Source organism: Micromonospora sp. URMC 105 (assembly GCF_051386295.1).
GTDB lineage: Bacteria > Actinomycetota > Actinomycetes > Mycobacteriales > Micromonosporaceae > Micromonospora.
Map to the genome: position 1 here is coordinate 1 of NZ_JBPQTL010000035.1, position 53880 is coordinate 53880.

Annotated in this window: 50 protein-coding genes and 2 pseudogenes; 38 read left to right on the top strand and 14 right to left on the bottom strand. The window is 72.8% G+C overall.

All coding sequences use genetic code 11. The features are described from left to right. Positions 1–31: 31 nt before the first annotated feature. A complete protein-coding gene (locus tag ACSNN7_RS14020) occupies positions 32–691 on the bottom strand; it encodes a hypothetical protein (RefSeq protein ID WP_436681181.1) in 660 nt (219 codons plus the stop codon). A gap of 23 nt (positions 692–714) precedes the next feature. Here ACSNN7_RS14020 and ACSNN7_RS14025 point away from each other — a divergent pair, with 23 nt between their 5' ends. Next, the gene (locus tag ACSNN7_RS14025; protein ID WP_436681182.1) at positions 715–1233 is read left to right on the top strand and encodes an acyl-CoA thioesterase; all 519 of its coding nucleotides are present in this window, start codon (positions 715–717) and stop codon (positions 1231–1233) included. 160 nt (positions 1234–1393) lie between these two features. Beyond that, entirely contained in the window at positions 1394–3385 is a 1992-nt protein-coding gene (locus tag ACSNN7_RS14030; protein ID WP_436681183.1) for an acetoacetate--CoA ligase, read from the top strand. A 12-nt stretch (positions 3386–3397) separates the two neighbouring features. Here ACSNN7_RS14030 and ACSNN7_RS14035 read toward each other — a convergent pair whose 3' ends face one another. Then, a complete protein-coding gene (locus ACSNN7_RS14035; protein ID WP_436681184.1) occupies positions 3398–4087 on the bottom strand; it encodes a TIGR03089 family protein in 690 nt (229 codons plus the stop codon). Between the two features lie 151 nt (positions 4088–4238). Between ACSNN7_RS14035 and ACSNN7_RS14040 the strand changes: the two genes are divergently transcribed. Both ACSNN7_RS14040 and ACSNN7_RS14045 read left to right on the top strand, forming a co-directional pair. After that, complete coding sequence (locus ACSNN7_RS14040; RefSeq protein ID WP_436681185.1) at positions 4239–5384, top strand: glycosyltransferase family 4 protein; 1146 nt, start codon at positions 4239–4241, stop codon at positions 5382–5384. 63 nt (positions 5385–5447) lie between these two features. Further along, a complete protein-coding gene (locus tag ACSNN7_RS14045) occupies positions 5448–6539 on the top strand; it encodes a mannose-1-phosphate guanylyltransferase (RefSeq protein ID WP_436681186.1) in 1092 nt (363 codons plus the stop codon). Positions 6540–6563: 24 nt separating this feature from the next. Here ACSNN7_RS14045 and ACSNN7_RS14050 read toward each other — a convergent pair whose 3' ends face one another. After that, positions 6564–7103 carry an NUDIX hydrolase gene (locus ACSNN7_RS14050; RefSeq protein ID WP_436681225.1) on the bottom strand — a complete coding sequence of 180 codons (540 nt, stop codon included), beginning with the start codon at positions 7101–7103 and terminating at the stop codon, positions 6564–6566. A gap of 120 nt (positions 7104–7223) precedes the next feature. On the opposite strand from ACSNN7_RS14050, the gene ACSNN7_RS14055 reads away from it, so the two are divergent. Beyond that, the gene (locus tag ACSNN7_RS14055; RefSeq protein WP_436681187.1) at positions 7224–8264 is read left to right on the top strand and encodes a hypothetical protein; all 1041 of its coding nucleotides are present in this window, start codon (positions 7224–7226) and stop codon (positions 8262–8264) included. A gap of 274 nt (positions 8265–8538) precedes the next feature. Beyond that, on the top strand, positions 8539–9543 hold the full coding sequence (locus ACSNN7_RS14060) for an ArsR/SmtB family transcription factor (RefSeq protein ID WP_436681188.1): 1005 nt from the start codon (positions 8539–8541) through the stop codon (positions 9541–9543). Between the two features lie 13 nt (positions 9544–9556). On the opposite strand, the gene ACSNN7_RS14065 is transcribed toward ACSNN7_RS14060, so the two are convergent. Both ACSNN7_RS14065 and cofD read right to left on the bottom strand, forming a co-directional pair. Continuing rightward, positions 9557–10645, bottom strand: a complete 1089-nt coding sequence (locus ACSNN7_RS14065) for a coenzyme F420-0:L-glutamate ligase (RefSeq protein WP_436681189.1) — start codon at positions 10643–10645, stop codon at positions 9557–9559. Beyond that, positions 10642–11589, bottom strand: coding sequence for a 2-phospho-L-lactate transferase (cofD, locus tag ACSNN7_RS14070; protein WP_436681190.1), 948 nt, complete (start codon positions 11587–11589; stop codon positions 10642–10644). The genes ACSNN7_RS14065 and cofD overlap by 4 nt, the downstream gene beginning before the upstream one ends. Positions 11590–11686: 97 nt before the next feature. Here cofD and ACSNN7_RS14075 point away from each other — a divergent pair, with 97 nt between their 5' ends. From ACSNN7_RS14075 to ACSNN7_RS14100, 6 genes are all read left to right on the top strand, one after another. Beyond that, positions 11687–12625, top strand: a complete 939-nt coding sequence (locus tag ACSNN7_RS14075; protein WP_436681191.1) for a hypothetical protein — start codon at positions 11687–11689, stop codon at positions 12623–12625. 159 nt (positions 12626–12784) lie between these two features. Continuing rightward, entirely contained in the window at positions 12785–15295 is a 2511-nt protein-coding gene (locus ACSNN7_RS14080; protein WP_436681192.1) for a bifunctional FO biosynthesis protein CofGH, read from the top strand. Between the two features lie 126 nt (positions 15296–15421). Then, a complete protein-coding gene (locus tag ACSNN7_RS14085) occupies positions 15422–15703 on the top strand; it encodes a hypothetical protein (protein ID WP_334451701.1) in 282 nt (93 codons plus the stop codon). Next, positions 15703–17100: a DUF4331 domain-containing protein gene (locus tag ACSNN7_RS14090; protein ID WP_436681193.1), complete on the top strand. Its 1398-nt coding sequence runs from the start codon at positions 15703–15705 to the stop codon at positions 17098–17100. Before ACSNN7_RS14085 ends, ACSNN7_RS14090 begins: the two co-directional genes overlap by 1 nt. Positions 17101–17114: 14 nt before the next feature. After that, positions 17115–17459 (top strand): phospholipase, encoded by a 345-nt coding sequence (locus tag ACSNN7_RS14095; protein ID WP_436681194.1) that lies wholly within the window; start codon positions 17115–17117, stop codon positions 17457–17459. A gap of 471 nt (positions 17460–17930) precedes the next feature. Then, positions 17931–18188 carry a WhiB family transcriptional regulator gene (locus ACSNN7_RS14100; protein WP_007455784.1) on the top strand — a complete coding sequence of 86 codons (258 nt, stop codon included), beginning with the start codon at positions 17931–17933 and terminating at the stop codon, positions 18186–18188. A gap of 82 nt (positions 18189–18270) precedes the next feature. Here the strand turns inward: ACSNN7_RS14100 and ACSNN7_RS14105 are convergent, their stop codons facing one another. Beyond that, positions 18271–18720 (bottom strand): metallopeptidase family protein, encoded by a 450-nt coding sequence (locus tag ACSNN7_RS14105; protein ID WP_088963879.1) that lies wholly within the window; start codon positions 18718–18720, stop codon positions 18271–18273. Between the two features lie 154 nt (positions 18721–18874). On the opposite strand from ACSNN7_RS14105, the pseudogene ACSNN7_RS14110 reads away from it, so the two are divergent. Beyond that, positions 18875–19243, top strand: a pseudogene (locus ACSNN7_RS14110) (DUF3499 domain-containing protein); the annotation flags it as partial. Here ACSNN7_RS14110 and ACSNN7_RS14115 read toward each other — a convergent pair. The 4 genes and pseudogenes from ACSNN7_RS14115 to ACSNN7_RS14130 form a co-directional block, all read right to left on the bottom strand. Continuing rightward, positions 19136–20260: pseudogene (locus ACSNN7_RS14115) on the bottom strand (NAD(P)/FAD-dependent oxidoreductase); the annotation flags it as partial. The pseudogenes ACSNN7_RS14110 and ACSNN7_RS14115 overlap by 108 nt on opposite strands. Next, positions 20260–21009 (bottom strand): pyridoxamine 5'-phosphate oxidase family protein, encoded by a 750-nt coding sequence (locus tag ACSNN7_RS14120; RefSeq protein WP_436681195.1) that lies wholly within the window; start codon positions 21007–21009, stop codon positions 20260–20262. The pseudogene ACSNN7_RS14115 and the gene ACSNN7_RS14120, both read right to left, overlap by 1 nt. Continuing rightward, on the bottom strand, positions 20994–22340 hold the full coding sequence (locus ACSNN7_RS14125; RefSeq protein ID WP_436681196.1) for an aspartate aminotransferase family protein: 1347 nt from the start codon (positions 22338–22340) through the stop codon (positions 20994–20996). The genes ACSNN7_RS14120 and ACSNN7_RS14125 overlap by 16 nt, the downstream gene beginning before the upstream one ends. 239 nt (positions 22341–22579) lie before the next feature. Beyond that, positions 22580–23023: a MarR family winged helix-turn-helix transcriptional regulator gene (locus ACSNN7_RS14130; RefSeq protein ID WP_436681197.1), complete on the bottom strand. Its 444-nt coding sequence runs from the start codon at positions 23021–23023 to the stop codon at positions 22580–22582. A 155-nt stretch (positions 23024–23178) separates the two neighbouring features. Here ACSNN7_RS14130 and ACSNN7_RS14135 point away from each other — a divergent pair, with 155 nt between their 5' ends. Beyond that, entirely contained in the window at positions 23179–23355 is a 177-nt protein-coding gene (locus ACSNN7_RS14135; protein WP_436681198.1) for a hypothetical protein, read from the top strand. A gap of 186 nt (positions 23356–23541) precedes the next feature. On the opposite strand, the gene ACSNN7_RS14140 is transcribed toward ACSNN7_RS14135, so the two are convergent. After that, positions 23542–24054, bottom strand: a complete 513-nt coding sequence (locus ACSNN7_RS14140; protein WP_436681199.1) for an Lrp/AsnC family transcriptional regulator — start codon at positions 24052–24054, stop codon at positions 23542–23544. A 206-nt stretch (positions 24055–24260) separates the two neighbouring features. On the opposite strand from ACSNN7_RS14140, the gene ACSNN7_RS14145 reads away from it, so the two are divergent. The 11 genes from ACSNN7_RS14145 to ACSNN7_RS14195 all read left to right on the top strand — a co-directional run bounded on the left by ACSNN7_RS14145 (position 24261) and on the right by ACSNN7_RS14195 (position 34803). Then, entirely contained in the window at positions 24261–25445 is a 1185-nt protein-coding gene (locus ACSNN7_RS14145; RefSeq protein WP_436681200.1) for a polyamine ABC transporter substrate-binding protein, read from the top strand. A gap of 5 nt (positions 25446–25450) precedes the next feature. After that, a complete protein-coding gene (locus ACSNN7_RS14150) occupies positions 25451–26602 on the top strand; it encodes an ABC transporter ATP-binding protein (RefSeq protein ID WP_436681226.1) in 1152 nt (383 codons plus the stop codon). Beyond that, positions 26599–27513 carry an ABC transporter permease gene (locus ACSNN7_RS14155; RefSeq protein ID WP_436681201.1) on the top strand — a complete coding sequence of 305 codons (915 nt, stop codon included), beginning with the start codon at positions 26599–26601 and terminating at the stop codon, positions 27511–27513. Before ACSNN7_RS14150 ends, ACSNN7_RS14155 begins: the two co-directional genes overlap by 4 nt. 58 nt (positions 27514–27571) lie before the next feature. Beyond that, positions 27572–28411, top strand: a complete 840-nt coding sequence (locus ACSNN7_RS14160) for an ABC transporter permease (protein ID WP_436681202.1) — start codon at positions 27572–27574, stop codon at positions 28409–28411. Next, positions 28408–29829 carry an NAD(P)/FAD-dependent oxidoreductase gene (locus ACSNN7_RS14165; protein WP_436681203.1) on the top strand — a complete coding sequence of 474 codons (1422 nt, stop codon included), beginning with the start codon at positions 28408–28410 and terminating at the stop codon, positions 29827–29829. The genes ACSNN7_RS14160 and ACSNN7_RS14165 overlap by 4 nt, the downstream gene beginning before the upstream one ends. After that, on the top strand, positions 29829–31031 hold the full coding sequence (locus ACSNN7_RS14170) for a saccharopine dehydrogenase family protein (RefSeq protein ID WP_436681204.1): 1203 nt from the start codon (positions 29829–29831) through the stop codon (positions 31029–31031). The genes ACSNN7_RS14165 and ACSNN7_RS14170 overlap by 1 nt, the downstream gene beginning before the upstream one ends. Then, positions 31028–32041 (top strand): agmatinase, encoded by a 1014-nt coding sequence (gene speB, locus ACSNN7_RS14175; RefSeq protein ID WP_436681205.1) that lies wholly within the window; start codon positions 31028–31030, stop codon positions 32039–32041. Before ACSNN7_RS14170 ends, speB begins: the two co-directional genes overlap by 4 nt. Positions 32042–32158: 117 nt before the next feature. Further along, positions 32159–32890, top strand: a complete 732-nt coding sequence (locus ACSNN7_RS14180) for a LamG-like jellyroll fold domain-containing protein (protein ID WP_436681206.1) — start codon at positions 32159–32161, stop codon at positions 32888–32890. A gap of 228 nt (positions 32891–33118) precedes the next feature. Then, positions 33119–33478, top strand: coding sequence for a hypothetical protein (locus ACSNN7_RS14185; RefSeq protein WP_436681207.1), 360 nt, complete (start codon positions 33119–33121; stop codon positions 33476–33478). Positions 33479–33758: 280 nt separating this feature from the next. Next, positions 33759–33977 carry a hypothetical protein gene (locus ACSNN7_RS14190; protein ID WP_436681208.1) on the top strand — a complete coding sequence of 73 codons (219 nt, stop codon included), beginning with the start codon at positions 33759–33761 and terminating at the stop codon, positions 33975–33977. A 142-nt stretch (positions 33978–34119) separates the two neighbouring features. Next, on the top strand, positions 34120–34803 hold the full coding sequence (locus ACSNN7_RS14195) for a hypothetical protein (RefSeq protein WP_436681209.1): 684 nt from the start codon (positions 34120–34122) through the stop codon (positions 34801–34803). A gap of 98 nt (positions 34804–34901) precedes the next feature. On the opposite strand, the gene gabT is transcribed toward ACSNN7_RS14195, so the two are convergent. Both gabT and ACSNN7_RS14205 read right to left on the bottom strand, forming a co-directional pair. Further along, positions 34902–36173: a 4-aminobutyrate--2-oxoglutarate transaminase gene (gene gabT, locus ACSNN7_RS14200; RefSeq protein ID WP_436681210.1), complete on the bottom strand. Its 1272-nt coding sequence runs from the start codon at positions 36171–36173 to the stop codon at positions 34902–34904. Positions 36174–36176: 3 nt separating this feature from the next. Next, the gene (locus ACSNN7_RS14205) at positions 36177–37613 is read right to left on the bottom strand and encodes a gamma-aminobutyraldehyde dehydrogenase (protein WP_436681211.1); all 1437 of its coding nucleotides are present in this window, start codon (positions 37611–37613) and stop codon (positions 36177–36179) included. A gap of 138 nt (positions 37614–37751) precedes the next feature. On the opposite strand from ACSNN7_RS14205, the gene ACSNN7_RS14210 reads away from it, so the two are divergent. After that, on the top strand, positions 37752–39191 hold the full coding sequence (locus ACSNN7_RS14210) for an aldehyde dehydrogenase family protein (protein ID WP_436681212.1): 1440 nt from the start codon (positions 37752–37754) through the stop codon (positions 39189–39191). A gap of 101 nt (positions 39192–39292) precedes the next feature. On the opposite strand, the gene ACSNN7_RS14215 is transcribed toward ACSNN7_RS14210, so the two are convergent. Next, on the bottom strand, positions 39293–40525 hold the full coding sequence (locus ACSNN7_RS14215) for an SUKH-3 domain-containing protein (protein ID WP_436681213.1): 1233 nt from the start codon (positions 40523–40525) through the stop codon (positions 39293–39295). A gap of 76 nt (positions 40526–40601) precedes the next feature. On the opposite strand from ACSNN7_RS14215, the gene ACSNN7_RS14220 reads away from it, so the two are divergent. The 12 genes from ACSNN7_RS14220 to manA all read left to right on the top strand — a co-directional run bounded on the left by ACSNN7_RS14220 (position 40602) and on the right by manA (position 53813). Then, on the top strand, positions 40602–41033 hold the full coding sequence (locus ACSNN7_RS14220) for a YbaB/EbfC family nucleoid-associated protein (protein ID WP_436681214.1): 432 nt from the start codon (positions 40602–40604) through the stop codon (positions 41031–41033). Next, positions 41026–41370, top strand: a complete 345-nt coding sequence (locus ACSNN7_RS14225; protein ID WP_436681215.1) for a hypothetical protein — start codon at positions 41026–41028, stop codon at positions 41368–41370. The genes ACSNN7_RS14220 and ACSNN7_RS14225 overlap by 8 nt, the downstream gene beginning before the upstream one ends. Before the next feature lie 18 nt (positions 41371–41388). Continuing rightward, positions 41389–45831, top strand: a complete 4443-nt coding sequence (locus ACSNN7_RS14230; RefSeq protein WP_436681217.1) for a toxin glutamine deamidase domain-containing protein — start codon at positions 41389–41391, stop codon at positions 45829–45831. Then, on the top strand, positions 45828–46265 hold the full coding sequence (locus ACSNN7_RS14235; protein WP_436681218.1) for a hypothetical protein: 438 nt from the start codon (positions 45828–45830) through the stop codon (positions 46263–46265). Before ACSNN7_RS14230 ends, ACSNN7_RS14235 begins: the two co-directional genes overlap by 4 nt. Positions 46266–46414: 149 nt before the next feature. Then, positions 46415–46639, top strand: a complete 225-nt coding sequence (locus ACSNN7_RS14240) for a hypothetical protein (RefSeq protein WP_436681219.1) — start codon at positions 46415–46417, stop codon at positions 46637–46639. A 211-nt stretch (positions 46640–46850) separates the two neighbouring features. Beyond that, positions 46851–47522 carry a deoxyribonuclease V gene (nfi, locus tag ACSNN7_RS14245; RefSeq protein ID WP_436681220.1) on the top strand — a complete coding sequence of 224 codons (672 nt, stop codon included), beginning with the start codon at positions 46851–46853 and terminating at the stop codon, positions 47520–47522. Between the two features lie 154 nt (positions 47523–47676). Then, a complete protein-coding gene (locus tag ACSNN7_RS14250) occupies positions 47677–48750 on the top strand; it encodes a hypothetical protein (RefSeq protein ID WP_436681227.1) in 1074 nt (357 codons plus the stop codon). Positions 48751–48819: 69 nt separating this feature from the next. Next, positions 48820–50202: a phosphomannomutase/phosphoglucomutase gene (locus ACSNN7_RS14255; protein ID WP_436681221.1), complete on the top strand. Its 1383-nt coding sequence runs from the start codon at positions 48820–48822 to the stop codon at positions 50200–50202. Positions 50203–50264: 62 nt separating this feature from the next. Next, on the top strand, positions 50265–50450 hold the full coding sequence (locus ACSNN7_RS14260) for a Trm112 family protein (protein WP_334451776.1): 186 nt from the start codon (positions 50265–50267) through the stop codon (positions 50448–50450). Then, on the top strand, positions 50447–51643 hold the full coding sequence (locus ACSNN7_RS14265) for an SIS domain-containing protein (protein ID WP_436681222.1): 1197 nt from the start codon (positions 50447–50449) through the stop codon (positions 51641–51643). The genes ACSNN7_RS14260 and ACSNN7_RS14265 overlap by 4 nt, the downstream gene beginning before the upstream one ends. Further along, complete coding sequence (locus ACSNN7_RS14270; RefSeq protein WP_436681223.1) at positions 51640–52647, top strand: cation diffusion facilitator family transporter; 1008 nt, start codon at positions 51640–51642, stop codon at positions 52645–52647. The genes ACSNN7_RS14265 and ACSNN7_RS14270 overlap by 4 nt, the downstream gene beginning before the upstream one ends. 2 nt (positions 52648–52649) lie before the next feature. Beyond that, on the top strand, positions 52650–53813 hold the full coding sequence (gene manA, locus ACSNN7_RS14275) for a mannose-6-phosphate isomerase, class I (protein ID WP_436681224.1): 1164 nt from the start codon (positions 52650–52652) through the stop codon (positions 53811–53813). Positions 53814–53880 lie beyond the last annotated feature (67 nt).

The following is a 53880-nucleotide window of genomic DNA, read 5'->3' on the forward strand; positions in this document are numbered from 1 at the left end:
CCCCCCCCCCCCCCCCCCCCCCCCGCAACCGTCAGCGGTCCTCGGTGCCACCGGCCCCGTAGCGGGGCGGCGCGGTCCACGGCGACTCCGTGCCGGTGCGCCGGGGCAGCGGCTCGGTGGGGGTGTTCAGATCCGGGTAGCCGAGGGTGAGTGGGGCGGTGTCCTGCTCGCTCCGCGATCCGCCGGCCGACCAGTCGCCCAGCGGGAAGGTGTCGTCCGACGGTGTGTCGTCGGCCGGGGTCAGCTCCGCCCCGGCCGCCGGTGCCGCCGGCCAGCGCCGCCAGCGCTGCCCGCTGAAGGCCGCCATCAGCAGCAGCAGACCGATCAGGAACAGCGTGCCGTTCTGCACCGGCTCGTGCAGTGGCAGCGGGTCCCCGAGTACCTTCCAGCCGTCGGGGATTGCGTCGAGCACGGTGAACGGAGCGATGAACATCCCGATGTACGGGGTGATGAGCAACAGCCCGGCGACGACGGGGCCGAGCGGCGAGATGCGCAGGGTGCCGAGCAGGCCGAGCAGGATGCCGGCGACGCCGAGGTAGACGGCCGGCTCGATCAGGTTGGGCGTGCTGTACGTACCGATCTCCACCCAGCGGTTCACGGTCCGTTCCGACCCGTCCTGCCCGAGGGTGAGCAGCACCCAGGTGATGGGCGCCACCACCAGACCGGCGAGGAAGCTCCAGAGATGTCGCATCCGCGCACCGTACCGTTTCCTCCATGACCGAGCACCCCTCCGCCGCCCCGCCGGGCAAGCCGACCTCGTACTCCCGGGTCACGCTGAGCCGCATCATGACCGCCGTCGACGTGAACCTCTACGGGACGGTGCACGGCGGCGTGTTGATGAAGTTCGTCGACGACGTGGCGGGGGCCGCCGCGGCGCGGCACAGCGGGGGTACGGCCGTCACCGCCGCCATCGACGAGATCGTCTTCTCTGAGGCGGTCCGGGTGGGCGACCTCGTGCACGCGCACGCCCAGGTGAACTGGACCGGGCAGACCTCGATGGAGGTGGGCGTCCGGGTGGTCGCCGAGCGCTGGGACTCCGCCGAGGACGCGCCGGTCCGGGTGGCCACCGCGTACCTGGTCTTCGTCGGGGTCGACGTGGGCGGCGCGCCCCGGCCGGTCCGCCCGGTGCTGCCGGAGACCCCGGACGACGAGCGCCGCTTCCGGGAGGCCGAGATCCGCCGCGCCCACCGCCTGGCCCGCCGGCGAGCCATCCAGGCCCACCGGGCCGGCTGAGGCGCCCGCCCGGCCGACCCACACAGGTGGCCGGTCCGGCGTGTGGACCGGCCACGCCCCCTCACCGGCGTCGGGTGCGGAGAATGACGCGGTGAGGTAGGGCAAGATGGCGCCACGGCCCATGCACGACGTGGTGTGGGGCCCGAGGGAGGGTGGAGCAGTGGGTGACGTGCTGTGGACGCCGCCGGCGGACGTACTCCAGCGGTCGCGGATCGGGAACTACCTGCGCTGGCTGCGGGAGCACCGCGGGCTGGACTTCGCCGACTACGACGAGCTGTGGCGGTGGTCGGTCGAGGACCTGGACGGCTTCTGGCGCTCGATCTGGGACCACTTCGAGGTCATCGCCCACACCCCGCCGACGGCGACCCTCACCGATCCGGCGATGCCCGGCGCCCGCTGGTTCCCCGGGGCGACGCTCAACTACGCCGAGAACGTGCTGCGGATGCCGGGCCGCGCCGACGACGACCCGGTGGTGCTCGCGCACGGCCAGACCCGCGCGCCGGTCACGCTGACCGCGGCGCAACTGCGGGAGCAGGTCCGCCGGGTGGCGGCCGGGCTGCGCCGGCTCGGCGTGGTCGCCGGGGACCGGGTGGCCGCGTACGCCCCGAACATCCCCGAGACGTACGTGCTGCTGCTCGCCACCAGCAGCCTGGGCGCCATCTTCTCCTCCTGCGCGCCCGAGTTCGGCACCCGCAGCGTCACCGACCGCTGGCAGCAGATCGAGCCGAAGGTGCTGGTGGCGGTGGACGGCTACCGGTACGGCGACAAGCCGGTGGACCGGCGCGGCGAGGTCGCCGCGATCCGGGCCGCCCTGCCCTCGCTGGCGCACACCGTCGGCATCGCCTACCTCGACCCGGCGGGCCCCGTACCCGAAGGCGCGCTGGGCTGGGACGAGCTGGCCGCGGAGACCGACGAGCCGCTGACCTTCGCCCCGGTGCCGTTCGACCACCCGCTGTACGTGCTCTACTCCTCCGGCACCACCGGCCTGCCGAAGCCGATCGTGCACGGCCACGGGGGCATCCTGCTGGAGCACCTGAAGATGCTCGCCCTGCACCACGACCTGGGCCCGGCCGACCGGTTCTTCTGGTTCACCACCACCGGCTGGATGATGTGGAACTTCCTGGTCTCCGGCCCGGCGGTGGGGGCGGCGATCGTGCTCTTCGACGGCAACCCGGGCCACCCCGACCTGGGTGCGCTCTGGCGGCTGGCCGAGGAGACGCAGACGACGTACTTCGGCACCTCGGCGCCGTTCCTGCTGGCCTGCCGCAAGGCGGGCCTGGTGCCGAAGGAGATCGCCGACCTCTCCGCGCTGCGCGGGGTCGGCTCGACCGGCGCGCCGCTGCCCGCCGAGGGCTTCACCTGGGTGTACGAGACGGTCGGCGAGCGCCCGCAGCTGCAGTCCCTCTCCGGTGGCACCGACGTCTGCACCGGTTTCGTCGGCGGGGTGCCGCTGCTCGCGGTGCACGCCGGGGAGATCACCTGCCGGGCGCTGGGCGCGAAGGTGGAGGCCCGCTCCGCCGACGGCACCCCGGTGATCGGCGAGCTGGGCGAGCTGGTGATCACCGCGCCGATGCCGAGCATGCCGGTGGGCTTCTGGAACGACCCGGACGGCCGCCGCTACTCCGAGGCGTACTTCGAGGTCTACCCCGGGGTGTGGCGGCACGGCGACTGGATCACCATCAACGACCGGGGCGGCTGCGTGATCACCGGCCGCTCCGACGCCACCCTCAACCGGGGCGGCGTACGGCTGGGCACCGCCGAGTTCTACTCGGTGGTGGAGGGGCTGGACGAGGTCGTCGACTCGGTGGTCGTGCACCTGGAGGACGACGAGGGCGGCGCGGGGGAGCTGCTGCTCTTCGTGGTCCTCGCCGACGGCCTGGAGCTGGACGACGCCCTGCGCAAGAAGATCTGCCGGGAGCTGCGGACCGCCCTGTCGCCCCGGCACGTGCCGGACGAGATCCACCAGGTGCGCGCCGTCCCGCGCACCCTCTCGGCGAAGAAGCTGGAGGTGCCGGTCAAGAAGATCCTCACCGGCACCCCGGTGGACTCGGCCGCCGCCAAGGGCGCCCTGGCCAACCCCGAGTCGCTGACCGCCTTCGCCGCCTTCGCCCAGCGCCGCACCACCGACCACGACACGCCCACCCCCGCCTGACGCCGGGGCGGGTCAGGCGAGGGTGCGGGTCACCTTCTCGGTCGCCACCCGGCTGTCCAGCCGGGTGGCGTCGAGGTTGCCGCAGAGGACGACGCTGGCGCGCCGCAGCAGCGGGGCGAGCAGCCAGTCGACCGGGTCGGGGTGGCGGGCGGCGTCGATCAGGAGCCGGTCGCCGGGGGTGGCGCCCAGCTCCGTCGCGCGGGCGTCCGCCCGGGCCAGCAGCGCCGCGTCCCCCGGGCCACCCGGGGAGTACGGCGTGAAGTGGTCCCCGTGGGTGCGTACCTCTACCACGTAGTCGGCGAAACCGGCCGGCAGCTCGCGCAGCGGGGCCGCGAACGGGGCGAGCGCGAGGGCGTACCGGTCCCCGGCCGGCCAGGCGTCCGCCTCGGCCACCCGGTCGGCGGCGGCGAAGAGCACGTCCACGTCACCCGGCGTGTCGGCCACCGTCAACCCGGCCGACCAGCAACCCAGCAGCACCGCGGCGGTCTGCCAGTGCGGCGGGAGCAGCACCCCGGCCGCGTCGCCGGGGGAGAGGGCCAGCTCGTCGACGAGCAGGTTGGCGGTCTTGGCGACCCAGTTCGCCAAGGTGGCACCGGACAGTTCGGTGCGCTCGCCGGTGGCGTCGTCGTACCAGGTCAGCAGGGGGCGGGCGGGGTCGGTCGCGATCGCGTCGGCGAAGACCCGGGCAATGTTCTCGGCCATCGGCGCGAACGATACGCCCCCGGGACCCGTACTCGATGTCGATGACAAGTCGGCGTACCGTCGGGTCGCAGTCAGCGTCCGGACCGGGCTCCGGCGTAGGCTTGCCCGGAGTGTTGTTCCCCACAGACCCGCCAGTTCAAGGAGTCGCCCCGTGACCGCCGGTCGCCCGCCCCGCGTGCTCATCGACGCCACGAGTGTCCCCGCCGACCGTGGCGGCGTCGGTAGATACGTCGACGGCCTCCTCGGCGCCCTCGGCACCGTGTGCGGTACGGGGGTGGACCTGGTCGTGGTCAGCCTCCGCACCGACCTGGAGCGCTACACCCGGATGCTGCCCGGCGCGGAGGTCATTCCCGCCCCGGCGGCCGTCGCGCACCGGCCCGCCCGCCTCGCCTGGGAGCAGACCGGCCTGCCGCTGCTCGCCCAGCAGGTCGGGGCGGAGGTGCTGCACTCGCCCTTCTACACCTGCCCGCTGCGGGCCGGCTGCCCGGTCACGGTCACCGTGCACGACGCGACGTTCTTCACCGAGCCGGAGCACTACGACAAGTCCCGGCGGACGTTCTTCCGCAGCGCGATCAAGACCTCGCTGCGCCGCGCCGACCGGGTGATCGTGCCGAGCAAGGCCACCCGCGACGAGCTGATCCGGCTGCTCGACGCCGATCCCACCCGGATCGATGTCGCGTACCACGGCGTCGACCACGCGGCCTTCCACGCCCCGAGCGAGGAGGAGAAGGCCCGGGTCCGGGCCCGGCTCGGGCTGGGCAACAGCAGCTACGTGGCTTTCCTCGGCGCCAAGGAGCCGCGCAAGAACGTACCCAACCTGATCCGTGGCTGGGCCCGCGCGGTGGCCGACCGGAACGACCCGCCGGCGCTGGTGGTGGCCGGAGGCCAGGGGCACGACGACGACATCGACCGCGCGGTGGCCGAGGTGCCGTCGCACCTGCGCCTGCTGCGCCCGGGTTACCTGCGCTACGCGGACCTGCCCGGCTTCCTCGGCGGCGCGCTGGTCGCCGCCTACCCGTCCTACGGCGAGGGGTTCGGGCTGCCGATCCTGGAGGCGATGGCCTGCGCGGCCCCGGTGCTCACCACCCCGCGCCTGTCCCTGCCCGAGGTCGGGGGCGACGCGGTCGCCTACACCAGCGAGGACCCGGATCAGATCGCCACCGACCTGGCCGCGCTCCTCGACGACGAGCAGCGCCGGCTCTCCCTGGCCAAGGCCGGTTTCGACCGGGCCAAGGAGTTCACCTGGGGGTCCAGCGCCGAGGTGCACATCGCGGCGTGGAGCCGGGCGCGGTCCTGAGCGTGCGACGACCGGAGGAACGACCCCGCGTCCGCCCCGAGCCGGTTCGGGCATGATGTGCTGATGCTCTACGCCGTCATCCCGGCGGGTGGCAGCGGCACCAGACTGTGGCCGCTGTCCCGCGCGGGGCACCCCAAGTTCCTCCACCCCCTCACCGGCACCAGCGCCTCGCTGCTCCAGGCGACCGTGAACCGGTTGGCGCCGCTGACCACATCGGACCGCATCCTGGTCGTCACCGGGGCGGCTCACGCGGCGGCGGTGGCCCGGCAGCTCACCGGGCTGCCCGAGGAGAACATCCTGGTGGAGCCCTCGCCACGGGACTCCTGCGCGGCGATCGCGCTGGCCGCCGCGGTGATCGCGCAGCGGGACCCGGAGGCGGTGATGGGCTCCTTCGCGGCCGACCACCTGATCCGTGACCCGGAGGCCTGGGTGGAGACGGTGCGCGCGGCGGTACGCGGCGCCGAGCGGGGTCTGCTGATGACGGTGGGCATCACCCCGACCCGCGCCGAGACCGGGTACGGCTATCTGGAGACCGGCGAGCCGACCGGCGACGGTCCGCTGCGCCCGGTGACCGAGTTCAAGGAGAAGCCGGCCGCGCCGGTCGCCGAGGCGTACCTGCGTTCGGGGCGGCACCTCTGGAACGCCAGCATGTTCGTCTGGCGGGTGGACGTCTTCCTCGCCGAACTGGCCCGCCAGCAGCCGGCCCTGCACGCCGGGGTGAGCGCCATCGCCGCCGCCTGGGGCACCCCCGAGCAGGACGACATCCTGGGCACGGTCTGGCCGACGCTGCCGAAGATCTCCGTCGACTACGCGGTGATGGAGGGCGCGGCGACCGCCGGCAGGGTCGCGACGGTCCCCGGCGACTTCGGCTGGAACGACGTCGGCGACTTCCACACCCTCGGTGACGTGCTCCCCGCCGATCCGGCCGGCAACGTGGTGCTGGGCTCCGACGCCAAGCCGGGCGTGCTGCTGCACGACTGCGACGACCTGGTGGTGGTGGCGCAGTCCGGCCGGCTGGTGGCCGCGCTCGGGGTGCGGGACCTGATCGTGGTGGACACCCCGGACGCGGTGCTGGTCTGCCCGCGCGAGCGCGCCCAGGACGTGAAGCTCCTGGTCGACCAGCTCAAGGAGCGGGGCGAGGAGGGGCTGGTCTGACCCGCCGCGCCGCCGCTGACCCGGTCAGCGGCGGCGGCGCAGCGCGGCCAGGGCGGGTGCGACGAGCTGGACCGTCCCGCCGGCCAGCGGCTCGGGCAGCCGGTCCGGCGGGAACCAGCCCAGCGCCTCGGACTCGTCGCTGACCCGTTCCACCGCGCCGGGTGGGGCGAAGACCGCGAAGCGTACGTCGTGGTGCAGCGAGCCGCCCTGGCATGCCACCGGGTGGATGTCCACGTCGATCGGCACCGGGTCGACGACCAGCCCGGCGATCCCGGACTCCTCGGTCGCCTCGCGCAGCGCGGCCCCGGCGAGGGTGCGGTCGACCGGCTCGCAGTGCCCGCCGAGCTGCACCCACCGGCGGAACTTGCCGTGCAGGCAGAGCAGGACCCGCGCGCCGGTGGCGTCGAGCACCAGCGCGCTGGCGGTGACGTGCCCGGGCCGGTGGCTCCGGCTCATCGCCACCGGACCGGCGGCCAGCAGCTCCAGGGTGCGCTCGCACGCCTCGGCGGCGGCGGGGCTGGTCGCCGCCCATTCGCGTAGCAGCGCCACCGCGTCGGCGTGCAGCGCTGCCGCTCCGTCCGGTCCGCTCGGGCCGGGGCGGGGCGTCGGATGGGGGCGGGGTGTCGGGGTGGGAAGGTCGGGCACTCCGACACTCTACGAGCGGCGGCTCCGTACCCTGGCCCGGTGAGCCTGCGACTCGTCGAGTTCCTCGTGGCCGGCAACGAGGCCAGCGATCTGCTGCCGGTCCGTTCTCCGGCGCTGCTGCGCGCGTACGGCGCCCGGCGCGGGTTCTGGACGGTGCTGGACGAGGGCCCGGTGGAGCGCTGCCTGGCCCTGCTGCTGGAACGCGCCGACGGCGAGTGGGTCGCCCAGCACGTGCCCGCCGACGCCGGGCCGGAGAACGGCCGCACCGAGGACGGCGAGGCGCTGGCCCACCACGACGGCTGGGTGTACGTCTTCGGCTCACACTTCGGCTCGAAGGCCGGTCCGCTGCGCCCGCGCCGGGCGTTCGTGGCTCGGTTCCGGGAGGACGACGCGGCGGCGGCGACCCTGCCGGTGCAGGTGGTGCGCAACCGGTTCCGGGTGCACCGGGTGGTCAACGACGCGCTGGCGAAGGCGCCGTTCGCCCCGCTGCCGCCCGGGGACCGGGTCCGCCGCCGGTTCATCGTCGAGACGCTGGCCCGGGGCACCGCCCGGGCGAAGAGCTGGGTGAGCCGGCTGGCCGAGGACGACCTGCCGCTGAACGTCGAGGCCGCCGCGTTCACCCCGGACGGCACGGTGCTGCTCGGGCTCCGCTTCCCGGTGACCGCCGCCGGTGAGCCGATCCTGGTCGAGCTGGCCGGGGTGCCGGAGATGTTCGCCGAGGGCGGGCTGTGGCCGGTGGCCGGCCGGGCGTACGCGCTGACCGGGGTGACGCCGCCGGGCGCGCTGGCCGGCTTCCGCGCGATCGCCCCGACCGCCGACGGTGGCTACGCGGCGGTCATCGGCTCGATCGACGCGCTGGGCAAGGGCTCGGTGCTGCTGGACGACCATCCGGCGGGTGGTCCGGTGACCTCCCGGCACGTGCGCTTCCGCCGGGCGCCGGCGGCCGACGACCACCTGGTCGCCGGGGAGCTGGTGGCCGACCTGGCGCCGTTGCACCACGTGGAGGGTCTGGCCGAGCTGGACGGGAGCTGCTTCTACGTCACCGACGAGGACCACCGGGTCGCACTCTGGATCGGCTGACGGGCCCGGGGCGCGGGGCGCCCGGGGACACCTCTGCGGACCAGGGCCGCAGACCCTCGTGGTGTCTCCCGGGCACTCCCATCGCCCCCAGGCGTCCCGGCCGGGTGGCTGGTGGACCCCTTCGCACCGCCTGACCGGGCAGTAGGAGCATGCCAACCGGTGGTCGGGGGCGTCGAGGTCTTTCAGCTCTGGCTTAAAAGTGGAGGTAAGTGCCGGGCGGGTAGAGTGCACAGGGTCGGTGGGCAACCCCCCTGCCCGCCCTCGGGAGCCTTCCATGCTGACGATTCACTTCTCCCAGGAGGACATCCTCCGGACCCGGGTGGCCCCGGCGGCCGACCCGATCTGGGAGCTGGTGCTGAGTCTGCATCTGCTGCAGGGCCGCAGCCGGGACCCGCTGATGGCGCACTGGCGCCGGGGCGTCGCCCGCGAGCTGCGCCGTGACGTCACCTCCGACCAGCTCCGGCTGCTCTTCGCGCTGAACCCGCCGCGCGGCTACTTCCCCGACTTCCTCACCCCGTACGAGAGTGTGGCGGGGTTCGAGGCGGGGCTGGAGGCCGTCCGGGCCACCCCGATCGACCTGCTGAACCGGGACCTGACCGTGCTGGCGGGGGCGAATTCGCTGCCCTCCTCGGCCGGCGCGCTGGCCCGCGGCGAGCCGGAGGTGCTCCAGCTCCTGACCGACTCGATGACGCAGTACCGGTCGGTGGCGCTGGAGCCGTACTGGGGGCGGATCCAGGCGGCGGTGGAGGCGGACCGCAACCGCCGGGCCCGGGCCCTGCTCGACGGCGGCGTGGAGGGGCTGTTGTCCAGCCTGCGCCCCGCGATGCGGTGGGATTCCGGCCGGCTGATGGTGCACGACTACCCGCACAGCCGCGAGCTGCACCTGGACGGGCGCGGGCTGCTGCTGGTGCCCTCGTTCTTCTGCGCGCGTACCCCGGTGGCGCTGCTCGACCCGGCGCTGCCCCCGGTGCTGGTCTATCCGGTGGACCGGCTGGGCGGGCTGGCCCCGGCGCCCGGCGAGGGAGCCGGCCCGACCCGCGACGGGGTCGGTCGGGAGGCGCTCGCCGCGCTGCTCGGCCGGACCCGGGCCGCCGTGCTGGAGGCCAGCGACGACGGCTGCACCACCGGCGAGGTGGCCCGGCGGCTGCACATCTCGCCGGCGGCCGCCAGCCAGCACACCGCCGTGCTGCGCAACGCCGGGCTGCTGGTCAGCCAGCGCGACCGCAACACGGTGCTGCACACCCTGACCCCGCTGGGCCGGGCCATGCTCGACGCCTGACCCGGCCCCGGCGTCAGATCGCCAGGCAGGCGCTGGCCGTGCTGCCCGCCGGTGGTGGCAGCAGCGCCGACGGCACGCCCTCGGCGGCCAGCGCGGTGCGCAGCCGCTGCAGGTCGGCGCCGAAACGCACCAGGTCCGGCCGGTCGACGGGGGTGGGGGCCGCCCCGAGGATCAGCCCGGTGGCCCGCGCCGGCCAGCCGGGCACGGTGGCGGCCAGGCCGGCGCGTACCTCGTCGTCGGTGACGTGGGTGAAGGCGGTGCCGGGCGCGACCACGTCGGCGACCGCGGCGACGGCCCGCTGCACGGCCGCCGGGTCGGCCGGGGCCGGGCCGGTGTCGTCGGCGAGGGTCGCGGCGGAGCGCAGGCCGGCCGCCCGCGCCTCGGCGGTGCCGAGCGAGAAGAGGTCCATCGTCGCGTCCCGGACCAGGACGGACGCGCCCGCGCCGTCGTCGCTACGACCGGCGCCCAGGTAGCCGCGGATCACCGCGACCGGCACCTGGTCGCACTTGCCCTTGATCAGTTCGCCGGCGCCGGCCAGCTCGTCCACCACGGCCATCTGGGTCAGGTGCAGCTCGTTGCCGTACGGGTCGACCTCGCCCCGGTGGTCCCGGATGGCCGACATGCCGGCCACGCCCAGCGCCACGTCGGTGAGCCCGTTACGCCAGGGCCGACCCATGGTGTCGCTGACGATCACCGCCACGTCGACGCCGTAGCGCTCGTGCAGGGCGGCGCGCAGCGCCCGCGCGGAGGCGTCCGGGTCCTTGGGCAGCAGCACCAGGCGGCTCCGGTCGACGTTGGAGGCGTCGATCCCGGCGGCGGCCATCACGAAGCCGTGGTGGGTCTGGACGATCCGGGTGGCGCCCCGGCTGGCCACCACCCGCGCGGTCTCGGCGGCCAGCACCTCGTCGCGCGCGGCCACCCGTTCCGGCCCGTCCACCGGTACGTCGACCAGCCGGCCCTCCGCCTTGGAGACGATCTTGCTGGTGACCACCAGCACGTCGCCGTCGCGCAGCCACGGCGCGGCGGTCGCGATCAGCGCCGCCAGGTCGTCGCCCTCGGTCACGTCGCCGATGCCCGGCACCGGCAGGATCTCCAGTTTCACACCAGCTCCAACGCGGCCCGCACCATCTGCGCGGTGGCCGCCTCGTCGGTCATCCGCAGCGGCGCGGACCGCACCGCCACCCCCGGGACCACCGTGCCCTCGTCCTCCGGCGCGACCAGCCAGCCGTCGAGCAGGCCGCCCTCGCCGCGGCCGCCGTAGAGCCGGCCCACCCCGGCCGCGCTGCACTCCACACCCAGCACCGACAGGCACCGGTCGGCCATGCCGCGCACCGGAGCGCCGCCGATGATCGGGGAGACCCCGACCACCCGGGCCGGACCCTGGGCCACCGCGTCGCGCAGCCCCGGCACGGCGAGCACCGGGGCGACGCTCACCACCGGGTTGCTCGGCGCGATCAGCACGGCGTCCGCGCCGGCGATCGCCTCCAGCACGCCCGGCGCCGGCTTCGCGCTCTCCGCACCGACGAAGACGAACCGGTGGGTGGGGATGTCCGCCCGGTAGCGCACCCACCACTCCTGGAAGTGGATCGCCCGCTGCCCCTCCTCGCCGTCCACCACGACGTGGGTCTCCAGGCGGTCGTCGGTGGCCGGCAGCATCCGTACGCCGGGCTGCCAGCGGCTGGTCAGCGCCTCGGTCACCGCGGAGAGCGGATAGCCGGCGTTGAGCATGGTGGTCCGTACCAGGTGGGTGGCGATGTCCTTGTCACCCAGCCCGAACCAGCTCGGCTCCGCGCCGTACGCGGCCAGCTCCGCCTTGACCGTCCAGGTCTCGCCGACGCGTCCCCAGCCGCGTTCCGGGTCGGCGCCGCCGCCCAGCGTGTACATGACGCTGTCCAGGTCGGGGCAGACCTTGAGCCCGTGCAGGAGCAGGTCGTCGCCGACGTTCACCACGGCGGTCACCTCGGCGCCCACCTCACGGGCGTACGACCGGACGCCGAGCAGGAATCGGGCGCCCCCGATTCCGCCGGTCAGAACCACGATGCGCATGACGTCCATCCTCGCGTACGCGACGCCTGCGGTCCGTCGGTGGCCCGGGAGACTAGGCTCACGTCGGCATCTGTCCGTTTCGCCCGAGGGAGAACTCGTGACCAGCCCCGCCGAGCCGGCGCCGAACGACGCGACGCAGGCCCGCCAGCTCACCAGGCCACTGCGCGAACTGGCCGCGCTCGTGCTGCTCGGCGCGAACGCCGTGCTGCTCTTCGTCGGACTGATCCGGCTGCTCGCGCCGACCTCCGAGTACAGCACCTTCTCGGGCCGGGCGGGCAGCACCTTCTTCACCTTCGTCGGCATCGAGGCGACGGTCCTGCCGCTGCTGGCCGTCCTGCTCGCCACGCACGTGTCGCCGGTCGTCGGGCGGGCCAAGCAGATCACCCAGGTCGCCGTCGGCGAGTACGCCTTCGGCGCGCTCTTCGGCACGCTGACCTTCCTGATCTGGCTGGTCGGCCGGCTGGCCGAGGCGGAGGTGCTGGACGGCCTGCTCGGGCTGCTGACTCGGGCCGCCTGGTCCGCGGTCTTCGCCGTCGCCGCGTTCGTGGTCTACCGGATCTGGCGGACGTTCTACTACGTCCCCCGCCCCAAGCCGCAGCCCGGCGTGTACGGCCAGCCACAGCCCGGCTGGCCGCAGCAGTCCGGCCAGGGCGGCTACCCGTTCGCCGGTTACCCGCCCCCGGGGCAGCCCGGCGGTCACCCCGGCACCGGTTTCCCGCCGGCCGGCCAGCCCGGTGGCCACCCGCCCGCGGGTTACCCGTCCGCCGGCCAGTACGGCCAGCCGGCCCCCTCCTCGGCCCCGCCGTTCGGCACCGCTGGGCAGTCCGCCCCGCCGTTCGGTGCGGCCGGCCAGCCCGCGCCGCCGTTCGCGGGCCCGAACACGGCGCCGCCGTTCGGGCAGCCGCCGTCGGCCGACCCGACCCAGACCATTCCGCGCCAGCCGGGCGAGGCGGCCGGACCGGCGGCGTCGCCCGGCGGTGAGGACGCCGACCGGACCCAGCGCTTCCACCGGGACGACCCGAACACCCCGCGCTGATCCGAGCCGCACCGGTGTGGGGGTGACACCTCAGCGGCAGCACGACGGCGCTGAGGTGTCACGCCACGGTGACGCCGCGTGGCCGGGTGCGGCCGGGATCGTTCTCACACCGTCCTTCGTGCCCGTCCGGCCGTCCGGCCCAGCACATAGGCTGAGCGGATGGCTGACCGCACCGATCCCGCTCCGACCGAGGCGAGCGTGCAGCGCGCGCTGCGCCGGGCGGCCACCGGCCGCGCACTGGACGTCGCGGAGGCGACCGCACTGCTGGCGGCCCGGGGAGCCGAGCTCGACGAGCTGCTCCGCGTCGCCGGGGAGATCCGGGACGCGGGGCTGCGCGACGCCGGCCGGCCGGGCGTGGTGACGTACTCCAAGAAGGTCTTCATTCCGCTGACCCGGCTCTGCCGGGACCGCTGCCACTACTGCACCTTCGCGACGGTGCCGCACCGACTGCCGGCCGCCTTCCTGGAGCAGGACGAGGTGCTGGCGATCGCCCGGCAGGGCGCGGCGCTGGGCTGCAAGGAGGCCCTCTTCACCCTCGGTGACCGGCCGGAGGAGCGCTGGCCGGCGGCCCGCCAGTGGCTGGACGAGCGCGGGTACGACTCCACCCTGGACTATCTGCGCGCCTGCGCCGTGGCGGTGCTGGAGGAGACCGGCCTGCTGCCCCACCTCAACCCGGGCGTGCTGTCCTGGTCGGAGCTGCAACGGCTCAAGCCGGTCGCGCCGAGCATGGGGATGATGCTGGAGACCACCGCCACCCGGCTCTGGTCGGAGCCGGGCGGCCCGCACTTCGGCTCCCCGGACAAGGAACCCGCGGTGCGGCTCCGCGTGCTCGACGACGCCGGCCGGATCGGGGTGCCGTTCACCACCGGCATCCTGATCGGCATCGGCGAGACCCCGGCCGAGCGGGTCGACGCCGTCTTCGCGATCCGCCGGGCGCAGCGGGAGTACGGCCACCTCCAGGAGGTGATCGTGCAGAACTTCCGCGCCAAGCCGGACACCGCCATGCGCGGCATGCCCGACGCGCAGCTGCACGACCTGGCTGCCACCGTGGCGGTGACCCGGCTGCTGCTCGGCCCGAAGGCCCGCATCCAGGCCCCGCCGAACCTGATCGAGGGCGAGTACGACCTGCTGCTGCGCGCCGGCATCGACGACTGGGGCGGGGTGTCGCCGCTGACCCCGGACCACGTCAATCCGGAGCGGCCCTGGCCGCAGCTCGACGAACTGGCCCGGCACACCGAGAAGTCCGGCTTCACCCTGCGCGAGCGGCTGACCGTCTACCCCGAGTACGTCCGGGCCGGCGACCCCTGGCTGGACCACCGGCTGCTGCCGCACGTCGGCGCGCTGGCCGACCCGGAGACCGGGCTCGCCGTCGAGTCCGCCCGGCCGGTCGGGCGGCCCTGGCAGGAGCCCGACGAGACGTACGGCGGGCGGACCGACCTGCACGTCACCATCGACACCACCGGGCGTACCGAGGACCGGCGCGGCGACTTCGACAGCGTCTACGGCGACTGGTCCGCCGTCGCCGGCAAGGTGAGCGCGGGGGCCACCGGCGGTGGCGGTGACGCCGACGTACGCGCCGGGTTGCGACTGGCCGCCGACGACCCGGCGGCGCTGCTCGAGCCCCGGCACGCCGACCTGGCGCTGGCGCTCTTCGGCGCGGACGGCCCGGCGCTGGACGAGCTGTGCCGGCTGGCCGACGACGTCCGGCGCGACACCGTCGGCGACGACGTCACCTACGTGGTCAACCGCAACATCAACTTCAGCAACGTCTGCTACGTGGGCTGTCGATTCTGCGCCTTCGCCCAGCGGGAACGGGACGCCGACGCGTTCCGGCTCTCGGTGGAGCAGGTCGCCGACCGGGCCGAGGAGGCCTGGGCGGCCGGGGCCACCGAGGTCTGTCTCCAGGGCGGGATCGACCCGAAGATGCCGGTGACCGGCTACGCCGACCTGGTCCGGGCGATCAAGGCGCGGGTGCCGGGGATGCACGTGCACGCCTTCTCCCCGATGGAGATCGTCACCGCCGCCGCCAAGGCCGGCGTGCCGGTGAAGGAGTGGCTGACCCGGCTGCGCGAGGCCGGGCTGGACACCATCCCGGGCACCGCCGCGGAGATTCTCGACGACGACGTGCGGTGGGTGCTCACCAAGGGCAAACTGCCGGCCGCCGCCTGGGTCGACGTGGTCGCCACGGCCCACGAGCTGGGCATCCGGTCCAGCTCCACGATGATGTACGGCCACGTGGACCACCCCGGGCAGTGGCTCGCGCACTTCCGGGTGCTGGCCGGGGTGCAGGACCGCACCGGCGGGTTCACCGAGTTCGTGGCGCTGCCGTTCGTGCACACCAACGCGCCGATCTACCTGGCCGGCATCGCCCGCCCGGGGCCCACCTGGCGGGAGAACCGGGCGGTGCACGCGATGGCCCGGCTGCTGCTGCACGGCCGGATCGACAACATCCAGTGCTCCTGGGTGAAGCTGGGCGACGCCGGCACCGTGGCGATGCTCCAGGGCGGCTGCAACGACCTGGGCGGCACGCTGATGGAGGAGACGATCTCCCGGATGGCCGGCTCCGGCAACGGTTCGGCGCGTACCGAGGAGCAGTTGCGGGCCATCGCGGCGGCCGCCGGCCGTCCGGCGCGCAAGCGGACGACCGCGTACGGTCACCACTCCGCGTAGCGTCGAACCTTTCCCCGGCACCGGCCGTACCACTGGTCGCCGGCGGCGGTTGAGGCGAGGGCCGCCGCCGGCAGCCCCTCGCGAGCCACCGCGGGCGCGTACGCGCCGCCGGAGGAAAGGTGCCCCATGACGAGTGACGAGCGGAAGCGGCCCTGGCCGCGACTGACCCGCCGGCAGACGTTGACCGCCGCGGCGAGCGCCACGCTCGGCGCCGCCGCCCTCACCGTGCCGGGCCTGTCGGCCGCCCAGAACGCCCCGTCGGCCGCCGGCGCGAAGGACGACCCGATCGTGGTCCACCTGCGCGACGCCGCCTCCGGGACGATGGACGTCTTCGTCGGCACGTCCCGGATCGAAGTACGCGACCGCGGGCTGGCGGACCGGTTGCGGCGCGCCGCCGGGCGGCGCTGATGTCCTCTCACCGCGAAGCACCCGAGATCAGCAAGGACCCGGTCGCCGACAGCTCCGACCTGTACGCGTTCGTCAGCCCCGACCGGCCCGACTCGGTGACGCTGATCGCCAACTACGTGCCGTTGCAGCTCCCCTCCGGCGGACCGAACTTCTTCGAGTTCGGCGACGACGTGCGGTACGAGATCCACATCGACAACGACGGTGACGGCCGTCCCGACGTGACCTACCGGTTCGAATTCAGCACCGAGATCACGAATCCGAACAGCTTTCTCTACAACACCGGCCCGATCGACTCGTTGGACAGCGAGAACTGGAACCGGCGCCAGTTCTACCGGCTGACCCGGGTGGCCGACGGCCGGGAGCACGTGCTCGCGCACAAGCTGCCCTGCCCGCCGTGCAACGTCGGCCCGCTCTCCACCCCGAACTACGCGCAGCTGGCCCGGCAGGCGACGTACCGCCTCTCCACGGGGGAGCGGGTCTTCGCCGGGCAGCGCGCGGACGGCTTCTTCGTCGACCTGGGCGCCATCTTCGACCTGGGTACGCTGCGGCCGTTCCAGCAGTTGCACGTGGCCGGCAAGAAGCTGTTCAAGACCGAGGGCGAGCCGGTCAACGCCGTGGACCGGATGAACGTGCACAGCATCGCGGTGCAGGTGCCGCTGAGCCGGGTGCGCCGCAAGGCCAACCGGTACGGCGCCGCCGACCGCGCCTCGGTGATCGGGGTGTGGACGTCGGCCTCCCGGCAGCAGGTGCGGGTGCTCGGTGACCGGGTGGCCGGGGACACCGCCACCGGCCCGTGGACCCAGGTGTCCCGGTTGGGCAACCCGTTGTTCAACGAGGTCATCGTGCCGATGTCCAAGAAGGACCTGTGGAACACGCTGCCGCCGACGGAGGACAAGCGGTTCGCCCGCTTCGTCGAGCAGCCGGAGCTGGCCGCTCTGCTGCCGGCGCTCTACCCCGGGGTCTTCCCCCGGCTCGACGCGCTCAACAAGACCAAGAAGCCCCGGGCGGACCTGGCGGCGATCCTGCTCACCGGCATCCCGGCCGGGCTGATCGACGGCTTCACCAACAACACCGGTGACGTGCAGGCCGACATGCTGCGGCTGAACACGGCGATCAAGCCGAGCGCCAAGCCGGACCGGTTCGGCGTGCTCGGCGGTGACCTGGCCGGCTTCCCCAACGGCCGGCGGGTCGGCGACGACGTGGTGAGCATCGCACTGCGGGCCATCGCCGGGGTCACCGTCCCGCTGGTGGACAAGGCCTTCACCCCCGACGCGGCGGCCGGTGCGGTCACCCCGGGGCTGAGCGCCGCCGACGTGACCGCGCCCTTCCTGGGCAACTTCCCCTTCCTGGGCACGCCGTACGACGGGTTCAACAACCCGCCGGTGGCGAAGTCCTGAGCGGAGGCGTCCTCATGCACTCCCACGACCACCGGTACGGGCCGACGGAGAGCGGCACCGTCCTGCTCGACCTGGGCGCGGACACCGGCGCGCTGATCGTCCACACCGGGCGTGACCTGCACGGCCGGGAGATCGAGATCAGCCGGGCCGACCAGCCCGGCGCGGCGCGTACGCACTCGGCCGTGCGGGAGCGCGTGGTCCGGGACGGGGTGTTCCACAGTGCCGTCTACCCGGACCTGCCGGCCGGCCTCTATACCGTCTGGTGGGACGAGTCGACGCCCGCCGGCGCGATCTCCGTCACCGGCGGCACGGTTGCCGAATTCGTCTGGCCGAGCAGCGCACCTTCGGGGGTGGGCTGATCGCCGTACCGCGTCCGAACCGTCGCGCCCCGTCCACATCGTGGACGGGGCGCTGTCGGCATTTCCGCCTCGACGGGCAGCCTCGGCCGAACCGCGTTAACCTGTGCCCCACCAAGATCCTGATCTTGGTGGGCTGGTCCACCGGAGCCTCCGCCGGCGTACCCCGGTGGTGTCCACGATGGGCACGCCACGGCAGAAATCTCGGGCAACTCGCCGGAGAGGGCGTTACTCGTCCGGGGTCTGAATCGATAGGGCAGGTTGCGAGGCCGGGTGACCGAAGTGGTCGCTCGCACGGTGTCGGGAGGGCGACTCCATTATCAAGTTCAGCTTGACGGCGCACGCATTACACGCGTGTAATTTGAATGGGGTTGTTCGCGCGGAACGCAACAAATGGGACCGTACGGACAAGCACGCCTTTCGCGTGGGGGGTTGCAGCGGCGATGACGCCGGTGCGCGACAAGGAGGCATCTGATGGACGGCCAGCTTGAGGTGGCCGACCTGCTCGGAAACGCGCCGGAGTGGCAGGAGCGGGCGCTCTGCTCGCAGACCGATCCGGAAGCGTTCTTTCCCGAGAAGGGCGGCTCGACCCGCGAGGCGAAGCGGATCTGCTCGCGGTGCGAGGTCAAGACGGAATGCCTCGAATACGCTCTCGGTCACGACGAGCGGTTCGGGATCTGGGGTGGGCTCTCCGAGCGGGAGCGGCGCAAGCTCAAGCGGCGGGCCGCCTGAGCTGACGTGTGGGGCCGGGGCGGTGGGGGCCGCCCGGCTCACGCCCGGGTCGGTGCCGCGGGGGCGGCCCGACCGAGGGGGGTCAGGCCAGCTCGTCCGGGTCGACTCCGAGCAGGTTCGCCACCTGCTCGATGATCACGTCGTGGACCAGATCGGCGAGGTCCTCGCGGTCCATGGCGCGGAACTCCAGCGGCCGGCGGTAGAGCACGATGCGCGGCGGCACCTCCTGGCGGCCGGGGCGACCCGGCAGCAGGCGGGCCAGCGGCACCTCGCCGTCCTCCAGCACGTCGGAGTCGTAGACGTTCAGGTCCGGCGGGACGTCCTCGACGGCGAACTCGACGCCAGCCAGCTCCTTGGCGAACCGCCGCTCCAACGTCTCGACGGTGTCCAGCACCAGGTCGTCGAAGACCTCGGCCTTGGTGCGGGCCAGCGGGACGGTCGCCGGCACCAGCCGCCCGCGCAGCCCGCGACCGTGGCGGTCGCGGTGGGTGCGCCGGCCGGAGCCGGGGCGGCGGTGTTCCGGGCTCGTCATGAGGCACAGGGTAGCTCCCGCACCAGGCCGGCCTGCGGCAGCGCCGCACTCCTGGCGCGCCGGGGCGGGACGGCCGGGAATTGTGATCACCGTGACGGGCGTGTCGTAACGCGAACCGGTGCGCCGGACCCGGTAATGGAGATACCCTGCCGCCGTGAGGTCACCACGGCGCTGCTCCCGTAACGGCTGCCCCCGGCAAGCGGTCGCCACATTGACCTATGTCTACAACGAGTCCACCGCCGTGGTGGGCCCGCTGGCGGCCTTCGCCGAGCCGCACACGTACGACCTCTGCGAGCCGCACGCCCGGAGCCTCACCGCTCCCCGGGGCTGGGACGTGGTCCGGCACGAGGGCGAGTTCGAGCCCCCGCCGCCCACCACCGACGACCTGGTGGCCCTGGCCGAGGCGGTCCGCGAGGCCGCCCGCCCAGCCGAGGCCCGTCGCCCGGTCCAGTCCCACCGAGGCCGACCAGTCCCGGGCGACCCCCAGCGGGCCGCCCCAGGCATGGGTGACCGGCACCTCCGGCCCGAGGACGGGGAAGAGTTCGCCCAGCACCCGGCGCAGTGCCCGGAAGACCGTGGGCTCCCGGTCGTACGCGGGGGAGACCCGCGAGCCGAAGTGGTACGGCGCGCCCCGCCCGCCGAAGGCCAGCCGGCCGTCGGCGGTGCGCTGGCCGTAGATGATGACGTGCCGGTGGTCGGAGAACGTCTCCCGCTCGGCCAGCCCGATCCGGGCCCATGTCTCCTCGGGCAGCGGCTCGGTGGCGACCATCAGCGAGTAGACCGGGGCGAGGGCGCGGCGCTGGCCGGGCAGCCCCGGCGTGTACCCCTCGGTGGCCCGGACCACCACCGGCGCCCGGACGGTGCCGTGCGGGGTCACCGCCGCGCCGGCCCGGATCGCGGTGACCGGAGTCCGCTCGTGGATCGTGACGCCCCGCCGTTGCACCGCCCGGGCCAGCCCCCGCACCAGCTTCGCCGGGTGCACCACCGCGCAGTGCGGGGTGTACGTCCCGCCGCGCACCCCCTCGGCGGCGCACCGCTGCGCCGCCTCGGCGGCGTCGAGCAGCACCAGGTCGTCGGGGTCGAGCCCGTGCTCACGGGCCGTGGCCACCTCGGCCCGGGCCCGGCCGAGCTGGACCTCACTGCGGGCCAGCACCACCGTCCCGCCCTGCTGCCAGTCGCAGTCGATGCCCTCGGCGGCCGCCACCCGGCCGACCTCGCGGACGGTCTCCTGCATCGCTCGCTGCATGGCCAGCGCCCGGTCCCGGCCGTACCGGCGGGCCAGCGCGGGCAGCGAGGTCGGGAAGAGCGCCGAGCACCAGCCGCCGTTGCGCCCCGAGGCGCCGTACCCGGCGATCTCGGACTCCAGCACGGTGATCCGCAGCGTCGGGTCGGCGAGCGCGAGGTAATACGCCGTCCACAGCCCGGTGTAGCCGGCCCCGACGATCACCACGTCGGCATCGGCGTCGCCGGGCAGCGCGGGACGCGGGGTGAGCGGCTCGTCCACGCTGGACAGCCAGTACGACAGCTCCTGGTAGCGCATCACCACTCCGGCGGGGGCAGGTCGACGCGCAGCCGCGGATCGGGCTGCGGAGTGCCGAGCGTCTCGACCACCGGCACCACCCCGGCCCAGACCGGCCGGTCCAGGTCGTCGGCGTCGTCGTCGGGCGGTCCGGCGCTGATCTTCACCGAGCACTCGTCCAGCGGCAGGGCCAGCACCAGGGTGGCGGCCAGTTCCTTCGCCGACGGCGGCCGGATCGTCGCCCAGCGGCCGGGCAGCAGGTGCTCGGTGAGGCGTTCCAGGGCGGCCAGCTTGTCGTCGCCGTGCAGCACGGCCAGCTCGCCGAGCACCATCGCGCCCCGGTAGTTCATCGAGGACGCGAAGGCGCTGCGGGCCAGCACCAGGCCGTCGAGCAGGGTCACGGTCAGGCAGGCCGGCGCGCCGGCCGCCAGGTGCCGGAAGAGCCGGCTGCCGGTGGAGCCGTGCAGCAGCACCCGGTCGCCGTCGCGGACGTACGCGACCGGCAGCGCGTAGGGCTGACGCCCGTCGGCGATGGCGAGGTGACCGACCCGCCCGGCGTCGAGGACGGCGTGCAGGGTGGCCCGGTCGCGGACGGCGAGCTCCGGCAGCCGGCGTACCCGGGTCCGGTCGGTGCCGCCGACGGTCCCGCCGCCGGCCGGTGCCTCGGCGCCCGTGGTCCGGCCCTGCGCCGGAGCCGGGTGGGGCCGGCTCCCGGTCTCCCGGGAACCGGCCCCACCCGCACCGGGCCCGCCGCTCAGAGCCGGTTCCATGCCTCGGTCAGCACGGCGCGCAGAATCTGCTCGATCTCGTCGAACTGCTGCTGGTCGGCGATCAGCGGCGGGGCGAGCTGCACGACGGGGTCGCCCCGGTCGTCGGCCCGGCAGTAGAGCCCGGCCTGGAAGAGCGCGGTGGAGAGGAAGCCGCGCAGCAGCCGCTCCGACTCGGCCTCGTCGAAGGTCTCCCGGGTCGCCTTGTCCTTGACCAGCTCGATGCCGTAGAAGTAGCCGTCGCCCCGGACGTCGCCGACGATCGGCAGGTCGTGCAGCTTCTCCAGGGTGGACCGGAAGGCGCCCTCGTTGGCCCGGACGTGGCCGACCAGGTCCTCGCGGGCGAAGACCTCCAGGTTGGCCAGGGCCACCGCGCAGGAGACCGGGTGGCCGCCGAAGGTCACCCCGTGGGCGAACATCCCCGTCTCGGTGAGGAACGGCTCCATCAGCCGCTCGCTGGCGATCATCGCACCGAGCGGGGCGTACCCGGAGGTGATGCCCTTGGCGGTGGTGATGATGTCGGGCTGGTAGCCGTAGCGGACCGCGCCGAAGTACTCGCCGAGCCGGCCCCATGAGCAGATCACCTCGTCGGAGACGAGCAGCACGTCGTACTCGTCGCAGATCTGCCGGACCCGCTCGAAGTAGCCGGGCGGCGGCGGGAAGCAGCCGCCGGAGTTCTGCACCGGCTCCAGGAAGACCGCGGCCACGGTGTCCGGCCCCTCGCGCTCGATGGCGCGGCGGATCTCCTCGGCGGCCCAGCGGCCGAACGCCTCGGGCGAGTCGCCGTGCTCGGGGGCGCGGTAGAAGTTGGTGTTCGGCACCTTGATGCCGCCGGGCACCAGCGGCTCGAAGTCGCTCTTGATGCCGGGCAGGCCGGTGATCGACAGCGCCCCCATCGAGGTGCCGTGGTACGCGATGTACCGGCTGACCACCTTGTGCTTGTTGGGCTGGCCGGTGCGCTTGAAGTACGCCCGGGCCAGCTTCCACGCCGCCTCGACGGCCTCCGAGCCGCCGGTGGTGAAGAAGACCCGGTTCAGGTCGCCGGGGGTCAGCGAGGCGATCTTCTCGGCCAGCTCGACGGCCTTCGGGTGCGCGTACGACCAGAGCGGGAAGTAGGCCAGCTCGCCGGCCTGCTTGGCTGCCGCCTCGGCCAGCTCGGTACGCCCGTGACCGGCGTTGACGACGAAGAGCCCGGCGAGTCCGTCCAGGTAGCGGCGGCCCTGCGCGTCCCAGACGTACGCGCCCTCGCCGCGCACGATGGTCGGGACCTCGCCGGCGGAGTAGCTGGCCATCCGGGTGAAGTGCATCCAGAGGTGGTCGGTGGCGTTGGCCATGTCAGCCCCATCGCGTCTCGGGCCGGTCCAAGGGGTGACGCCGGCCGCTCTGCCCACGGTTATCGCACAGCCTTCCCCGCAAAGGCAAGTGCTATCGGTGGTCCAGATGCTCTACAGCGACGGATTCAGCGCCAGTATGGCGAACACGCAATGGATTCCGCACGGCCGCCGACCTGCCAACCCGGGGCTGCGGGGGCGTCGTCGCGCGGTGGACGAAAGGTGGGCAAAGGAGGCGAGGCTCACTCGGCCCAGGGCTGGAGGCCGGTGTCGAGGACGGCCCCGAGCGACGCGCGCAGCCGGGTCGCCTCGTCGGCGCCGAACTTCTCCTCGAAGCGGGCTTGGGTGGCTCGCCAGAGCGGTAGCGCCGCCTCGATGCGCGCCAGGCCGTCCGGGGTGATAGCGATGATCCGGGCCCGGCGGTCGGCTGCCGAGGGCTCGACGGTGACCAGGCCCTCCCGGGCGAGCGGCTTGAGGTTCGTGGCCATCGTCGTGCGGTCCGTGCAGGTCTGCTCGGCGAGACTGGTGATCGTCATCTCGCCCTGAGCGCGGAGCTTCTGCAGGATGGAGAACTGCGTCGCGCGCAGGCCGACCGGGCTGAGGGCCTTGTCGTAGGTCGCGGTGAGGTACCGCGCCGCCTTGCGTAGCGCGAGGCAGTTGCACGGATCGTCCAGTTCCGTCCCCATGTCGACCCCCTTCTTGTTCATCGTCCGGCCCGCCGGGAGCGCGGATGTGCCGTCCTGGCGGCTCGGCAGATACGAGCATATGCTCGTATCTGCCACACCTCCACTTGGGCAATCCCCCGAGGGAGAGCCGCACCAACCGCCGAGGAGGCGAAGCGATGCGACCCACGCAGGCCGGCACCGACCGCACAGCAGCGGTACGCAAGGCCCGGTTCGGCAAGCTCCCGGAGCGGATCCGCCCAGAGGACATGGTCGAGGAGCAGGCGACCTCGGTGCCGGACCCGGCGAAGGACACCTACAACTCCGACGAATGGCTCATTCGGAACGCCGTCTGAGTTCGTCGACTACCGCACGGAGGATTCTGATGCGCCTTTCCAAGCCCTTCCTGACCGTGTCGGTGGCGGTGCTCTCGCTGGCCGTCCCCGTGGGCTGCTTCGTCCAGCTCTTCTGACACGCAACAAACGATCGGGGCGTGGTCGCGGCCATCCGGCGGGCCACGCCACCGGGTCGACGGCCGGGAATCAGGCCGTACCCCAGCTGTAGGTCTGCTTGCGGAGCTTGAGGTAGACGAACGCCTCGGTGGCCAGCACCCCGGGGACGGCGCGCAGCTTCTGCAGGATCTCCAGCAGGTGGGCGTCGTTGCGGCAGACCACCTCGGCGAGCAGGTCGAACGAGCCGGCGGTGATCACCACGTAGTCGATCTCCTCGAACTCGGCGAGCCGGTCGGCCACCGCCTCCAGGTCCCCGTCGGTACGCAGGCCGATCATGGCCTGCCGGGGGAAGCCGAGCTGGAGCGGGTCGGTGACCGCGACGATCTGCATCACCCCGGCGTCGAGCAGCCGCTGCACCCGCTGCCGCACCGCCGCCTCGGAGAGCCCGACCGCCTTGCCGATCGTCGCGTACGGCCGGCGGCCGTCCTCCTGGAGCTGTTCGATGATCTGCTTCGCGACGTCGTCGAGCAGAGCGTGACTGGCGCCCTCACGGACGGTGAGACGGCGTCCGCCGCTGCCGTTCTCCTGCTGCCGGTTCGTCATCGACCACTCCCCATGTCCGTTTCCCCGGGTGAGCCTAGTGCCAACGGGCAGTGTGGCGTATTTCGTCGTCCATAGCTAATCCCGCAACGGAATCCCTTGTGGGGTCGGTCACCTCATGTCAGGATCAGTCGTCCCAGGCACCTGACCCCTCCCGCCGGCGTCACCCCCGTCCCGTCGCCGACGGACGACCCCCTAGGAGTCGTCACATGCGAACTCCCCTCAACCGCCTCACCCGGCGCGGACTGCTCACCGGCACGCTCTCCTCGGCCGCCCTGCTCGCCGCGGGCGGCGCGCTCGCCGGCTGCGGCACCAAGGCCGCGACCCAGACCGAGGCGGGCTGCAAGAGCGAGGACCTCTCCGCGACGGAGAAGAAGCTGGCCTTCGCCAACTGGCCGCAGTACATGGACGTGGACGAGAAGGACGAGTCGAAGCGGCCCAGCCTCGACGCGTTCGTGCAGAAGACCGGCATCCAGGTCACCTACACCGAGGACATCAACGACAACAACGAGTTCTTCGGCAAGGTGCAGAACCAGCTCGCCAGCTGCCAGAGCACCGACCGGGACATCATCGTCCTCACCGACTGGATGGCCGCCCGGATGATCCGGCTCGGCTGGATCCAGAAACTCGACCCGGCGAAGATCCCGAACGTGGCGGCCAACCTGCTGCCGTCGCTGATCAACCGGTCCTTCGACCCGGAGAACCGGATCGCCGTCCCGTGGCAGTCCGGCCTGGCCGGCCTCGCTTACAACGGCAACGTCACCAAGGAGCTCCGCACCGTCGACGAGCTGCTGACCCGTCCCGACCTGAAGGGCAAGGTGACCGCCCTGTCCGAGATGCGGGACACCATGGGTCTGCTGATGCAGTCCAACGGGCACGACCCGGCCAACTTCACGTCGGCCCAGTTCGACGACGCGCTCAACAAGCTCAAGAAGGCCGTCGACTCCGGGCAGATCCGCAAGTTCACCGGCAACGACTACGCCCCGGACCTGGCCAAGGGCGACATCGCCGCCTGCATCGGCTGGTCCGGCGACGTCATCCAGCTCACCGGCGAGGACGAGAAGATCAAATTCGTCTCGCCCGACTCCGGCGTGATGCTCTTCAGCGACAACATGATGGTGCCGAACAAGGCCACCCACAAGGCCAACGCCGAGGCGCTGATCAACTACTACTACGAGCCGGCCGTCGCGGCGCAGCTCGCCGCGTACGTGAACTACATCTGCCCGGTCAAGGGCGCGCAGGCCGAGATGGAGAAGATCGACCCCGAGCTGGCGGCCAACCCGCTGATCTTCCCGGACGAGGCCCTCCTGTCGAAGTCCAAGGTGTTCATGGCCCTGGACGAGAAGCAGGAGAAGGAGTACGAGTCGAAGTTCCAGCAGGTCATCGGGGCGTGAGGACGATGGGGCACGAGTCACCGGCCGGCGACCTGAGGCTGGCCAACCTCACCAAGCGGTTCGGGGTCTTCACCGCGGTCGACGACCTCAGCCTGACCATCCCGCAGGGCTCGTTCTTCGCCCTGCTCGGGGCGTCCGGCTGCGGCAAGACCACCACGCTGCGGATGATCGCCGGGCTGGAGGAACCGACCAGCGGGCAGGTGCTGCTCGGCGACCGGGACATCGCCCGGCTGCGGCCGTACAAGCGGCCGGTGAACACCGTGTTCCAGAGCTACGCGCTCTTCCCGCACCTGAACATCTTCGAGAACGTGGCCTTCGGGCTGCGCCGGCGCGGCATCCGCTCGGTCGACGACGAGGTCATGCGGATGCTGTCGCTGGTGCAGCTCGACGACTACGGCAGCCGCCGCCCGGCGCAGCTCTCCGGCGGGCAGCAGCAGCGGGTCGCCCTGGCCCGCGCGCTGATCAACCGGCCGCAGGTGCTGCTGCTCGACGAGCCGCTCGGCGCGCTCGACCTGAAGCTGCGCCGGCAGATGCAGATCGAGCTGAAGCGGATCCAGACCGAGGTCGGGATCACCTTCGTGCACGTCACCCACGACCAGGAGGAGGCCATGACCATGGCCGACACCGTCGCGGTGATGAACGCCGGCCAGATCGAGCAGTTGGGCGCCCCGGCCGACATCTACGAGTACCCGGCCACCGCCTTCGTGGCGAACTTCCTCGGCCAGTCCAACCTGCTGGCCGCCGAGGCCGCGGGCACCGCCGGCACGGACGTGCCGGTCACCGCCCACGGGGCCCGCTTCTCGGTGCCCGCCGACCGCGCCCGCGCCGACCGGGGCGCGGTCTACCTGGGAGTACGCCCGGAGAAGCTGCATCTGGTCGGCTCCGCCGACCAGGTCCCCGGCGGCCACCAGTACGTCGAAGGTGTCGTCACCGACGCCTCCTACGTGGGAGTGAGCACCCAGTACCTGGTCCGCACCGGCTGGGGGAGCGAGATCTCCGCGTTCGCCGCGAACAGCGGGGCCGGCGGCCAGCTGCCGGTGGGTGCCGGGGTGGTGGCGCACTGGGACCCCCGGCACGCCTTCCTGCTGCCCCGCGAGCCCGGCCAGGACGACAGCACCGCGCCGCTGCTCGACGAACCGGTGGGTGCGGCCTCATGACCGCGCTCGCTCACGTACCCACCCCGGCGGGGCAGGCGGCCGGCCCGCCGCCAGCGCCCCGGCGGGGGCGCCACCGGCTGCTGCCGTACCTGCTGCTGCTGCCCGGCGCGGCCTGGCTGTTCGTCTTCTTCGGCGTGCCGCTGCTGCAACTCGCCGCGGCCAGCCTCTACGACCCCACCGGCTCGCTCTCCACCGGGTACGCGCTGACCTGGGCGTTCGGCAATTATCCCGACGCGTTGCAGGCGTACTGGCCGCAGTTCGCGCGCTCCTTCGGCTACGCCGGGATCGCGCTGGTGCTGGCCCTGCTGATGGGCTACCCGCTGGCGTACGCGATCGCGCAGAAGGCCGGCCGGTGGAAGAACCTGCTGCTGGTCTGCGTGGTCGCCCCGATGTTCACCAGCTTCCTGGTGCGCACCCTGGCCTGGAAGACCATCCTGTCGGACAACGGTGCCCTGGTGGGCCTGCTGCGCGACGTGCACCTGCTCGCCCCCGACGGCCGGCTGCTCGCCACCCCGGTCGCGGTGGTCCTCGGACTGACGTACAACTTCCTGCCGTTTCTGGTGCTGCCGCTGTACGCGAGCCTGGAGCGGCTGGACTACCGGCTGCTGGAGGCGGCCAGCGACCTGTACGCCAGCCCGGTGCAGGCGTTCCGCCGGGTCACCCTGCCGGTGTCGATGCCCGGCCTGATCGCCGGCACGCTGCTCTTCTTCATCCCGGCGACCGGCGACTACATCAACGCGGAACTGCTCGGCACCCCGAACGAGTACATGATCGGCAACGTCATCGACTCGGCGTTCCTGGTCCGCCTGGACTATCCGCAGGGCGCGGCGCTGTCGTTCCTGCTGATGGCGGCGATCCTGGCCGTGGTCTTCGTCTACCTGAGCCGGGCCGGCACGGACGAGGTGGTCTGATGAGCGCGAGGAGTGCAGCGGAGCGGAGCCCCGCAGTCGCGAATGAAGGTGAGCTCTGATGAAGGTGTCGCGTTGGCTCGCCGACCGCTGGGTGATGGGCGTGGCCCTGCTGGTGCTCGGTTACCTCGCACTGCCGATCCTGGTGGTGGCCGGGCTCTCCTTCAACCGCCCGTCCAGCCGGCTGTCGTACGACTTCCACGAGTTCACCCTGGACAACTGGCGGCAGCCCTGCGCCACGGCGGAGATGTGCGACGCGGTGGTCCGCAGCGTGCAGATCGGCTTCATCGCCACCGTCGTCGCCACCGTCCTCGGCACCCTGATGGCGTTCGCCCTGGTCCGGCACCGGTTCCGCGGCCGGACCGGGATCAACGTGCTGATCTTCCTGCCGATGGCCACCCCCGAGCTGGTGATGGGCACCTCGCTGCTCGCCCTCTTCGTCTCCGCGGGCGTGCCGCAGGGCTTCTGGACCATCGTCATCGCGCACGTCATGTTCTGCGTGTCGTTCGTGGTGGTGACGGTCAAGGCGCGGCTCGCCGGGATGGACCGGCGGCTGGAGGAGGCCGCGATGGACCTCTACGCCAGCGAGTGGCAGACCTTCCGGCGGATCACCCTGCCGCTGGTGCTGCCCGGCATCGTGGCCGCCGCGCTGCTCGCCTTCTCGCTCAGCTTCGACGACTTCATCATCACGAACTTCAACGCCGGCACCACCGTCACCTTCCCGATGTACGTCTGGGGCGCCGCCCAGCGGGGCATCCCGCCGCAGGTCAACGTGATCGGTACGGCGATGTTCGTGATCGCGCTGCTGCTGGTCGGGGCCAGCTCGCTGCGCGGACGCCGGGCGCGTCGGGCCGTTCTCGCGGCCCCGGCGACCGCGAAGACGGCGACGACCCGGTCATGATTCTTCCGCATACCGACCGGGCGCTCGCCGAGGCGGCGCCCGTGCCCTACTGGCTCGACCGCCCGGAACGGCCCGACCCGCTGCCGCCGCTGCACGGTACGCACACCGCCGACCTGCTGGTCGTCGGCGGCGGCTACAGCGGCCTGTGGGCGGCGCTGCTCGCCAAGCGCGACGATCCCGGGCGCGACGTGCTGCTGGTCGAGGCGGGCACCTGCGGCTGGGCGGCGTCCGGGCGCAACGGCGGGTTCTGCGCCGCCTCCCTGACCCACGGGCTGGCCAACGGCGTCGACCGCTTCCCCGGCGAGATCGACGAGCTGGAGTGGCTGGGCCGGCAGAACCTGGACGCCATCGCCGCGACGGTCGAGGCGTACGGGATCGACTGCGACTTCGAGCGCACCGGCGAGCTGGCGGTGGCCGTCGAGCCGTACCAGCTCGCCGGGCTCGCCGAGGACGCCGAGCTGGCCAGCCGGTACGGCCACGACGTGCGGCTGCTCGACGCCGACGAGGTCCGCGCCGAGGTGCACTCGCCGACGTACCTCGGTGGGATGTGGGACCGCGGCCGGGTGGCCATGCTGGACCCGGCGAAGCTGGCCTGGGGCCTGCGCCGGGCCTGCCTCGACGAGGGGGTGCGGATCCACGAGCACACCCGGGTCACCGGCCTGGGCCGCGACGGGGCCGCGCTGCGGGCGGCGACGGCCGGCGGGCCGGACGCGGCGCCGGGGGCGGTGCGGGCCCGGCAGGTGGTGCTCGCCACCAACGCCTTCCCGCCGCTGCTGCGCCGGCTGCGCGCCTGGCTCGTGCCGGTCTACGACTACGCCCTGATGACCGAGCCGCTGACCCCGGCCCAGCGGGACGCGATCGGCTGGCGCAACCGGCAGGGGCTGGCCGACACCGGCAACCAGTTCCACTACTACCGGATCACCGCCGATCAGCGGATCCTCTTCGGCGGCTACGACGCGGTCTACCACTACGGCAACCGGGTCGCCCCCGAGCTGGAGCAGCGCCCGGCCACCTTCACCGCCCTCGCCGAGCACTTCTTCACCACCTTCCCGCAGCTGGCCGGGTTGCGCTTCAGCCACCGCTGGGGCGGCGTGATCGACACCTGCACCCGCTTCTGCCCGTTCTTCGGCACCGCATACGACGGCCGGCTGGCGTACGCGGCCGGCTACACCGGGCTGGGGGTGGGGGCCACCCGGTTCGGCGCTCGGGTGATGCTCGACCTGCTCAGCGGCGAGGAGACCCCGCTGACCCGGCTCGACCTGGTGCGCAGCACCCCGCTGCCGTTCCCGCCGGAGCCCGTCCGGGCCGCCGGCATCAACCTCACTCGCTGGTCGCTCGCCCGCGCCGACGCGCGCGAGGGCCGGCGCAACCTCTGGCTCCGTACTCTCGATCGTCTTGGTTTGGGGTTTGATTCCTGATGCGCATCCTGCTCGTCGGCGCCGGTGGCGTCGGCTCCGCCGCGGTCGCCATCGCCGCCCGCCGGTCCTTCTTCGAGACCATGGTCGTCGCCGACTACGACCTGGGCCGCGCCGAGCGCGCCGTGTCCGGGCACGGTGACCGCTTCGTCGCCGCCAAGGTGGACGCCGCCTCGGCCGAGGCGGTCGCCGCGCTCTGCCGGGAGCACCGGATCACCCACGTGCTCAACGCGGTCGACCCGCGCTTCGTCATGCCGATCTTCGACGGGGCCGCCGCCGCCGGGGCCGACTACCTCGACATGGCCATGTCGCTGTCGCACCCGCACCCGTCCCGCCCCTACGCCGAGACCGGGGTGAAGCTCGGCGACGACCAGTTCGCCGCCGCCGACCGGTGGGCAGCCGCCGGCCGCCTCGCGCTCTGCGGCATCGGCATCGAGCCCGGCCTGTCGGACGTCTTCGCCCGGTACGCCGCCGACGAGCTGTTCGCCGAGATCGACGAGATCGGCGTCCGCGACGGGGCGAACCTCACCGTCGACGGCTACGACTTCGCGCCGTCCTTCTCCATCTGGACCACCATCGAGGAGTGCCTCAACCCGCCGGTGGTCTGGGAGGCCGACCGGGGCTGGTTCACCACCGAGCCGTTCAGCGAGCCGGAGGTCTTCGACTTCCCGGAGGGGATCGGCCCGGTCGAGTGCGTCAACGTCGAGCACGAGGAGGTGCTGCTCATCCCGCGCTGGGTCAAGGCGAAACGGGTCACCTTCAAGTACGGCCTCGGCGACGAGTTCATCGAGGTGCTGAAGACGCTGCACAAGCTCGGCCTCGACTCCACCGCTCCGGTCACGGTGCGCGGCGTCGAGGTGTCGCCGCGCGACGTGGTCGCGGCCTGCCTGCCCGACCCGGCGACCCTCGGCGAGAAGATGCGCGGCAAGACCTGCGCCGGCACGTTCGTGACCGGGCTCGGCAAGGACGGCGCCCCGCGGCAGGTCTACCTCTACCACGTGGTCGACAACGAGTGGTCGATGCGCGAGTACGGCCACCAGGCCGTCGTCTGGCAGACCGCGGTCAACCCGGTGGTGGCCCTGGAACTGCTCGCCACCGGCGCCTGGTCCGGCGCCGGGGTGCTGGGCCCGGAGGCGCTGCCGCCGGTACCCTTCCTCGACCTGCTGACCAGCTACGGATCGCCGTGGGGGATGGAGGAGCGATGAGCCGCTACGGAGCCATGTACGGACCCGACGTCACCTTCCTCGGGGTCGACCGGTGCACCCTCGACGACCCGGCCTCCTTCGCCGACGCCGACGTGGTGATCGTCGGGGCGCCCTTCGACGGCGGCACCTCCCACCGGCCCGGCACCCGGTTCGGGCCGTCCGCGATCCGCCAGGCCTGCTACCTCGCCCACGACGGCTCTCGCCCGTCGCTGGCGCTGCGCGTCGACGCGCTGCGCGACCTGCGGGTGTACGACGCCGGCGACGTGGAGATGTTCTCCGGCGACATCGAGAAGTCGCTGTCCGCCCTGGAGACGGCCGTCCACGCGGTCGCCTCGGCCGGCGCGATCCCGGTGGTGCTCGGCGGGGACCACTCCATCGCGCTGCCCGACGCCACCGGCGTGGCCCGGCACCTCGGGTACGGCCGGGTGTCGCTGGTGCACTTCGACGCGCACGCCGACACCGGCGAGATCGAGTTCGGCTCGCTGCACGGGCACGGCCAGCCGATGCGCCGGCTCATCGAGTCCGGCGCGGTACGCGGCGACCGCTTCCTCCAGATCGGCCTGCGCGGCTACTGGCCCGGTCCGGACATCCTGTCCTGGATGGCCGAGCAACGGATGCGCTCGTACGAGATGACCGAGCTGGTCACCCGTGGGCTCGACACCTGTCTCACCGAGGCCTTCACGATCGCAACCGACGAGTGCGAGGGGGTGTTCCTCTCCGTCGACGTGGACGTGGTCGATCCGGGCATGGCACCGGGCACCGGCACCCCGGAACCGGGCGGCCTGACCTCGCGGCAACTGCTCGACGCGGTCCGCCGGATCTGTTACGAGCTGCCCGTGGTCGGGGTGGACGTGGTCGAGGTCGCCCCGCCGTACGACCACGCCGACATCACCGCGTACCTGGGCAACCGGGTGGTGCTGGAGGCGTTGTCGGCCATCGCCCGGCGTCGGCGGGACGCGGCCGGCGGGCCACCGTGGGATCCGGCCCAGCCGCTGCTGGACGGCCGCTGACCAGGGAGAGCAGCACGAGGCGTTGACATGGGTCCTACCCACGGTGATCATGTGGGGACGCTGCGGCCGTACGGGGGCCCGTAGCACAATCCTCGGAGGACCTTCATGGGTCGAGCCATGTCCGCATTCGCCCTGGGTGTCACCGCCCTCGCCGCCGCCGTGCTGGTGGACACCGCGCCCGCGTACGCCGCCACCGAGCAGCTGCGGTTGGACTTCGACGCCACGCCGACCGGGCAGGTCGAGCCCGGACCGTGGACGGCCGGGTGCTTCGCCGACGTCGCCACCCCCGGTGACTCCGGCTGCATCGCGGTGGGCGCCCCAGGCAGCATCTCGCGGGCGAGCCGCCCCAACGGCACCGGCGCCAGCCCGGCGATCGCCTTTCCCGCCTCGGGCAGCGCGGTGATCCAGGTGCCCAACGCCGCCAACCTCAACCCGGGCACCCAGGACTTCACCATCAGCGCCCTGGTGAAAGTGACCTCGGCTCAGGTGACGTCCGGGGCGAACCTGGTGCAGAAGGGCGTCCACGCCGACCCGGCGCAGTGGAAGCTCCAGCTCGACGGCGGCAAGCCGGGCTGCCGGATCGCCGGCACCGGCGCCGACGGGGCCGCCTCGCTGCTGCTCACCGCCGAGACCTCGATCGCCGACCAGGGCTGGAAGTTCGTCCAGTGCAAGCGGCGCGGTGACGTGCTGACCCTGCTCGTCGGCACCGAGACGGTGGACACGGACACCGGTGCCAGCATGGACATCACCAGCACCGCGAAGGTCAACATCGGTGCCAGGGGCGCCGGGCTGACCAACAACGACCAGTTCCGCGGCGAGCTGGACAACGCGGTCTTCAGCATCGGCTGACGACCGGAGGACCGGGCGCCCGGGGCGGTCACCGGCGCGGCGGTGACCGCCTCCGGCCCACCCGGACCTCGCGCCGGAGAGCCGGGAGCGGATGAGGAAGTGGACCCCGTCCGGCGCCTCCGGGGAAAAGCCGCTACCCCCCGGCCCAGCCGCTGCTGGACGGCCGCTGAACGGCCTTCCCATCGACGCGGGGCACCGCGTCCCGTCCGATGCGGCGACAATGGCGCGATGACCGAGACGCTCGCCGAACCGGCCACACCGCACCGGCCCGACCCCAGAGCGGCCCTGCTGGTCACGCTCGCCTGGTACGGCGCGGTCGTCGTGGCGCTCCTCGCGGGCACGGCCCTGTTCTCCGGGGCCGTGGCGCAGGGTTGCGGCGACGAGTGCACCTCCGACCGGGGAAGATGGTTGCTCTTCGTGCTCTACACCGGGACACCGGCGCTGTTCCTGGCGATGCTGGTCAGCCTCGTACTGCTCTGGCTGACGGTGGCCCGTCGGCCGGTGCGGTCCGCGGCGGCGGCCGGCACGCTGTCGGCCGTACCCGTGCTGCTGTTGCTCGGCGGTCTCGCCTCTCTCGTTTCGCGATAGTCGCCAGGTCGTCTGGTGCTCGCACTCGGGACCTGACAACGATCGATCGGCGGACCCACGTGCGGCGGTGATACCTCTGAGGCATCAAAATGCCTCAGAGGTATCGCGCTCGCACCGGTGCCTGCCTCCGGCGCAGTGAGCCGGGAGAATGTCGTGCGGCACCCTGACGCAGCCCACGCCTGATCCCTATACCGGTTGCCGCCGTCGATCGCCGCCCCTCATCCTGGTGCCTCGGTCGCCGCCGACAGGGCGCGGCGTCGTGCGTAAAGAAGGGGCGGTCGTGATGGTCGGGACGCGGGAACGAATGATGGTGCAGCTCCAGCTGGTCAGCGGCGACCGCCACCTGGTGGCCTGGGTGCGCGACGACCGCCGGGTCCGCGTCGGGGTGGAGCTGTCGCTGCGCGACCATGCCGAACCGGACCGCTTCTGGCGGGTGGTCGCCAAGGGCGAGCCGCGCCCGGCAGGCGAGATCAGCCGCGGCTGGCACAACGACATCTGACCACCACCCGGCCGCGCCGCTGCGCAGTCGCCCCGTCACGGAACGTCTATCGGGAAACCTTCCTGCCGGAAACGCTGAACCGCGCAGCGCTCCCACGCCGTACCAGGCGGCGTACGGATCACCGGACAACGGGAGGCACGAGGTGCAGCGCAAGCACGTGTTGGCGGCGGGGGTGGCGGTGGTCGCCACGGCGGTGGTGTCGGTCGGGACCGGATTCGGCTTCGCCGACACCACCCCCGCTGGTTCGAGCGCCTGCCAGGGCTCGGTGACGTTCTCGGCCGAGGGCGGAGCGCCGGCCGCGACCAGCGACCGGTTCCCGGTGGGCACCCGGCTGCGGGTGACCAACCTGGACAACAACAAGGCCGCGACGGTGACGGTGACCGGCCCGTCGGGCAGTTGCGTGCTGCTCAACGCCGCCGCGATGGAGCTGGTCCGGGATCCGGGCAAGAACGTGATCCGCCGCAACCTGGTGGAACGCCTGGACGGCGGTGCCGCACAGCCCGGGGCGACCCGGCCCGGCGGCCAGACCCGGCCGGGCAGCGCGCAGCCGGGCCTGTCGGCGCAGCCGGGTGGCGCGCCCGCGGCGAGCGTGTGCGCCGGTGCGATCACCTTCTCCGCCGAGGGCGGTGCGCCCGCCGCCACGAGCGGCCAGTTCCCGGTCGGTACCCGGCTGCGGGTGACCAACCTGGACAACAACAAGGCGGTGACGGTGACGGTGACCGGCCCGTCGGGCAGTTGCGTGCTGCTCAACGCCACCGCCATGGACGCGATCCGCGAGCCCGGCAAGAACCTGGTCCGCCGCAACACCGTCGAACTGCTCCGCTGACCACCGACCCGCTCCGTGAGTGGAACACCATGGGTGTCACGAGAGGCCTGTGACACCCATGGTGTTCCACCGGGCGGGGCGGTGCGCGGCTGCGGTGCTCAGCCGAAGGCGGCGTCCAGGATGTCCAGGCCACGGGCCAGCTCGTCGTCGGAGATGACCAGCGGCGGCAGGAAACGCAGCACGTTGCCGTAGGTGCCGCAGGTCAGCGTGAGCAGACCGGCGGCGTGGCAGGCCGCCGAGACCGCCGCCGCGGCGGCCGGGTCGGGGGTGAGGGTGCCCGGCTGCACCAGCTCCACGGCGAGCATCGCGCCCCGGCCGCGTACCTCGGCGATGCGCGGATCGCGCTCGGCGATGGTGCGCAGCCGCGCAACCATCACCGTCTCGATCCGCTGCGCCGCGCCGGCCAGGTCCAGCTCCCGCATGGTCTCGATGCTGGCCAGCGCCGCCGCGCAGGCGATCGGGTTGCCGCCGTACGTGCCGCCGAGGCCGCCGACGTGCACCGCGTCCATCAGCTCCGCCCGGCCGGTCACCGCCGCCAGCGGCAGCCCACCGGCGATGCCCTTGGCCAGGGTGATCAGGTCCGGCACCACGTCCTCGTGGTCGCAGGCGAACCACTGCCCCGTCCGGCAGAACCCGGTCTGGATCTCGTCGGCGACGAAGACCACCCCGGCCGCCGTCGCCCACTGGCGCAGCGCCGGCAGGAACCCCGCCGCGGGTACCACGAAACCGCCCTCGCCCTGGATCGGCTCGATCAGCAGGGCGGCCACGTTCTCCGCGCCGACCTGCTTCTCCACCATCTCGATGGCGCGCGCCGCCGCCTCCGCGCCGGAGAGGCCCCCGTCGCGCAGCGGGTACGACATCGGCACCCGGTAGATCTCGCCGGCGAACGGCCCGAACCGGTGCTTGTACGGCATGTTCTTCGCGGTCAGCGCCATGGTCAGGTTGGTCCGGCCGTGGTACGCGTGGTCGAAGACCACCACCGCCGGCCGCCCGGTCGCGTGCCGGGCGATCTTCACGGCGTTCTCCACCGCCTCGGCGCCGGAGTTGAACAGTGCCGAGCGCTTCTCGTGCCCGCCCGGGGTGATCGCGTTGAGCTGCTCGCAGACCGCCACGTACGACTCGTACGGCGCGACCATGAAGCAGGTATGGGTGAAGCGTTCGACCTGCGCCTTAACCGCCTCGACCACCCGCGGGGCGGAGTTGCCCACGTTGGCCACCGCGATGCCGGCCGCGAAGTCGATCCACTGCCGGCCCTCGACGTCGGTGATGGTGCCGCCGCCCGCGTGGTCGACGTAGGACGAGATGGTGCTGCCGACGCCCCGGGCCACGGCCGCGCCGCGTCGCTTGTGCAGTTCCTCGGACGACGTCATGGGTCAGCCCTCGATGTTGTGCATGACGTGCTTGATCCGGGTGTAGTCCTCCAGGCTGTAGACCGACAGGTCCTTGCCGTGCCCGGAGTGCTTGAAGCCGCCGTGCGGCATCTCCGAGACGAACGGGATGTGGGTGTTCACCCAGACGCAGCCGAAGTCGAGGCGGCGGGTCATCCGCATGGCCCGGCCGTGGTCACGCGTCCAGACCGAGGCGGAGAGGCCGTAGTCGACGCCGTTGGCCCAGCGCACCGCCTCGTCCTCGTCGGAGAAGCGCTGCACGGTGATGACCGGGCCGAACACCTCGTCCTGGATGATCTCGTCGGCCTGGCGGACCCCGGAGACGACGGTCGGGGCGTAGAAGTAGCCGCGCTCGCCGAGCCGGGAACCGCCGGTCTCCACGCTGGCGTGCTCGGGCAGCCGGTCGACGAAGCCGCTGACCCGGGCGAGCTGGTTGGCGTTGTTCAGCGGACCGTAGAGCACGTCGGCGTCGTCCGGCGCGCCGGTCTTCGTGTTGCGGGCCTGCTCGGCCAGCGCCGCGACGAAGTCGTCGTACACGCGGGGGCCGGCGAGCACCCGGGTGGCCGCGGTGCAGTCCTGACCGGCGTTGAAGTAGCCGCCCACCGCGATCGCCTCGGCCGCCGCCGCGACGTCCGCGTCGTCGAAGAGCACCACCGGGGCCTTGCCGCCCAGCTCCAGGTGGGTCCGCTTCAGGTCGGGCGCGGCGGCGGAGGCGACCTCCATGCCCGCGCGGGTCGAGCCGGTGATCGACACCAGCTGCGGGGTCGGGTGCGAGACGAGGGTACGACCGGTGTCCCGGTCGCCGCAGACCACGTTGAACACGCCCGGCGGGAAGAACTCCGACGCGATCTCGGCCAGCAGCAGCGTCGACACCGGCGTGGTGTCGGAGGGCTTGAGCACCACCGTGTTGCCGGCCGCCAGGGCCGGGGCGATCTTCCAGACCGCCATCATCAGCGGGTAGTTCCAGGGCGTCACCTGCGCGCAGACGCCGATCGGCTCGCGCCGCACGTACGAGGTGTGCCCGGCCATGTACTCGCCGGCCGAGCGGCCCTCGAGCAGGCGGGCGGCGCCGGCGAAGAAGCGGAACTGGTCCACCGCCGGGGGCAGCTCCTCGTCGGCGGTGAGCTGGCGCGGCTTGCCGGTGTTGCGCACCTCGGCGTCGACCAGTTCGGCCGCGCGCGCCTCGACGGCGTCGGCGAGCTTGAGCATCGCCTTCTGCCGCTCGCCCGGGGTGGTGTCCCGCCAGCTCTCGAAGGCGGTGGCGGCGGCCTTCATCGCCGCGTCCACATCCGCCGCACCGGAGACGGGGGCCTGGGCGAAGACCTCACCGGTGCACGGGTCGATCAGGTCGGCGTACCCGCCGTCCACCGGGTCGACGTACTCGCCGTTGACGAAGTTGCGCAGCTGCTGCTGGTCGCTCATGAGGGTGTCTCCGAGGGGGCCGGGAGTCTGGTCGCGGAGGTAATCGCAATCTGGTTGCCATCTTCGCTACTGAATCCGCGGCAGACAAGGCCTGCGGCGACTGTTTCCGTGCGGCCGGTCGTCGTCTACGCTGCCGACGTGGAGCCGAGAGCCTTCTATGTCGCCGGTCGCCCCGCTCACGGTGAGGGCGAGCTGACCGTCACCCACCCGTACGACGGCCGGACGGTGGGGCGTACCACGCTCGCCACGGCCGACCAGGTCGAGGCCGCCGTCGCAGCGGCGGCCGGCGTGGCCGCGCAGGCCGCGGCCCTGCCCGCGCACGCCCGGGCGGCGGCCCTGGACCACGTGTCCCGGCGGCTGGCGGAGCGGGCCGAGGAGGTCGCGGCGCTGATCACCGCCGAGAACGGCAAGCCGATCAAGTGGGCGCGGGCCGAGGTGGGGCGGGCGGTGTCGACCTTCCGCTGGGCGGCGGAGGAGGCGCGGCGCTTCTCCGGCGAGTTGCAGCGCCTGGACACCGACCCGGCGGCGACCGGGCGGATCGCCCTGGTGCGGCGGGTGCCGCGCGGCCCGGTGCTGGGGATCGCCCCGTTCAACTTCCCGCTGAACCTGGTGGCGCACAAGGTCGCCCCGGCGATCGCGGTGGGCGCGCCGATCATCGTGAAGCCGGCCCCGGCGACGCCGCTGTCGGCGCTGCTGCTGGGGGAGGTCCTGGCCGAGACCGAGCTGCCCGAGGGCATGTTCTCGGTGCTGCCGCTGCCCAACGAGCGCGCCGCCGAACTGGTCGCCGACCCGAGGCTGCCGGTGGTGTCGTTCACCGGTTCGGGGCCGGTGGGCGCGGAGATCCGCCGCTCCGTGCCGGAGAAGCACGTCACCCTGGAGCTGGGTGGCAACGCGGCGGCGGTGATCTGCGAGGACTGGGCCGCCGACGAGGACCTGACCTTCGCGGCGCACCGGATCGCCACCTTCTCCAACTACCAGGCCGGTCAGTCGTGCATCGCCGTGCAGCGGGTCTTCGTGCACGAGTGGCTCTACGACGGCTTCCTGCCCCGGCTGATCGCGTCGGTGCAGGAGCTGCGGGTGGGTGACCCTGCCTCCGGCCTGACGGACGTGGGGCCGCTGGTCTCCGAGGAGGCGGCGCAGCGGGTGGAGGCGTGGGTGGACGAGGCGGTCGCCGCCGGGGCCACCATCGAGGTGGGCGGCCGGCGCGACGGCGCCACCTACCCGCCCACCGTCCTCTCCGGGGTGCCCGCCGACGCGAAGGTGTGCACGGAGGAGGTCTTCGGGCCGGTCCTCGTGGTCGCGCGCGTCACCGACGACCGCGCCGCGTTCACCGCCGTCAACGACTCGGCGTACGGGTTGCAGGCGGGCGTCTTCACCCACCGGCTCGACGTGGCGTTCGAGGCGGCGCGGGTGCTGGAGGTCGGCGGGGTGATCGTCGGGGACGTGCCGTCGTATCGCGCCGACCAGATGCCCTATGGGGGCGTCAAGGGCAGTGGTGTGGGGCGCGAGGGGCTGCGCAGCGCGATGGAGGACTACACCGAGCCTCGGGTGATGGTGCTGACCGGGGTCGCGCTGTAGCCGCAGTCCGGCGTGTGTCCCCGCCGGGAGCGGTCGCCAGCTTGAGCGGTATGCCTCTCAGGCATATTTATGCCTGTCAGGCATATCGCTCATCCGGCCGCTCACCAGGTGCCGTCGTCGCGGACCCGGGCCGGGGCCAGGCCGAGCAGCAGCGTGGTGAGCGCGGCGTCGATGTCGTCGCCGAGGAACCACTCGCCGGCCTGGTCCAGGGCGAAGATCCGCCCGCGCTCGTCCACGGCGAGGATGCTGTCCTGCCGCTCGGAGCCGATTGGGAAGAGCCGTACGCCGAGGACGGCACCGAAGTCGGCGAGAGTGTCAGCGGTGTGCGCCGCACGAAGTGGATTGGTGTCGAAAAGGCGAACCCAGACCTCCCGACCGGGTCGCCGCCGAAAGGTGCCGATGGCCGGGAAGTCCAAGAAGACGCGTTCGGCTGCCGGAAAGGGCTCATGCCGATGGGTGCGGCCGACGACCTCACAGGTCTCGGCGATCGCACCCTGCGCCATGGCCCAGTTGAGCGGGTTCTGATCCCATCCTGCGTCGGCCAGCGCCTGAGCCACCTCGGGCGGGAAGCGGTCGGCGACCGGTACCTGCCGATGGATCGCTCGGGGTTCCGTGATCCCACCGAGTTCGCCCCATGGAAGGACACCGAGACGCACCAGAGCACTCGTGCACGACTCACACAAATTTTCTGTTGCGCCGCCGACCGGATCGCCCTGTTCCCGTATGCGGAAAACCTCGAATCTGCTTCCGGCGAGGAGCGTTCCGGCCTCGCCGGCGGTCAGCGGTCCTTCGCCCGCCGCGGCGCGGCGGTGGTCGTACTCGTGGAGGACGTCGGAGACGACGATCAGCTCGGCGTGCCGGTCGCCGCCGCGGACCAGGTGCCCGGCGGGCAGTTCGTCCAGGTAGGCACGGACCAGCGGGTGGTGGTGCAACTCGATGTCGCCCTTCGCCCCGTGACCGATGTACGTGCGGCCCTCGACGGTCAGGTGGGCGACCGTGGCGGGTGTGGGCAGCCGCCGGATCTCGCGCAGCAGTTGGCTCGCCGGGTCGACCGTGCGGGGGGCCGGGCTGCCCGCGGGGCGGCTGCGGCGGTACATCTGCTCGACCGCCGCGACCGGCACCCGTGGCCAGGTGGAGACCTCGCCGGTCTCCTTGTCGACGACCGTGGTGGGCAGGTCGCCCGGCACGGCGTCGACATCCGGGGCCACGACCGACCGGATGACGTACCCCAGGTCGAACTCGTCGATCCGCGGACGGCACTCGTAGCCGAGGCGCTGTGAGTCGCGGCGGGCCCACACCGTGGCGAGCTGCTCGGCCTGCTGGCGATCGATCACAGGCTGAAAACTACCGGACCCCCACGACTTCGTGGCACCCGGTATGGTTCGCCTGACTGAACGTGACCGGGGGAGGGTGACGTTGGCCGAAAGCGTTGACCGGGAAGCCAATCGCGCCCTCCGGGCACGGTTCGACGAGGTGTACGGGCAGTACCGGCAGCTCCGGTCCGGTTTGGACGAACTGCAGACCAAACTGGCCGAGCTGCGGATCACGGAACGCTCCGACGACGGTCAGGTGACCGCCACCGTGGGCGCCCGGGGCGAGCTGATCGACGTGGAGCTCAGTGCCGCGGTCTTCCACGACCGGGACGCGAAGGCGTTGAGCCGGAAGATAACCACGACGGTCCATCGGGCCACGGCCGCCGCCGCGGCCGCCACCCAGGACCTGGTGGCCGGCTACCTGCCGGCGGGGTCGGGGTCGGCGGACTTCCTTCGCAGCGGTGACTTCGGCGCACTGCTCGGCCGCGCCGACGCGACGCTTCGGGGCGATGGGGAGCGGCGTGGCTGAGGGACAGCTCTGGCTCGATCCGGACCGGGCCCGCCGTGGCGGCGCAGACCTGCACCTTGCCGGGGAGGCCATCGGCACCCGGCGTGCGCAGGTCGGGGGTGCGATCGCGGCGGCGAGCGCGCAGCGTCCCTGGGGCCGGGACGACATCGGCGCCGCGTTCGAGAAGAGCTACCGCGGCTACGAGGAGACGCTGCTGCGCGCCTGGGAGGGGGTCGGGCGGGCGGTGGCCGGGCTCGGTGCCGACGTCGTGGCTTCCGTCGAGGCCACGGTGCAGACCGACACCGCGAGCGGACAGCGCCTCGACGGAGTGTCCGGCCAGCACGGCAACCGGCGCTGACCAGCGGAGGACCAACTCGTGAGCCTGCTGCCGAGCCCGATCCCGCATCCGCTCGACTACAGCCCCTGGGATCTGCCGGGCTGGGTCTACGAGGCCCTCGACTGGGTCATCGGGGTGGAGTGGCCGGAGGGCGACGAGCGCGCCGTCTGGGACCTCGCCGACCAGTGGTACGCCGTCGCGGCGGCCCTCGCCGGCCCGCGTGACGACGCGATCGCCGCAGCGACCGACGTACGCAGCGGGTACGGCGGCATCGGCTTGGTGGCCGAGGCGTTCGACACCGCCTGGCGGCGGGTGGCCGAGGGTGACGAGGCGCCTCTGCCCGTCCTGCTTGCGGTCAGCGGCGACCTCGGCCGGCTCGTGGAGGAGTGCGGCTGCGACATCGAGGGCGCCAAGCTCGAGGTCTGGATCGAACTGGGCATCCTCGTCGTCGAGCTGCTGGCGATCGCCGTGGCGAGCGTGCTGACCGCCGGCGCCGCGTCGCCCGCGGTCGGGGCGGCCACCGCCGCCAGCCGCCTGGTGGTCCAGCAGATCTTCAAGCGGTTGCTCGCCCAACTCGCCAGGAAGGAACTCAAGCACGGCCTCAAGGAGGCCGGGGAGCGGGCGGCCAAGGAGGTCACCCGGGACGGCATGCGGGGGCTGGGCAGGCGCGCCGTCAAGGGCGGGCTGGAGGAGGCGGCGGAGGAGTCCGGGGTCAGCCTCGCCACGCAGGCGTACCAGAACTCCACCGGCCGTCGCCACGGCCTGGACCTGGCCGACCTCGGCGCGTCGGCGGTCGGTGGGTTCGCCGGCGGCGCGGTGGCGCCGCTCGCGGGGCTGGGCCGGCACGCCCAGGGTCGCGGCGCGCGGATCGCCGAACACTTCGCCCGGGAGATGACCGGCGAGACCCTCGCCGAGGGCGCGGCGGGCCTCGCCACCGGCCAGGGCGTCATGTCGCTGGAGGAGGCCGCGCGGGCGGCCGTCTCCGGCGCCGCTGGTTCGGCGACCGGTCAGGCCGACGCGGCGGTGCGCGCCCGCATCGACGGACAGTTGAGTTCGCTCGCCGCGCCGCTGCCGCCGGTGGAGCTGCCCGTCGCGCCACCACCGGTGGCCGGCGGCGACGGCCTTCCCTCGCCCCGCGACGGATCGCCGCGGGAGGCGGGGGCGCCGACGCTGTCCGGTGGCACCGCAACGGGCGCGAACGTCGCCGACAACTCTCAGCCCGCACCGCAGCCGGGCCGGGAGCCAGTGGCCCCGAGCCGGTCTGAGCCTGGTCCGGCTACGGAGTCGGGGCCGGTGTCAGGTCGGGGCGGGTCAGCGGCCGTCAGCGTGGATGCCGGTACCACCGTGGCGGCCCAGGTGGAGCAGGCGTCCTCGTCGGGCAGCCTCACGCTCTCCTCGGTCACCACCGAACGCGCGCCGTCGCCACAGGTCGGGGAGGTGCCTGCCACCGCAGGTCACTCCAGCGCTCCACCCACGACTGCCGGCCTGGCGACATCGGCTCCCGCGACCTCCGCGTCCGTGTCGACCGCCCCCGTGACTGCCTCCGCCACCACGATGACGCCCGTCGCTCAGCCGACGCCGGCCACCGCGACGCCGGCCACTGCGACGTCGGCGGGCACCGGCGCGGTCGGCAGCACGGCGGCCGGGGTCACTCCGGCCCGTGCGACCGTTTCCGCGGTGGCGCAGCCGCCCGTGGCTGCCGTGCACGGCAGCCCTCCCGCCGTCACCCTGCCGCCGACGCAGCGGGCCTCACCGGTGGATGCCGAACCGCCGCTTCGGCAGGGCTTCGAGAGGCCGCAGCAGGACGGGGACGTGACCACCCCGCCGAAGGCGAACCGGTTCCCGTCGCTGGAGGCGCTGGCTCCGGCTCCGGCGACCTCGCCAGTTCCCGAGTCGCACCCCTTGCCGGTTTCTCCGGGACCGACCAGCGAGCCACCGCGTCCGAGGAGCCCCGAGTGGTACGCCGCAAAGTGGGCGGCCGACCGGGAAGCCCTTGAGCGACGCCGCTATCAGGGTTACTTCGAGTCGCAGCGAGCCTGGTACGAGGACAAGCGGCGAAGGGATCTGGCCGGTCACCTCTCGGAATTGGCAAGCCACTACCTTGACCGAGCTCGCTGGTTGAAGAAGCAGGCCCGCGAGTTCGCCCAGGCCGGGCTCAGCTTGCGAGCCGAGCACATGTTCAAGGCGAGTGAGGTCTCCGAACGGGACTCGTACGAGTTCAGCGATCACGCCGAGGCGGTCCTGGCCGGGAAGGTCGTGCCGGTCGAGGTCCTCATCGACAACGCGGCCGACTTCCAGCGGATCAACGACGACGTCGCCGACCTCGCCCTCGGTGCGGTCGAGACCAGTGACCGATCGGCGCTGACCGGCGCCGACGACGACCCACCGCCGATCGACCGTTCCCGCCGGTACGGGCAGTGGGGTGGGCTGCGCCCGCCACTGGCGCTGCACCAGACCGACCTCGAACAGCAGATGCCCCGCAATCCGGACGGCAGCGTCGTCCGTACCGCCGATCCGAGGCAGGGCGGGTGGTTCGCGCTCGCCAACGACGGCGGGCCGCAGGCCGACCCCACTCGCGGCATCAACTGCCTCGACTGCACCCTGTCGCTCTTCGAGACCTGGGTACACGGCCGGCCGCGGGTTTCCGCGCCGCGTACCTTCGACGGCTACGTCGCAGGGGACATCCGACGCCCGATCATGGGGGAGAAGAACGGCCCGGAGCGGGTGGAGCAGGTCACCGGCGGGCGTTTCCAGAAGCTGGTGGGCCGTCGGAAGCAGGCGACGGGCAGCTCGTCCCTGCGCACCGCGGTCGACCGTGGCTTCGAGAACCTGCACGTCCAGCTGAAGATCGGCGGCCACGGCAGTTACGCGTTCCTCATCACCGAGTGGGAGAACGGCGGGTCGCACGCCTGGGTCGCCCTCAACCAGAACGGCACGATCCTCTACGTCGACCCGCAGAGCGGCGCGATCCACGACCAGCCCCTCTACCGGCACCACGGCGTCGCGGACCCGGACAACGTCGTCAGCGTCGACGCCCTCGTGCTCGGCGGGGACGGCCGACCCATGCCGCTGGGCGGGCTGGCCCGGGGCCGGTTCAGCGTCCTGCCAGACCTGCCCGACTACCCGTCCACGCCGGAGGAAGAGGCCGGGTACGGCGACCCGTACCTGAACCGCCTCCACCTGCTCGACGGCCCGGGCGCCGCTGCCTCGGGGAACGGTCCAGCGATGGACGGCGTGCCACCTGCGGCACCTCACCTCCCGCCAGAGTCGGATGAGCCGCCCGAGGAAGCGGAACAACTGCGGCAAGCACGTCAACTGGCGTACGAAGGACGCCAGGCTGCCGGGGTGTCGGCTGGAGATGTCGTCGCGGGGAGCGCCGATCTCGACGCGGTGTTCGCAGCGGGTGTGACTCCCGCCGAGGTGGCCGCCCAGCTCGACGGACCCACACTCCAGCGGCTCGCCCGGCACCTCGACGATGCGGCGGCCCGCGACGTGGCGCGGTTGCTCGCCGATGCGCGAGTTGCCCGCATGCTCGACGAGACGTGGCAGACGCCTCCGCAGGGAGAGCCGCTGCTGGCCGAGACACTGGTCAGGCAGTTGACGCAGCGACCCGACCTGGCCCGGATGATCCTGGCCACGCCGGAGCTCGCGTATTCGCTGACCGCGCGTCCGCTGACGTTGCACCACCTGGCGGCTCATCCGCGCGCAATCGGCGTCATGGACTCAGTGCTCGACGACATCGTTGAGCGGAGTACCGAGGTGGTCGCCGCGGACGAGGGCTCGGTGGACGATACTCCGCTGACGGACGAGCAGCGCCGCGTCAGCAACTTCTTCGCCAATATCGACGACTTGGCGGTCCAGCCCGGGTTCGACCTCAAACAGAAGTCCGATCCCCTTTACCGTAAGCGCTATCTCGACTGGTTGTACGAAGAGGCAGTCGTAGCACAGGCTGAGGTGACGGCTCTCGCCGAACGTCTAGCCCGCCGTGCGGGCGGAGGCGCCATAGCGAAGCCACGTCCAGGCCCTAAGGACAGGCAGCGCGCTGAGGACAAGATCATCAAGTACCGGTCAGACGTGTCCCTGCTGACGGATCTGGCGGCCGCAAAGGTGGTATTCAACCGACTCGAGGACCTGTATCAGGCCCTGCGGGAGCTTCAGGCGGAACCCGGAGTCAGCATCGTCGAGTTCGATGACCGGTTCATCAGTCCTCAATCCAGCGGCTATCGCGACGTGCAGATGATGCTGCGGACGGCGAATGGACACGTGGCCGAGTTCCGATTGCACCTCGCTGCGCTCGACGAGGTTGCGGCGTGGGAGCATGCACTCTACAAGGTACGGCGGGATTTGAAGGCAGTAGCTGATCAAGCCGGACGTAGGATGACTCCCATGGAGTTTGCGCTCCGCAACGGGATTCTCAAGCAAGAACGGCAGTACTTTTGGACCGCGCTGCGGGAGACCTTGGACCGGAGGACAAGGGGTTGAGCGAGACGCCTGAGCTGAACCTGCCCGCCTACTTCAGCTACTACAAATCGCCAGTGAAAGTCGTGTCCACGCCCGAAGGCGGACTGGCCGCATGGCGGTTGTCACCCGACACCGGCGGTTGGGAGCCTGCGACCGAGATAGTCGACGAGATTTTGTTCGCTCGTGGCGGTGAGATCAGCAGCCTTACCGTCGAACAATTCGTGCAACGAACGGAAAGTCACCGTGGCCGGTATCTGGGCGGCACAGGACCCATCTTCGCTCTGTACGAGACGGTTCAGGCAATCGAGGCGGCAGCGGCTGCCGAAGGGCGGCGGCTGACGACACGTGAGATCGCGATGATCACAGGGATCAGGCGGAAGACGTTCGTCATGTTCGAGGAAGAGCTGCAACGCTCGGGTGACCCAGCTGCCGATCCCTCACCAGCTGTCGTCTGAACGACCCCCACCGCAGGGCTCGGAGCGGAGTCTCCTGGTCGGCTACCTGCGAGACCACCGCTGCCTCTGGAACTCAGGTGCGCCGACCTCGACGTCGAGGCGCTGGTCCGGCGCAGCAGCCGTTCGCCTACGCCACATAACATCGGCCCATGACGAACTCCGGCATGTCGAAGCGGCAGTCGTTGGCCTGGGTGAGCGGCCTTCTGCTGGGCCTCGTCGTCGGCCTGGTCATCTTTCGGGACAAGGGTGGGGTGGCCTTCGGCGTCGCTTTCGGTATCGCCTTCGCGGTCGCCTTCGGTGCCATCACCCGCAAGGACGAGCACCCGGCCACCCGCACGGACGAACAACCGGACAGGGCCGACGACGGCGAGTAGGCCAGCGCCGGCCGCCGGCAGGAGTAGGACAACATTTGTGCGATGTCGGGGTGTCCGCCGCCGGAGACACCCCAACACGGCGTAACTGGGGATGATCAAGCCCGAGCATGAGTGGACCGCACCCCGGCGTCGGCGTGAAGCCACAACGAGCAGGCCGAGGGCGCGAGGCGGCAGGGCATACGCCGGGAAGCGGCGACGGAGAGGGGCGCCGGTGCAGGTGGACACGCCGAAGACGGTCGCCGAGGCGGTGGCCGTACAGGATCGGTTGCGGCCCCTCGCGGACCTGGTCGGGCCCGGTCCGCGCCGGCCCGCGACGGTGGCCGGCCTCGACGTCGCGTACGCGGAGAGCGGTGACCTGCTCGCGGCGGCCGTCACCGTGCTGGACGCCGCGACCCTGACGGTGGTCGACCGGGCGGTGAGCGTCGGGCGGCCGGCGTTCGACTACGTGCCGGGGCTCTTCGCCTTCCGGGAGCTGCCGGCGTTGCTGGCCGCGCTCGACGGGTTGACGGTCCGCCCGGAGCTGCTGGTCTGCGACGGGCACGGGCTGGCCCACCCGCGCCGCTTCGGGCTCGCCTGTCACCTGGGCGTGGTGACCGGGCTGCCGGCCATCGGGGTGGGCAAGACCCGGCTGGTCGGTGAGGCGGCGGAGCCGGGGCCGCGGCGCGGCGACAGCAAGCCGCTGGTCGACGGGGGAGAGACGGTCGGGCGGGTGCTGCGGACCCGAGACGGGGTGAAGCCGGTCTTCGTCAGCGTCGGGCACCGGATGAGCCTGGACAACGCCGTCGACCAGGTGCTCGCACTCACCCCGCGCTACCGGCTGCCGGAGACCACCCGCACCGCGGACCGGCTCTGCCGCGAGGCCCTCGCCGCCGCCCTCACCTGACCCGCCGCGAGCGCCACCGGCGGTCGCCGACGTGACCCAGGACACGGCGCGCGGGGTAATGCGGCACACATCTGGAGCGCTCAATGGGGAGGAGCCCCCCTGACCCGGTAGTAACCTGACGCCGGATTCCAGCGGGGGAGACGGTGAGGTGGAGATGACCGTGCGTCGGCACGTCGTACGCCTGGCGGCGGGTGCTGCGCTGCTCGGCGGCCTGCTCGCCGTCGCCGCCGCCCCCGCGTACGCCGACTCCGACCGGGTCGGAGTCCGCGCGGCGAGCGGCTTCAGCGCGGGCGGTTCCGCGGGCGGCGCCCAGCTGGAGGTGCGCAAGCGCACCGAGGGCTGCGTACTGCTGCGCAGTTCGCTCGGATTGCGGCTCGCCGGGTTGAACCCCGACCAGGTGCGGGTACAGGTGAACATCGGGGGCCGCTGGTTCCCGGTCGCCGTCTCCGGCGGCGGTGGCAGCGTCGCCACCGCCCGTACCTCGCCGGCGAATGCCACGTTGTGCAAGGGGAAGAGCATCACCGTTCGCTACCGGGTCGCGTTCCTCGCGGGCGCCCCGGCGGGCAGGTTGGAGGTGGCCGGCGAGGCGACGACTGCCGCCGGCCGCCTCATCGGCCGGGGCGCCGACACCTCCCGGGTCGGCGGCCGCACCGCCACCAGCGCTTCACCGACCCCGAGCCGCAAGCCCACCCCGACTCCCAGCGCGACCGAGAGCCCGGCCGCCGTCACGGACGAGCCGACCCGCGCCGCCCTCGCCGCTCCGACCCCCGGCCAGGCCACCGCCGCTGCCGAAGAGTCCTCCGGAGGATCCATGATCATGTGGTTCGGCATCGCCCTGGTAGCCATCGGCGCCGGGCTGATCGCCCTGCTCATCCGCAACAACCGCAAGGACCGCGGGCCCGCCCGCGAGCAGGCGGAGTACCCGGCCCTCCCGCTGCCGCGCAACCCCGGTCCGACCACCTACCGCTCCGGCGGCGGGGTGCCGGGCGCCGCCCCCGCGCCGACCCCTCAGGTGTACGGCCAGCAGCCCGCCCCGGCCCGCCCCAACGGGCTGTACGGCGGCGCCGGCGCGTACCCGACCGTCACGCCCGCACCTCGCTCGTCCGGCGGGGTGTACGGCGCCCCGGCGTCGGCCCCGCCCGCGTCCACGACGCCCGCGCCGCAGCAGCCCGCCACCACGCCGCCCGACGGGGAGGCGACGACCTTCATGCCCCGCCTGCCCGGCTAGGACAAGGCGCACCCCGCCGCTCCGTTAGGCTCAGGTTCGTTGACGACCTGCTGTCGAGGAGCGAGCCCGGTGTCTGACCTGTCCCAGATCGTGAAGGCGTACGACGTCCGTGGGACGGTGCCCGACCAGTGGGACGAGCGCACCGCGGAGGCGCTCGGGGCGGCCATGACGCAGGTCCTGAACGACTCCGGTGAGCCGGGCGACGCCGTGCTCATCGCGCACGACATGCGGGCCACCGGGCCCGCCCTGGCGAGTGCCTTCGCCACCGGCGTGCGGTCGGAGGGCCGTTCGGTGATCGAGCTGGGGCTGGCCTCCACCGACATGCTCTACTACGCCTCGGGCGCGCTGGGCCTGCCCGGCGCGATGTTCACCGCCAGCCACAACCCGGCGCAGTACAACGGCATCAAGATGTGCCGCTCCGGCGCCCGGCCGATCGGGCAGGACAGCGGCCTGGCCGACATCCGCGACCGGGCCCAGGCGCTGCTGGCCCGCGGCGAGCGGGTGGCCGGCGAGCCGCCGGTCCCGGCCCGGCGGCGGGACCTGCTGGCGGACTACGCCGCGCACCTGCGCAAGCTGGTCGACCTCTCCACCATCCGGCCGTTGAAGGTGGTCGTCGACGCCGGCAACGGGATGGGCGGCTACACCGTGCCCACGGTGCTCGGCGACGCGGCCCTGCCGCCCCTGCCGCTGGAGATCGTGCCGCTCTACTTCGAGCTGGACGGCACCTTCCCCAACCACGAGGCCAACCCGCTCGACCCGAAGAACCTGGTCGACCTCCAGCGCGCGGTGGTGGCGCACGGCGCCGACATCGGGCTGGCCTTCGACGGCGACGCCGACCGCTGCTTCGTGGTCGACGAACGCGGCGAGCCGGTCTCCCCGTCCGCGATCACCGCCCTGGTGGCGGCCCGCGAGCTGGCCAAGCACCCCGGCTCCACGGTGATTCACAACCTGATCACCTCGCGCGCGGTGCCGGAGATCATCCGTGAGCACGGCGGGTCGCCGGTGGTGGCCCGGGTCGGCCACTCGTTCATCAAGGCCGAGATGGCCCGCACCAACGCCATCTTCGGCGGGGAGCACTCGGCGCACTACTACTTCCGGGACTTCTGGTTCGCCGACACCGGCATGCTCGCCGCCATGCACACGCTGGCCGCTCTCGGCGAGCAGTCCCAGCCGCTGTCGATCCTGGCCGGCATCTACGAGCGGTACGTCGCCTCCGGCGAGATCAACTCCACGGTCTCCGACCAGGCGGCGAAGGTCGCCGAGGTGCGCGCCGCGTACCCGGACGCGGAGGCCGACGACCTGGACGGCCTCACCCTGCGCTTCCCGGACGGGGCCTGGTTGAACCTGCGCCCGTCCAACACCGAGCCGCTGCTGCGGCTCAACGTGGAGGGCCCGACCGAGGAGCGGATGATCTCGCTGCGCGACGAGGTGCTGGAGCGGGTTCGCCGATAAGATCGCCTGCGCCGGTCGGCACCGCCGGCCGACGAGACCGCACACGTGGAAGGAGCCGCACCGTGGCCCTGGACCCGCAGTTGCTCGAGATCCTCGCCTGCCCGGACACACACCACGCCCCGCTGGACTACGACGCGCAGGCGCAGACCCTCACCTGCACCGAGTGCGGTCGCATCTTCGAGGTACGCGACGACGTGCCGGTGCTGCTGCTGGACGAGGCGCGCGGGGGCCCGGAGGCGCAGCGGTGATGGAGGGTACGGCCGGGGTCAGCGGCCGGCGGGTGGCCGACGAGTCCGTCCTGGACGACCCGGACACCTTCGCCGAGCAGGACCCGGGCGGCATGCTGCGCTTCACCGCCTCGGCGGGCGCCCAGGTCCGCGAGTCGGCGAGCCTGGCCGCCGAGGCGAACCTGGCGCTGCTGGAGGACGGCGGTCGCCCCCGGGCGGTCGTCATCGCCGGCATCGGCACCGCCGGGCGTACCGGTGACGTGCTCGCCACGGTCGCCGGGCCGCGCTGCCCGGTGCCGGTCATCGCGCACCGCAGCGCCGGCGTGCCCGGCTGGGTCGGCGCGGCCGACGTGGTCATCGCGGTCAGCGCCTCCGGACGCAGCCCCGAGGCGCTCGGCGCCGCCGAGGCCGCGCACCGCCGCGGCGCCCGGCTGGTCGCCGTCGGCGCGCCCGACTCGCAGCTCCAGTCCGTGGCCGAGCGGGCCCGCGCCCCGTTCATCCCGGTGCCCCGGCGCGCCCCGGCCCGGGCCAGTCTCTGGGCGCTCACCGTGCCGGTTCTGCTGGCCGCCCGTACGCTCGGCCTCGTGAAGGTCAACGAGGCGGATCTGGCGGAGACCGCGGCCCGGCTGGACGCCGACGCCGACCGGTGCCGTCCCACCGCGGAGTCCTTCGTCAACCCGGCGAAGTCGCTGGCCCTCGGGCTGGCCGGGTCGATCCCGATCGTCTGGGGATCGTCCCCGCTGGCCACCGTTGCGGCCCGGCGCTTCGGCGACACGCTGTCGGCCAACGCCCGCTACCCGGTGGTCACCGGGGCGCTCGGCGAGGCCGGGCGCGGGCGCGTCGGCCTGCTCGACGGCGTCTTCGGCGGCCTGGTCGAGTCGGCGCGGGACATCTTCGCCGACCCGGGCGAGGTCGAGGGCGACCCGACGCGGCTGCGGCTGGTGCTGCTGCGCGACGGCGGCCTCAACGCCGAGGACGACACCGACGAGCCGCTTGCCGTCGAGGAGCGCCGCGCCGACGCGGTGCAGACCCTCGCCGAGCGGCGTGGTGTGCGCTGCGACGTGGTGACCGCCGAGGGTGGCTCCGCGCTGGAGCGCCTCGCCTCCCTCGTGGCGGTGCCCGACTTCGCCTCGGTGTACCTTGCCCTGGCCCATGGTCTGGACCCGATGGCGGTCCCGGCCATCACCGAGATGAAGGAGCTGTCGAACCAGTGAGCGCAAATGGCGGGACGAAGGCGATCGTCGCCGCACTGCTGGCCAACGTCGGCATTGCCATCACGAAGTTCATCGCGTTCCTGTTGACGGGACTGTCGTCGATGCTGGCCGAGTCGATCCACTCGGTCGCCGACTCCGGCAACCAGGCGCTGCTGCTGTTGGGCGGCAAGCGGGCGAAGCGGGAGGCCACCCCCCAGCACCCCTTCGGGTACGGCCGGGAGCGCTACGTCTACGCGTTCATCGTCGCCATCGTGCTGTTCAGCGTGGGTGGTCTCTTCGCGCTCTACGAGGCGTACCACAAGTGGTCCCACCCCGAGGCGCCCGACAAGTGGCAGTGGGTCCCGGTCGTCGTGCTGGTGGTGGCGATCGTGCTGGAGTCCTTCTCCTTCCGCACCGCGATCGTGGAGTCCAACCTGGTCCGGGGCAACCAGTCCTGGGTGCACTTCGTCCGGCGGGCCAAGGCCCCCGAGCTGCCGGTGGTGCTGCTGGAGGACCTCGGCGCCCTGCTCGGTCTGATCTTCGCGCTCTTCGGCGTGAGCATGACCCTGATCACCGGTAACGGGATGTGGGACGCCCTCGGCACCGCGATGATCGGTGTGCTGCTGGTGGTCATCGCGGTCATCCTCGCCATCGAGACCAAGAGCCTGCTGCTCGGCGAGGGCGCGGAGGCGCACGACGTCGCCGCGATCGAGAAGGCGATCACCGAGGGCCCCGAGGTCGAGCGGGTCATCCACATGAAGACGCTCTACCTCGGCCCCGAGGAGCTGATGGTGGCCGCGAAGATCGGCGTGCCGGCGTGCGACAGCGCCGAGGAACTGGCCCGCGGCATCAACACCGTCGAGGCCCGCATCCGCGCCGCCGTGCCAGTCGCCCGCGTCATCTACCTGGAGCCGGACATCTACTCCGCCGCCGCGGAGCGCGCCGGCAAGGGCACCGCCTCGCACACCGCCGTGGCGCAGCCGGAGTCTCCCTCCGGCGGGGTGGCCGGCCACGCCGGAGCCTGACGGTGGAACTGCTGTACGGCCCGATCCGCGACTACGCCTGGGGGTCCCGCTCGGCCATCGCCGAGCTGCAGGGGCGCCCGGTGCCCAGCGACGGGCCGGAGGCGGAGCTGTGGCTGGGCGCCCACCCGGGCGCCCCGGCCACGGTCGACCGGGGCGGCGACCGGGTGAGCCTGGTCGACCTGATCGCCGCCGAGCCGGGCCACTGGCTCGGCGAGCGGGTCCTCGACCGGTTCGGCACCCGGCTGCCGTTCCTGCTGAAGGTGCTCGCCGCGGACGCCCCGCTGAGCCTGCAGGCCCACCCGGACCCGGAGCAGGCCCGGGCCGGGTACGCGGCCGACGCCGCGCGCACCGACGGGCCGCGCAACTACGTCGACCCGTACCACAAGCCGGAGATGCTGGTCGCGCTCGCGCCGATGGAGGCGCTGTGCGGGTTCCGCGATCCGGCGGAGTCGGCGGACGTGCTCGCCGCGTTCGGCGTACCCGCGCTGGAACCGGTGGTGGCCGCGCTGCGCACCGGGCCGGCGGGCCTGCGGGACGCGGTACGCCTGCTGTTGACCTGGCCGGCGGCGCAGCGCGCCGGGCTGGTCGACGCGGTGGTGTCGGCGGGCGTCGCCGGCCCGGACGCCGAGCTGGCCCGGGCGCTGGCGGCGAGCTACCCGGGCGACCCGGGGGTGCTGGTGGCGTTGCTGCTCAACCACGTGCGGCTGGCGCCGGGGGAGGCGATCTGGATGCCGGCCGGCAACCTGCACGCCTACCTGCGCGGCACCGGGGTGGAGATCATGGCGGCCAGCGACAACGTGCTGCGCGGCGGGCTCACCCCGAAGCACGTGGACGTCGACGAGCTGCTGCGGGTGCTCCGCTTCGAGGTGCTGGCCGACCCGGTGGTCACCGCCCGGCCGGTGGCGCCGGGCGTGGTCTGCTGGCCGGCGCCGATCGACGACTTCGCGCTGCACCGGGTGACGGTGGACGAAGCCACGCCCGAGGTGCGGCTGCCGTCGCCGGGGCCCCGGGTGGTGCTCTGCCGGGCCGGCCGGGTCACGGTGGACGACGGCGCCGGCGCGGTCACCCTCGGCCCCGGCCAGGCGGCCGTCGGACCGGCCGCCGCCGCTCCGCTGGTCTTCGGCGGCACGGGCGAGGCGTTCGTCGCCACCACCGGCCTGCGCTGACTGTGAGGCTGGCCGGGTTGGCCCGTACGTGATGGGCTGATGGCTGGCAGCAGTAGACGTGACTCAT

Coding starts and splice junctions, on each gene's coding strand:
- ACSNN7_RS14125 (WP_436681196.1), bottom strand. CDS start 22,340: ATGGCCAACGCCACCGACCACCTCTGGATGCACTTCACCCGGATGGCC.
- ACSNN7_RS14045 (WP_436681186.1), top strand. CDS start 5,448: ATGCTCTACGCCGTCATCCCGGCGGGTGGCAGCGGCACCAGACTGTGG.
- ACSNN7_RS14035 (WP_436681184.1), bottom strand. CDS start 4,087: ATGGCCGAGAACATTGCCCGGGTCTTCGCCGACGCGATCGCGACCGAC.
- ACSNN7_RS14025 (WP_436681182.1), top strand. CDS start 715: ATGACCGAGCACCCCTCCGCCGCCCCGCCGGGCAAGCCGACCTCGTAC.
- ACSNN7_RS14150 (WP_436681226.1), top strand. CDS start 25,451: ATGGGGCACGAGTCACCGGCCGGCGACCTGAGGCTGGCCAACCTCACC.
- ACSNN7_RS14140 (WP_436681199.1), bottom strand. CDS start 24,054: ATGACGAACCGGCAGCAGGAGAACGGCAGCGGCGGACGCCGTCTCACC.
- ACSNN7_RS14205 (WP_436681211.1), bottom strand. CDS start 37,613: ATGAGCGACCAGCAGCAGCTGCGCAACTTCGTCAACGGCGAGTACGTC.
- ACSNN7_RS14090 (WP_436681193.1), top strand. CDS start 15,703: ATGTCCTCTCACCGCGAAGCACCCGAGATCAGCAAGGACCCGGTCGCC.
- ACSNN7_RS14240 (WP_436681219.1), top strand. CDS start 46,415: ATGACGAACTCCGGCATGTCGAAGCGGCAGTCGTTGGCCTGGGTGAGC.
- ACSNN7_RS14170 (WP_436681204.1), top strand. CDS start 29,829: ATGCGCATCCTGCTCGTCGGCGCCGGTGGCGTCGGCTCCGCCGCGGTC.
- ACSNN7_RS14100 (WP_007455784.1), top strand. CDS start 17,931: ATGGACGGCCAGCTTGAGGTGGCCGACCTGCTCGGAAACGCGCCGGAG.
- ACSNN7_RS14185 (WP_436681207.1), top strand. CDS start 33,119: ATGACCGAGACGCTCGCCGAACCGGCCACACCGCACCGGCCCGACCCC.
- ACSNN7_RS14085 (WP_334451701.1), top strand. CDS start 15,422: ATGACGAGTGACGAGCGGAAGCGGCCCTGGCCGCGACTGACCCGCCGG.
- ACSNN7_RS14120 (WP_436681195.1), bottom strand. CDS start 21,009: ATGGAACCGGCTCTGAGCGGCGGGCCCGGTGCGGGTGGGGCCGGTTCC.
- ACSNN7_RS14165 (WP_436681203.1), top strand. CDS start 28,408: ATGATTCTTCCGCATACCGACCGGGCGCTCGCCGAGGCGGCGCCCGTG.
- ACSNN7_RS14160 (WP_436681202.1), top strand. CDS start 27,572: ATGAAGGTGTCGCGTTGGCTCGCCGACCGCTGGGTGATGGGCGTGGCC.
- ACSNN7_RS14060 (WP_436681188.1), top strand. CDS start 8,539: ATGCTGACGATTCACTTCTCCCAGGAGGACATCCTCCGGACCCGGGTG.
- ACSNN7_RS14145 (WP_436681200.1), top strand. CDS start 24,261: ATGCGAACTCCCCTCAACCGCCTCACCCGGCGCGGACTGCTCACCGGC.
- ACSNN7_RS14180 (WP_436681206.1), top strand. CDS start 32,159: ATGTCCGCATTCGCCCTGGGTGTCACCGCCCTCGCCGCCGCCGTGCTG.
- ACSNN7_RS14250 (WP_436681227.1), top strand. CDS start 47,677: ATGACCGTGCGTCGGCACGTCGTACGCCTGGCGGCGGGTGCTGCGCTG.
- speB (WP_436681205.1), top strand. CDS start 31,028: ATGAGCCGCTACGGAGCCATGTACGGACCCGACGTCACCTTCCTCGGG.
- ACSNN7_RS14080 (WP_436681192.1), top strand. CDS start 12,785: ATGGCTGACCGCACCGATCCCGCTCCGACCGAGGCGAGCGTGCAGCGC.
- ACSNN7_RS14105 (WP_088963879.1), bottom strand. CDS start 18,720: ATGACGAGCCCGGAACACCGCCGCCCCGGCTCCGGCCGGCGCACCCAC.
- gabT (WP_436681210.1), bottom strand. CDS start 36,173: ATGACGTCGTCCGAGGAACTGCACAAGCGACGCGGCGCGGCCGTGGCC.
- ACSNN7_RS14130 (WP_436681197.1), bottom strand. CDS start 23,023: ATGGGGACGGAACTGGACGATCCGTGCAACTGCCTCGCGCTACGCAAG.
- ACSNN7_RS14135 (WP_436681198.1), top strand. CDS start 23,179: ATGCGACCCACGCAGGCCGGCACCGACCGCACAGCAGCGGTACGCAAG.
- ACSNN7_RS14155 (WP_436681201.1), top strand. CDS start 26,599: ATGACCGCGCTCGCTCACGTACCCACCCCGGCGGGGCAGGCGGCCGGC.
- cofD (WP_436681190.1), bottom strand. CDS start 11,589: ATGCGCATCGTGGTTCTGACCGGCGGAATCGGGGGCGCCCGATTCCTG.
- ACSNN7_RS14095 (WP_436681194.1), top strand. CDS start 17,115: ATGCACTCCCACGACCACCGGTACGGGCCGACGGAGAGCGGCACCGTC.
- ACSNN7_RS14020 (WP_436681181.1), bottom strand. CDS start 691: ATGCGACATCTCTGGAGCTTCCTCGCCGGTCTGGTGGTGGCGCCCATC.